This window comes from Nonomuraea jabiensis (assembly GCF_014204795.1).
GTDB lineage: Bacteria > Actinomycetota > Actinomycetes > Streptosporangiales > Streptosporangiaceae > Nonomuraea > Nonomuraea jabiensis.
Map to the genome: position 1 here is coordinate 3183804 of NZ_JACHMB010000001.1, position 54760 is coordinate 3238563.

The 54760-nt window shown below is 69.6% G+C and carries 57 protein-coding genes, 2 tRNA genes and 1 riboswitch (1 of these 60 running past the window's edge); of the genes, 27 read left to right on the plus strand and 32 right to left on the minus strand.

Annotation, left to right across the window (positions count from 1 at the left end; genetic code table 11):
* Positions 1 to 41: 41 nt before the first annotated feature.
* From HD596_RS14140 to HD596_RS14150, 3 genes are read right to left on the minus strand one after another with little or no spacing between them, the layout of a single operon-like run.
* Entirely contained in the window at positions 42 to 425 is a 384-nt protein-coding gene (locus HD596_RS14140) for a Rieske (2Fe-2S) protein (RefSeq protein WP_185069693.1), read from the minus strand.
* Between the two features lie 37 nt (positions 426 to 462).
* Complete coding sequence (locus tag HD596_RS14145; RefSeq protein ID WP_185069694.1) at positions 463 to 1842, minus strand: sensor histidine kinase; 1380 nt, start codon at positions 1840 to 1842, stop codon at positions 463 to 465.
* On the minus strand, positions 1839 to 2510 hold the full coding sequence (locus HD596_RS14150; RefSeq protein ID WP_185069695.1) for a response regulator transcription factor: 672 nt from the start codon (positions 2508 to 2510) through the stop codon (positions 1839 to 1841). Before HD596_RS14150 ends, HD596_RS14145 begins: the two co-directional genes overlap by 4 nt.
* Positions 2511 to 2634: 124 nt before the next feature.
* Here HD596_RS14150 and HD596_RS14155 point away from each other — a divergent pair, with 124 nt between their 5' ends.
* The gene (locus tag HD596_RS14155; protein WP_185069696.1) at positions 2635 to 3129 is read left to right on the plus strand and encodes a hypothetical protein; all 495 of its coding nucleotides are present in this window, start codon (positions 2635 to 2637) and stop codon (positions 3127 to 3129) included.
* A 1-nt stretch (position 3130) separates the two neighbouring features.
* On the opposite strand, the gene HD596_RS14160 is transcribed toward HD596_RS14155, so the two are convergent.
* Positions 3131 to 4207, minus strand: coding sequence for an Rv3169 family protein (locus HD596_RS14160; protein WP_185069697.1), 1077 nt, complete (start codon positions 4205 to 4207; stop codon positions 3131 to 3133).
* 106 nt (positions 4208 to 4313) lie between these two features.
* The gene (locus HD596_RS14165; RefSeq protein WP_185069698.1) at positions 4314 to 4787 is read right to left on the minus strand and encodes a YtxH domain-containing protein; all 474 of its coding nucleotides are present in this window, start codon (positions 4785 to 4787) and stop codon (positions 4314 to 4316) included.
* 184 nt (positions 4788 to 4971) lie between these two features.
* Here HD596_RS14165 and HD596_RS14170 point away from each other — a divergent pair, with 184 nt between their 5' ends.
* Positions 4972 to 5508 carry a peptidylprolyl isomerase gene (locus HD596_RS14170; RefSeq protein ID WP_185069699.1) on the plus strand — a complete coding sequence of 179 codons (537 nt, stop codon included), beginning with the start codon at positions 4972 to 4974 and terminating at the stop codon, positions 5506 to 5508.
* 750 nt (positions 5509 to 6258) lie between these two features.
* The gene (locus tag HD596_RS14175; RefSeq protein ID WP_185069700.1) at positions 6259 to 7143 is read left to right on the plus strand and encodes a rhomboid family intramembrane serine protease; all 885 of its coding nucleotides are present in this window, start codon (positions 6259 to 6261) and stop codon (positions 7141 to 7143) included.
* A 34-nt stretch (positions 7144 to 7177) separates the two neighbouring features.
* Here HD596_RS14175 and HD596_RS14180 read toward each other — a convergent pair whose 3' ends face one another.
* Positions 7178 to 7423 carry a cell division protein CrgA gene (locus HD596_RS14180; RefSeq protein WP_080047363.1) on the minus strand — a complete coding sequence of 82 codons (246 nt, stop codon included), beginning with the start codon at positions 7421 to 7423 and terminating at the stop codon, positions 7178 to 7180.
* 143 nt (positions 7424 to 7566) lie between these two features.
* Here HD596_RS14180 and HD596_RS14185 point away from each other — a divergent pair, with 143 nt between their 5' ends.
* From HD596_RS14185 to HD596_RS14195, 3 genes are read left to right on the plus strand one after another with little or no spacing between them, the layout of a single operon-like run.
* Positions 7567 to 8169 (plus strand): class E sortase, encoded by a 603-nt coding sequence (locus HD596_RS14185; RefSeq protein ID WP_185069701.1) that lies wholly within the window; start codon positions 7567 to 7569, stop codon positions 8167 to 8169.
* Between the two features lies 1 nt (position 8170).
* The gene (locus tag HD596_RS14190; RefSeq protein ID WP_185069702.1) at positions 8171 to 8329 is read left to right on the plus strand and encodes a hypothetical protein; all 159 of its coding nucleotides are present in this window, start codon (positions 8171 to 8173) and stop codon (positions 8327 to 8329) included.
* Complete coding sequence (locus HD596_RS14195; RefSeq protein WP_185069703.1) at positions 8326 to 8898, plus strand: glutamine amidotransferase-related protein; 573 nt, start codon at positions 8326 to 8328, stop codon at positions 8896 to 8898. The genes HD596_RS14190 and HD596_RS14195 overlap by 4 nt, the downstream gene beginning before the upstream one ends.
* Positions 8899 to 9026: 128 nt before the next feature.
* On the opposite strand, the gene pknB is transcribed toward HD596_RS14195, so the two are convergent.
* The 7 genes from pknB to HD596_RS14230 all read right to left on the minus strand — a co-directional run bounded on the left by pknB (position 9027) and on the right by HD596_RS14230 (position 17716).
* Positions 9027 to 10898, minus strand: coding sequence for a Stk1 family PASTA domain-containing Ser/Thr kinase (gene pknB, locus HD596_RS14200; protein WP_185069704.1), 1872 nt, complete (start codon positions 10896 to 10898; stop codon positions 9027 to 9029).
* A gap of 83 nt (positions 10899 to 10981) precedes the next feature.
* A complete protein-coding gene (locus HD596_RS14205) occupies positions 10982 to 12331 on the minus strand; it encodes a serine/threonine-protein kinase (protein ID WP_185069705.1) in 1350 nt (449 codons plus the stop codon).
* A gap of 21 nt (positions 12332 to 12352) precedes the next feature.
* Entirely contained in the window at positions 12353 to 13813 is a 1461-nt protein-coding gene (locus tag HD596_RS14210; RefSeq protein ID WP_185069706.1) for a peptidoglycan D,D-transpeptidase FtsI family protein, read from the minus strand.
* Positions 13810 to 15192 carry an FtsW/RodA/SpoVE family cell cycle protein gene (locus tag HD596_RS14215; protein WP_221519319.1) on the minus strand — a complete coding sequence of 461 codons (1383 nt, stop codon included), beginning with the start codon at positions 15190 to 15192 and terminating at the stop codon, positions 13810 to 13812. The genes HD596_RS14210 and HD596_RS14215 overlap by 4 nt, the downstream gene beginning before the upstream one ends.
* Positions 15193 to 16491, minus strand: coding sequence for a Stp1/IreP family PP2C-type Ser/Thr phosphatase (locus HD596_RS14220; RefSeq protein ID WP_185069707.1), 1299 nt, complete (start codon positions 16489 to 16491; stop codon positions 15193 to 15195).
* Positions 16488 to 16958: an FHA domain-containing protein FhaB/FipA gene (locus tag HD596_RS14225; protein ID WP_185069708.1), complete on the minus strand. Its 471-nt coding sequence runs from the start codon at positions 16956 to 16958 to the stop codon at positions 16488 to 16490. Before HD596_RS14225 ends, HD596_RS14220 begins: the two co-directional genes overlap by 4 nt.
* Before the next feature lie 17 nt (positions 16959 to 16975).
* A complete protein-coding gene (locus HD596_RS14230) occupies positions 16976 to 17716 on the minus strand; it encodes an FHA domain-containing protein (RefSeq protein ID WP_185069709.1) in 741 nt (246 codons plus the stop codon).
* A gap of 199 nt (positions 17717 to 17915) precedes the next feature.
* Between HD596_RS14230 and HD596_RS14235 the strand changes: the two genes are divergently transcribed.
* Positions 17916 to 17998, plus strand: a tRNA-Leu gene (locus tag HD596_RS14235).
* 352 nt (positions 17999 to 18350) lie between these two features.
* Here the strand turns inward: HD596_RS14235 and HD596_RS14240 are convergent.
* Together HD596_RS14240 and HD596_RS14245 are read right to left on the minus strand one after the other, a co-directional pair.
* Complete coding sequence (locus tag HD596_RS14240; protein ID WP_185069710.1) at positions 18351 to 19373, minus strand: hemolysin family protein; 1023 nt, start codon at positions 19371 to 19373, stop codon at positions 18351 to 18353.
* A complete protein-coding gene (locus tag HD596_RS14245; RefSeq protein ID WP_221519320.1) occupies positions 19370 to 20719 on the minus strand; it encodes a hemolysin family protein in 1350 nt (449 codons plus the stop codon). The genes HD596_RS14240 and HD596_RS14245 overlap by 4 nt, the downstream gene beginning before the upstream one ends.
* A 241-nt stretch (positions 20720 to 20960) precedes the next feature.
* On the opposite strand from HD596_RS14245, the gene HD596_RS14250 reads away from it, so the two are divergent.
* Entirely contained in the window at positions 20961 to 22250 is a 1290-nt protein-coding gene (locus HD596_RS14250) for an LCP family protein (RefSeq protein ID WP_313043989.1), read from the plus strand.
* A gap of 6 nt (positions 22251 to 22256) precedes the next feature.
* On the opposite strand, the gene HD596_RS14255 is transcribed toward HD596_RS14250, so the two are convergent.
* Positions 22257 to 22913: a GOLPH3/VPS74 family protein gene (locus HD596_RS14255; protein WP_185069711.1), complete on the minus strand. Its 657-nt coding sequence runs from the start codon at positions 22911 to 22913 to the stop codon at positions 22257 to 22259.
* 23 nt (positions 22914 to 22936) lie between these two features.
* On the opposite strand from HD596_RS14255, the gene HD596_RS14260 reads away from it, so the two are divergent.
* The 5 genes from HD596_RS14260 (at position 22937) to HD596_RS14280 (ending at position 26709) form a co-directional block, all read left to right on the plus strand.
* A complete protein-coding gene (locus HD596_RS14260) occupies positions 22937 to 23542 on the plus strand; it encodes a TenA family protein (protein WP_185069712.1) in 606 nt (201 codons plus the stop codon).
* A gap of 46 nt (positions 23543 to 23588) precedes the next feature.
* Positions 23589 to 24467, plus strand: coding sequence for an Fpg/Nei family DNA glycosylase (locus HD596_RS14265; protein WP_185069713.1), 879 nt, complete (start codon positions 23589 to 23591; stop codon positions 24465 to 24467).
* Between the two features lie 17 nt (positions 24468 to 24484).
* Positions 24485 to 24895, plus strand: a complete 411-nt coding sequence (locus tag HD596_RS14270) for a winged helix-turn-helix transcriptional regulator (protein ID WP_221519321.1) — start codon at positions 24485 to 24487, stop codon at positions 24893 to 24895.
* Positions 24892 to 25215 carry a rhodanese-like domain-containing protein gene (locus HD596_RS14275; protein WP_185069715.1) on the plus strand — a complete coding sequence of 108 codons (324 nt, stop codon included), beginning with the start codon at positions 24892 to 24894 and terminating at the stop codon, positions 25213 to 25215. Before HD596_RS14270 ends, HD596_RS14275 begins: the two co-directional genes overlap by 4 nt.
* A gap of 56 nt (positions 25216 to 25271) precedes the next feature.
* Positions 25272 to 25387, plus strand: a riboswitch (TPP riboswitch).
* Positions 25378 to 26709 carry a purine-cytosine permease family protein gene (locus tag HD596_RS14280; protein WP_185069716.1) on the plus strand — a complete coding sequence of 444 codons (1332 nt, stop codon included), beginning with the start codon at positions 25378 to 25380 and terminating at the stop codon, positions 26707 to 26709. Its footprint overlaps the riboswitch before it by 10 nt.
* Here HD596_RS14280 and HD596_RS14285 read toward each other — a convergent pair.
* Positions 26678 to 27214, minus strand: coding sequence for a methylated-DNA--[protein]-cysteine S-methyltransferase (locus HD596_RS14285; RefSeq protein ID WP_313043999.1), 537 nt, complete (start codon positions 27212 to 27214; stop codon positions 26678 to 26680). The genes HD596_RS14280 and HD596_RS14285 overlap by 32 nt on opposite strands.
* 126 nt (positions 27215 to 27340) lie before the next feature.
* Here HD596_RS14285 and HD596_RS14290 point away from each other — a divergent pair, with 126 nt between their 5' ends.
* Both HD596_RS14290 and HD596_RS14295 read left to right on the plus strand, forming a co-directional pair.
* Positions 27341 to 29185 carry a sensor histidine kinase gene (locus HD596_RS14290; protein ID WP_185069718.1) on the plus strand — a complete coding sequence of 615 codons (1845 nt, stop codon included), beginning with the start codon at positions 27341 to 27343 and terminating at the stop codon, positions 29183 to 29185.
* A 176-nt stretch (positions 29186 to 29361) separates the two neighbouring features.
* A complete protein-coding gene (locus tag HD596_RS14295) occupies positions 29362 to 29793 on the plus strand; it encodes an ATP-binding protein (RefSeq protein WP_313044002.1) in 432 nt (143 codons plus the stop codon).
* Here HD596_RS14295 and HD596_RS14300 read toward each other — a convergent pair.
* From HD596_RS14300 to HD596_RS14310, 3 genes are all read right to left on the minus strand, one after another.
* Positions 29777 to 30418, minus strand: a complete 642-nt coding sequence (locus tag HD596_RS14300; protein ID WP_185069720.1) for a YidC/Oxa1 family membrane protein insertase — start codon at positions 30416 to 30418, stop codon at positions 29777 to 29779. The two genes, HD596_RS14295 and HD596_RS14300, sit on opposite strands and share 17 nt — an antisense overlap.
* 77 nt (positions 30419 to 30495) lie before the next feature.
* Positions 30496 to 30696: a DUF6412 domain-containing protein gene (locus HD596_RS14305; RefSeq protein WP_185079461.1), complete on the minus strand. Its 201-nt coding sequence runs from the start codon at positions 30694 to 30696 to the stop codon at positions 30496 to 30498.
* On the minus strand, positions 30693 to 30866 hold the full coding sequence (locus HD596_RS14310) for a hypothetical protein (protein ID WP_185079462.1): 174 nt from the start codon (positions 30864 to 30866) through the stop codon (positions 30693 to 30695). Before HD596_RS14310 ends, HD596_RS14305 begins: the two co-directional genes overlap by 4 nt.
* A gap of 94 nt (positions 30867 to 30960) precedes the next feature.
* On the opposite strand from HD596_RS14310, the gene HD596_RS14315 reads away from it, so the two are divergent.
* Both HD596_RS14315 and HD596_RS14320 read left to right on the plus strand, forming a co-directional pair.
* On the plus strand, positions 30961 to 31653 hold the full coding sequence (locus tag HD596_RS14315) for a response regulator transcription factor (RefSeq protein WP_185069721.1): 693 nt from the start codon (positions 30961 to 30963) through the stop codon (positions 31651 to 31653).
* Entirely contained in the window at positions 31653 to 32756 is a 1104-nt protein-coding gene (locus HD596_RS14320) for a sensor histidine kinase (protein WP_185069722.1), read from the plus strand. The genes HD596_RS14315 and HD596_RS14320 overlap by 1 nt, the downstream gene beginning before the upstream one ends.
* 257 nt (positions 32757 to 33013) lie before the next feature.
* Here the strand turns inward: HD596_RS14320 and HD596_RS14325 are convergent, their stop codons facing one another.
* Positions 33014 to 33499 (minus strand): hypothetical protein, encoded by a 486-nt coding sequence (locus HD596_RS14325; protein WP_313044008.1) that lies wholly within the window; start codon positions 33497 to 33499, stop codon positions 33014 to 33016.
* A gap of 118 nt (positions 33500 to 33617) precedes the next feature.
* On the opposite strand from HD596_RS14325, the gene HD596_RS14330 reads away from it, so the two are divergent.
* On the plus strand, positions 33618 to 33965 hold the full coding sequence (locus HD596_RS14330; RefSeq protein ID WP_185069723.1) for an STAS domain-containing protein: 348 nt from the start codon (positions 33618 to 33620) through the stop codon (positions 33963 to 33965).
* 362 nt (positions 33966 to 34327) lie between these two features.
* Here HD596_RS14330 and HD596_RS14335 read toward each other — a convergent pair whose 3' ends face one another.
* Positions 34328 to 34573 (minus strand): hypothetical protein, encoded by a 246-nt coding sequence (locus HD596_RS14335; protein WP_185069724.1) that lies wholly within the window; start codon positions 34571 to 34573, stop codon positions 34328 to 34330.
* A gap of 224 nt (positions 34574 to 34797) precedes the next feature.
* On the opposite strand from HD596_RS14335, the gene HD596_RS14340 reads away from it, so the two are divergent.
* Entirely contained in the window at positions 34798 to 35532 is a 735-nt protein-coding gene (locus HD596_RS14340) for a glycosyltransferase family 2 protein (RefSeq protein ID WP_185069725.1), read from the plus strand.
* Between the two features lie 633 nt (positions 35533 to 36165).
* A complete protein-coding gene (mptB, locus tag HD596_RS14345; RefSeq protein WP_313044009.1) occupies positions 36166 to 37488 on the plus strand; it encodes a polyprenol phosphomannose-dependent alpha 1,6 mannosyltransferase MptB in 1323 nt (440 codons plus the stop codon).
* Between the two features lie 250 nt (positions 37489 to 37738).
* On the opposite strand, the gene HD596_RS63735 is transcribed toward mptB, so the two are convergent.
* The gene (locus tag HD596_RS63735; protein WP_281398230.1) at positions 37739 to 41158 is read right to left on the minus strand and encodes a hypothetical protein; all 3420 of its coding nucleotides are present in this window, start codon (positions 41156 to 41158) and stop codon (positions 37739 to 37741) included.
* A 57-nt stretch (positions 41159 to 41215) separates the two neighbouring features.
* Between HD596_RS63735 and HD596_RS14355 the strand changes: the two genes are divergently transcribed.
* The 4 genes from HD596_RS14355 to serS all read left to right on the plus strand — a co-directional run bounded on the left by HD596_RS14355 (position 41216) and on the right by serS (position 45666).
* Positions 41216 to 42406, plus strand: coding sequence for a glycosyltransferase 87 family protein (locus HD596_RS14355; RefSeq protein ID WP_313044012.1), 1191 nt, complete (start codon positions 41216 to 41218; stop codon positions 42404 to 42406).
* Between the two features lie 22 nt (positions 42407 to 42428).
* Entirely contained in the window at positions 42429 to 42848 is a 420-nt protein-coding gene (locus tag HD596_RS14360) for a DUF4446 family protein (RefSeq protein ID WP_313044013.1), read from the plus strand.
* A gap of 358 nt (positions 42849 to 43206) precedes the next feature.
* Positions 43207 to 44127, plus strand: coding sequence for a prephenate dehydratase (gene pheA, locus HD596_RS14365; protein WP_185069726.1), 921 nt, complete (start codon positions 43207 to 43209; stop codon positions 44125 to 44127).
* Between the two features lie 276 nt (positions 44128 to 44403).
* Entirely contained in the window at positions 44404 to 45666 is a 1263-nt protein-coding gene (gene serS, locus HD596_RS14370) for a serine--tRNA ligase (RefSeq protein ID WP_185069727.1), read from the plus strand.
* On the opposite strand, the gene HD596_RS14375 is transcribed toward serS, so the two are convergent.
* Together HD596_RS14375 and HD596_RS14380 are read right to left on the minus strand one after the other, a co-directional pair.
* A complete protein-coding gene (locus HD596_RS14375) occupies positions 45630 to 46970 on the minus strand; it encodes a hypothetical protein (protein WP_185069728.1) in 1341 nt (446 codons plus the stop codon). The two genes, serS and HD596_RS14375, sit on opposite strands and share 37 nt — an antisense overlap.
* Positions 46971 to 47110: 140 nt before the next feature.
* Positions 47111 to 47314, minus strand: a complete 204-nt coding sequence (locus HD596_RS14380) for a cold-shock protein (protein ID WP_093173019.1) — start codon at positions 47312 to 47314, stop codon at positions 47111 to 47113.
* Between the two features lie 223 nt (positions 47315 to 47537).
* On the opposite strand from HD596_RS14380, the gene HD596_RS14385 reads away from it, so the two are divergent.
* Entirely contained in the window at positions 47538 to 48335 is a 798-nt protein-coding gene (locus tag HD596_RS14385; RefSeq protein ID WP_185069729.1) for an HAD family hydrolase, read from the plus strand.
* Between the two features lie 29 nt (positions 48336 to 48364).
* On the opposite strand, the gene HD596_RS14390 is transcribed toward HD596_RS14385, so the two are convergent.
* Together HD596_RS14390 and HD596_RS14395 are read right to left on the minus strand one after the other, a co-directional pair.
* Positions 48365 to 48880, minus strand: coding sequence for a bacterial proteasome activator family protein (locus HD596_RS14390; protein ID WP_185069730.1), 516 nt, complete (start codon positions 48878 to 48880; stop codon positions 48365 to 48367).
* Between the two features lie 5 nt (positions 48881 to 48885).
* Positions 48886 to 49842 carry an NAD(P)H-quinone oxidoreductase gene (locus tag HD596_RS14395; RefSeq protein WP_185069731.1) on the minus strand — a complete coding sequence of 319 codons (957 nt, stop codon included), beginning with the start codon at positions 49840 to 49842 and terminating at the stop codon, positions 48886 to 48888.
* A 114-nt stretch (positions 49843 to 49956) separates the two neighbouring features.
* Here HD596_RS14395 and HD596_RS14400 point away from each other — a divergent pair, with 114 nt between their 5' ends.
* A complete protein-coding gene (locus tag HD596_RS14400) occupies positions 49957 to 52101 on the plus strand; it encodes a nucleotide-binding protein (protein ID WP_376775846.1) in 2145 nt (714 codons plus the stop codon).
* Position 52102: 1 nt separating this feature from the next.
* On the opposite strand, the gene HD596_RS14405 is transcribed toward HD596_RS14400, so the two are convergent.
* Positions 52103 to 52189 (minus strand) — tRNA-Ser (locus tag HD596_RS14405).
* A gap of 51 nt (positions 52190 to 52240) precedes the next feature.
* On the opposite strand from HD596_RS14405, the gene HD596_RS14410 reads away from it, so the two are divergent.
* On the plus strand, positions 52241 to 52567 hold the full coding sequence (locus tag HD596_RS14410; RefSeq protein WP_185069732.1) for an STAS domain-containing protein: 327 nt from the start codon (positions 52241 to 52243) through the stop codon (positions 52565 to 52567).
* 38 nt (positions 52568 to 52605) lie between these two features.
* On the opposite strand, the gene HD596_RS14415 is transcribed toward HD596_RS14410, so the two are convergent.
* The 4 genes in view from HD596_RS14415 to HD596_RS14430 are tightly spaced (at most 29 nt apart) and all read right to left on the minus strand, a layout consistent with a single transcriptional unit that may run on beyond the window.
* Positions 52606 to 53451, minus strand: a complete 846-nt coding sequence (locus HD596_RS14415; protein ID WP_185069733.1) for an NUDIX hydrolase — start codon at positions 53449 to 53451, stop codon at positions 52606 to 52608.
* A gap of 12 nt (positions 53452 to 53463) precedes the next feature.
* Complete coding sequence (locus HD596_RS14420; RefSeq protein ID WP_246554453.1) at positions 53464 to 54204, minus strand: M15 family metallopeptidase; 741 nt, start codon at positions 54202 to 54204, stop codon at positions 53464 to 53466.
* A gap of 29 nt (positions 54205 to 54233) precedes the next feature.
* On the minus strand, positions 54234 to 54710 hold the full coding sequence (locus HD596_RS14425) for a universal stress protein (RefSeq protein WP_185069734.1): 477 nt from the start codon (positions 54708 to 54710) through the stop codon (positions 54234 to 54236).
* 13 nt (positions 54711 to 54723) lie between these two features.
* Positions 54724 to 54760, minus strand: partial view of a hypothetical protein gene (locus HD596_RS14430; protein ID WP_185069735.1) — the 3' end only. It continues 266 nt past the right edge of the window; only the last 37 of its 303 coding nucleotides appear in the window; its start codon lies beyond the right edge, outside the window; it ends in the stop codon at positions 54724 to 54726.

The window sequence follows — 54760 nt, forward strand, 5'->3', positions numbered from 1 at the left end:
GGCGTGGCGAGCACGCTGATCGGGCACGCCCTTGCCACGAATCAAGCGAGCCTGATCTTCCCCTTCGACACCTTGATCTTCTTGCCGGCGAGCGGCTTCTTGGCGGGGCCGTTCACCACCGCGCCCGTCGAGGCGCTGAACTTGCTGCCGTGGCACGGGCAGTTGATCGTGCCACGGCTGACGCTCGCCACCGTGCAGCCCTGGTGGGTGCACTTGGCGCTGAAGCACTTGTAGACGCCCTTCCTGGGCTGGGTGATCACGTACTTGCCCTGGACGATCTTCCCGCCCCCTACCGGGATGCTCTTGGTGGTGGCGAGGACGGGCTTGGCCGCCTCCGCTTCCGCCTCTGCCGGACGCGGCCACAGGAACACGACTCCTGCGCCCGCGGCGCTACCTCTGGTGATCAATGCGCGGCGTGTGAGCATTGTTGCCTCCTTCAACCACTCACACGTTTGCAGATCTTCAGTGGTTCAGAGGAAATTTGGCGATAAATCCGGAATCTGCGTACACGAGCGTGCCGCCGTGCAGGTGCGCGATGTCCCGCGCGATCGGCAGCCCCAGCCCGGCGCCGCCCGCGTCCCTGGCCCGCGCCTCGTCCAGCCTGGTGAACCGGGCGAACACCGCCTCCCGCTGCTCCGGCGGGATCCCGGGCCCGTCGTCCTGCACCTCCAGCACGGCCCGGTCCTCCTCGGCGTGCACGCGTACCCGCACGGTGGAGGCGGCGTGCCGGACCGCGTTGTCGGCCAGGTTCGTCACCAGGCGGTCGAGGTGGGCGCGGGAGCCCTTCATCACCACGTCCGGCTCGATGTCCAGCTCCAGGCGCACCTCGGGCCGCCGCCTGGCGCGTACCGACTCCTCGGCGGCCACCTGGCCCAGGTCCAGCTCGGCCGCGCGCAGCGGCTCGCCCGCGTCCAGCTTGGCCAGGATGAGCAGGTCGGCGGCCAGGGACTGCAGGCGTTCGACGTCGGCCAGCGCCTCCCTGGTCAGCTCGCTGGGCTCGGCCAGCTCCAGGCGGGCGCGCAGGGTGGCGATGGGGCTGCGCAGCTCGTGCGCCGCGTCCGCGACGAACCGCTTGTGCGTGTCCACGGCCGTCTCCAGGCGGTCGAGGGTGCCGTTCACAGTGGTGGCCAGCGCGGCGATCTCGTCCTTCGAGCCGGGTACGGGCACGCGCTGGTGCAGGTCGCGGGCCGTGATGTCGGCGACCTTGGCGCGGATGGCGGCCACGGGGGCCAGCGCGCGGCCTACCGAGATCCACGTCATCCCGGCCACCACGAGCAGCACGGCGGGCACGCCGGGCAGCAGCGCGCTATAGAGCGTCTGCAGTGCCTTCTCGGCGCCTTCCAGGGGGACCCGCGACCAGACCATGGCGGGGCCGCCCACGGTGGCGACCTTGACGCCGGCGACGGCGTACTTCTGCGGCGCCGCCCACTCGGTGGTGGAGGCGCTCTTGTCGTCGGTCAGCAGCACGTCGGGGTCGGCGATCGTGGCCTTCGTGCCGTCGCGCAGCTGGACCGTGCCGCTCTTCCCGACGATCGCGAGCGGCTCGCCCTCGCCCTGCTTGGCCAGGGCGACCGGGCCCTCGGCGCGAGTCCGCGCGGGCGCCTCGGCACCGGGCGAGACCGGGGTGGCGAGCATGAGGTCCAGCGTCTCCGCGTACGGCGCCGCCGCCGCGGCCTTCCTGGTGGCCTCGGCGTCGGCGTTGCTCTGCAGCGTGCCGCGCAGCACCGCCACCAGCGCCAGCGCGGCCAGGCCCAGGGCGAGGGCCACCACCAGGGTCGCGGCGGCGGTCGCCCGCAGCCGTACGGACGAGAGCGCGGCCGACGCCTTCCGCAGCGGGCTCATGCCGCCTCCAACCGGTAGCCGGCGCCGCGGACCGTCATGAGCGTCGTCCGCCCGAAAGGCGTGTCGATCTTGCGGCGCAGGGCGCTGATGTAGACCTCGACGATGTTCGGGTCGCCGTCGTAGGAGAAGTCCCAGGCCTGGGCCAGCAGCTCGCCCTTGGACACGACCTCGCCGGGCCGGCGGGCCAGCGCGTGCAGCACCGCGAACTCCTTGGGCGTCAACCCGATCTCCACCTCGCCCCTGCGGCACTTCAGCGCCGCCGGGTCGACCACGAGGTCCCCCACGGTGATCGACACGGGCCGCTCCCGCCCGCCCCGCCGCACCAGCGCCCGTAACCTGGCCAGCAGCACCACGTACGAGAACGGCTTGGCCAGGTAGTCGTCGGCCCCGTTGTCGAGCGCCTCGGCCTCGTCGTAGATGCCGTCCTTGGCCGTGAGCATCATGATCGGCGTCCAGTCGCCCGCCTCGCGCAGCTTGGCGCAGACCGCGTAGCCGTTCAGCCTGGGCAGCATCACGTCCAGGACGATCACGTCGTACGTGTTCTCCGTGGCCATCCACAGGCCGTCACGCCCGTCGTGGGCCACGTCCACGGCGAAGCCCTCGCCCGCCAGGCCGCCTTTCACCAGGTCGGCCAGCCGCTCCTCGTCCTCCACCAGTAGCACTCGCACACCGACCAGGGTGCCTCAGGCCACCTAAAGCCAACCTGAAGATCATTTAGGGCCTCTTCAGGGTCACTTCAGGTACGCCGGGCCAGTCTCGGAGGCGTTCGACCGATCCCAGTGAGGAGAACCCATGTTCAAGCGACGTCTCGCGCTGCTCGGCGCGGTCGCCGTACTCGCCGTCACCGGCCTGACCGGCTCCGCCCTGGCCGACGAGACCCCGGGTCCCGCCGGCGCCAAGGTGACCTGCAAGACGGCCGACGGCGAGAGCGTCCAGATGGCCGAGGCCCTGCCGGGCGCGGGCGGCAGGACCGTCGGGCCTGACGGCAAGGTGCGCGAGTTCAAGCCCGGCGACACGGTGAAGGTCGACGCCCTTCCCGAGGGCGAGGTGCCGCCGGACGTGTGGAAGGCCGTGCCCGCCCAGCCGGACGGCGTGGACGTGACGAAGGTCCTGCCTACCCTGCCGGACGGAGTGGAGGTGAGGAAGGCCGTGCCCCTTCCGGAGGACGGCAAGCTGCCTGAGGCCGTACAGGCCGTGCCCGCCCAGCCGGCGAAGCCCGGCGAGAAGCTGGACGCGCCGGCGGCCGGCATCAAGGTGGTGAAGATCATCTGCGAGAAGACCGACTAGGTCATTCCGGGAAGGACGGGTGCGGTCCGAGCGCCCAGTACTCGTAGAGGCCGTGGCCGACGAGCCCGTCGTACTCGAAGCGCCCGACGGCGTCCACCATGCCCCACATCCTGGCGGCGTCGTCGGGCAGCCGGTACGTCACGCCCTGCACGACCGGCCCCTCGCCCTGGTACATGCCGTGCTTCCAGTCCGGCTCCAGGCCGTACCCGGTGCCGACCATGAGGTGCACCGGCAGGATCGGGGTGCAGCGCACGTCGAACGGCTTGCCGCCGGGAGGCGAGAAGGTGATCGTGGCCTCCACGACGTCGCGGGTGCCGGGGGCGTAGACCGGGCGGTACTCCGGTCTGCCGAGGTATTCCTCCTCGCGGCCGTCGGACCAGACGCGTACGGCCTCCTCCAGCATCCGGCGGCCGCGCTCGTCCTCCTGGACGATGCAGAGGATGGCGTGGTCGTCGAACTGCATGGGCGTGTAGAGCCAGTAGAACGTGCCGGCGTTCTTGGTCTGGATGCCGGGCGGTTCGGGCTCGCCGACCGGCCTGATGCCCCAGGAGCGGTCCCTGGTGCCCTGCCAGCGGTCGGGCGTGACCGGTATGTCCTCCTCACCGATCCTGATATTTCCGGACCAGTGCCCGGTCTGCGCCAGGCGTACCGAGTCGAACATGACCCGCTCCTGCCACCGCAGGAAGTGCCGCGGCTCCAGCGTCGCCGGGATCGTCCCCTCCCAGAGCAGGTCGAAGGACAGGCCATGCTCGTTCGGCTCCAGGACCACCCTGAGCCGCTTGAGCCCTTCGAGCACCTCGACGCGGAACGGGCCGATCTCGGTGTTCATCCGGTCGGGGCCCAGCTCTCGGGAGGCCCGTACGACGCGGTGCAGGTCTGCGTGGCGTACGCAGGCGAAGGCGTCGGTGACGCCCAGGTTGGGGTACTGGCCGAGGCCGACGATCAGCATGAGCTCGTCGGTGCCGGGGTGGCAGTTGAAGTAGTAGCGGTCGTAGAAGTTGCGGTCGGAGGTGGCGACGTGCCGCATGACCTGGGCGGCCTGGTGGACGGGGTAGTCGTCTAAGGGAGACAGCGCCATGCCGGGTTTGTAGCAAGCGCTTGGTGGACCGTCAACAAGGGTCCGGAAACGGGAAGCGCGCCCTCGGGATCCCCCGAGGACGCGCTCCCCTTCCGGCAGTACCGAATCAGGACATCTTGCGCGATGCCTCATCTGCCGTGTCGGACACGCGGCCCGCCATCCGCTCCGTGGACTCGGCGGTCCTGTCGGCCTTCTCGCTGACCCAGCGTGACGCATCGGAGGCGGAGTCCTTCATGTGCTCGGTCCACTGCTGGGCGTTGCGGCGGTAGAACATGTAACCGACCGCCCCCACCGCGAGGCCGGTCAGCAGAACGAACGTCGGCCATCGCCGCGACCGGGTGGGCGTGGGATCGATCTTCCTGGCCGCCGTGATCAGCATGGAGCTGACCCTGGGCGCGACCTGATCCTCGAACCCGTGCGCCGCGGAGTGAAGCCGCGGCGCCGCCCAGTAGCGGGCATCCTCGACGCGCTGGGCGGCGGCCATCCTGGCCTGGTCCGCCACGGGCGCCATCAGCTGGCCGGTTCGCACGGCCCGGGCCTTCATGCGGCCCGTCCACGTGGTGGGTACCTCTATGACCACGCGGCGTCTCTTCATTGTCAGGGACACGACAACCTCCCCTGTCGTTGGGGCCCCGAGCCTGACCTTCCCTGGACAAGGCGGCTCAATCATGGCGAGCCGTGGGAGGATGGCTCTGAAGGCCTAACGGCCATTGTCCTCAAAACATCACAGAACCAACCCTGTACATAGAGGGGGCGGCTGTCTCGTGGCTGAGAAGCTGATCGCAAACCTGCAGACCAACCGTGGAAATATCAAGGTGGAGCTCTTCCCCAACAGAGCCCCGAAAACGGTGCGCAACTTCGTCGAGCTCGCCGAAGGCTCGAAGGAGTGGACGCACCCGGGCACCGGTGAGAAGAGCACCGCACGCTACTACGACGGGACGATCTTCCACCGGGTGATCTCCGGATTCATGATCCAGGGCGGCGACCCGCTCGGCCAGGGCATCGGCGGCCCCGGCTACGAGTTCGACGACGAGATCCACCCGGAGCTGTACTTCAACCGCCCGTACCTGCTGGCCATGGCCAACGCGGGGGTCCGCTTCGGCAAGGGGACCAACGGGTCGCAGTTCTTCATCACGGTCGTGCCGACGCCGCACCTGAACGGCAGGCACACGATCTTCGGTGAGGTGGTCGAGGGCCAGGAGGTCGTGGACGCCATCGCCAAGACCCGCACCGACAGCCGGGACCGGCCGGCGGAGGACGTCGTCCTGGAGTCCGTCACCATCGACCGCCTCCCCGCCTAACCCACCGCCCCCATCCCGCCCCACCCACACGGCCCTGGGGCGGCCCCACATGCCCCACCGGCCGCTCACCGGGCCAGCTGGGGTCGCATCCCCATCGGCCGCTCACGGGGCGGCCGGGGTCGCATCCCCTTCAGCCGTTATCGGGTTGGCCGGGGTCGTATCCCCACCAGCCGCTCATCGGGTGGGCCGGGGTTGCACTCCCACCGGCCGCTTGTCGGGCAGGCTCGGGTCACGCTCGCACTGGGCGCCCCGGAACGGCCCGGGCCGCTCCGGCACCGACGGCACCAGAAGTGGCTCATGGGCGCTGCCCCACCGGGCGGCTGCGGGAGTGGCTCAGGCTACGCCTGGGCCGGTGCCCTGGCGGTCGCCCTCACGCCCGAAGCGGCGCGACAACCGAGCCAGCCCGCTGGTCGCCGCACGAGGGCGCCGGGCTCCGTCGCACGCCTTCCCGCCGATGCGGCGCGGTGAGGGGCGGCGGCGTCCGATGGCGCGTGGGCGGCCCGTCGCGTGGTGGTGCTGGGCCTTGGCCGCCGCCTTCCGCCGCCCGCATCGGGTGCTCTGAGGGCGGCTCGGGGTCACTCCGCGCTGGGCGCTCCCGGGGCGGCACGCGGTCGCGCTCGCGGCGGCGTTCTCGGGATGGGGCGGCCCGGTCGCGCTTCCAGTCCGTGCGCCTCCCGCCCGGCCGTCCCCCTTCCCGGGGGCGAGGGTGGGGACACGCGGGTGCGGCGTGTAAGCCATAGGCTTTCGGTCATGACCAGCCAGCCGCCCAGCCCGCCCCCGCAGCCCGAGCAGCCCGCTGAGGCGGTGCCCACGTGCTACCGGCACCCCGAGAAGGAGACGTGGGTCCGGTGTCAGCGGTGCGAGCGCCCCATCTGCCCCGACTGCATGCGCGACGCCGCCGTGGGCTTCCAGTGCCCTGAGTGCGTGGCCGAGGGCAACAGGGGCATCCGCCAGGCCAAGTCCGCCTTCGGCGGCAGCGTGGTGAACACCCCGATCGTGACGTACGCGATCCTGGCGCTCACCGTCCTGGGCTTCGGCGCCCAATACCTCACCGGCAACGCAGTCGGCGCGGCGCTGGCGATGTGGCAGCCAGGAGTCGCCGAGGGCCAGTATTACCGGCTGATCACCGTCGCCTTTGTGCACAGCACCGACAACTTTCTCCACATCCTGTTCAACGGCTGGGCCATCTTCGTGATCGGCCCATACCTCGAACGAGCCTTCGGGCATCTCCGCTTCGCGGCCATCTACCTGATCAGCGCGCTGGGCGGTTCGGTGCTCGGGCTCTGGCTCGACCCGATGCCCACGCCCACGGTCGGCGCCTCGGGAGCCGTCTTCGGGCTGTTCGGCGCCATGTTCGTCGTGGGCCGCAGGCTGAAGCTGGACGTGCGAGGCATCACCCTGGTGATCGGGCTCAACCTCGTCATCACGTTCGTCCTGCCCGCGATCTCCGGTCTCCGCATCAGCTGGACCGGCCATGTCGGCGGCCTGATCGTCGGGACGCTGCTGGCGGCGGCGCTGGCCTACGCTCCCAAGAACAACAGGCCCCTGTGGCAGGGGCTGGCGATCGTGGGAGCGCTGGCCGTGCTCGCCGTGCTCGTAATGGTCAGAGTGTCGGCCATCCTGAGCATGGGCTGACTTCCCCAGGCTGTGGAAAAGACTGTGGAAAGAACTAACGCCAGCGGGTGGAAAGGACCACCCCGAAGATGATGAAAACAAACCCGATCAGCAGGTTCCAGTTCTGGAGGTCGCTGAAGAAGGGCGCCCGTGGTGCGACGTAGTAGATCGCGATCCACAGGATGCCGATGATCCACGCCGCGACCATCGTGGGTGCCAACCAGCGCGGGCTGACCTTGACCTGCTGTGATCTCTGCGGCGGGGTGTAGACCGCCTTCTTGCGAGCCTTGGACTTGGGCACTGGTAACTCCTGCTGAGGGCCTGGGCATCCGGATCGTCCACAGGCTCTTCGTTAAGCCTAATTGAAGTGTGGCCAAGGATAGCCGCCACGCGCGGGACATGGCGATCCCCAGTTGCCGCTTCTGACCCGAATACGCTGATCGCATGCGGGCCACGCTGCGGGCCGTGGGGGAGACGAGCATCACCGCGGGCCTGATCATGATGCTGTTCTGTGCGTACCTGCTCTGGGGCACCGGCGCGTACACCCAGAGCCAGCAGCGGCTGCTCCAGCGCGAGCTGGCGGCGCGGAAGGCGGTCGAACCCGAGCCGGGCAAGCCCATGGCGCTGCTGCGCATCCCCAAGCTGGGCCGCGACTACGAGTACGCCGTGATCGAGGGGGTGGACACCGAGCACCTGAAGAAAGGCCCAGGGCATTACCCGGACAGCGCCATGCCGGGCCAGGTCGGCAACTTCGTGGTGTCGGGGCACCGCACGACGTACGCGGCCCCGTTCAACGAGATCGACGAGCTCGAACGCGACGACGAGATCGTCGTGGAGGCCGGCGGCACCACGTACACGTACCGGGTGACCTCTCAGGACATCGTGAAACCGGACGAGGTCGACGTGTTCGCCCCCGTACCCGGCAAGCCCGACATCCGCCCCATCCGGGCCTTCATCACGCTGTCCACCTGCCACCCCGAATACTCGGCCGCCGAGCGCCTGATCGTCTACGGGGTGCTCAAGGACGCGATCAAGGACGAGGAGTGACATGTACGCCTGGCTCTGGCGCAAGCTGCCCGGCACCGCGCGGACCAAGGTGCTGACGGCCGCCGTGATGGTCGCCGTCGTGGGGGTCGTACTCTGGTATGTCGTGTTTCCGCTACTCGAGCCCATGGTGACGCTCGACGAGGTGAGCGTGAGGAAATGAGCCGCGTGCTGGTCGTGGACAACCACGACAGCTTCGTCCACACCATCGTGCAGTACCTGCGCGGGCTGGGCGCCGACTGCGACGTACGGCCGCGCGACGACGTACGCGTGAGCGACGCCGACGGCTTCGACGGCGTCCTCATCAGCCCGGGCCCGGGCACGCCCGAGGCGGCCGGCGTGAGCGTGCCCCTGGTCCACCACGCGGCCGAGAGCGGCCGCCCGCTGCTCGGCGTCTGCCTCGGCCACCAGGCCATCGCCGTCGCGTACGGCGCCACCGTGTCCCGCGCGCCCGAGCTCGTCCACGGTATGACCAGCCCCGTCACCCACGACGGTAAGGGCGTGTTCGAGGCGCTGCCCTCGCCCGTGCGGATGACCCGCTACCACTCGCTCGCCGTGCTGCCCGAGACCGTCCCCGACGTGCTCGACGTGACCGCCCGCACCGGCGAGGGCGTCATCATGGGCCTGCGCCACCGTGAGGCGCCCATCGAGGGCATCCAGTTCCACCCCGAGTCCGTGCTGTCGGAACACGGCCACCGGCTGCTCCAGAATTGGCTGCGAGGAATCTTGTAACAAATGTCCCCCGGCGAGCGACTACCAAGTGAACGTCCCCGCCGTTGCCCCCGAGCGGCGGGGGCGTTCTCGTGTCAGCGACGACATGAAGAAGGGCCGCCCGGGAACGGGCGGCCCTTCTTCATGTCTCAGTTGCCGACGCCTCCGAGGCCGTCGTCACCGATCGGGTTGTCGTCGCTCGGCTGCTGGTCGTCGGACGGGAAGTCCGTCTGGTCGTCCGTCGGCGTCTCCGTCGGCACCTCGGTGGTGGGCTGCGGGTTGTTGTTCTCCAGGCCGGGACCCGTGGACACCACGATCGTGATCGTCGTGCCCGGATTGACCTTGGTGCCCTCACCCGGGTTCTGCTGGATGACCGTGCCCTCGGGCGCCTCGTTCGCCTGCGGGACGACCCTGGACTTGAAGCCGGCGGCCTTGATCTGGGCCTTGGCGTCCGCCTCGGTGAGCCCGATCACGCTGGGCACCTCACCGAGCTCCTTGGGCACGTAGAGGGTGACCGTGCCGCCCTTCTCGATCGAGTCACCGGCCTTGGGGCTGGTGTCGATGACCGTGCCCTGCGACTTGCTGGAGATCTTGGTCTTGACCGTGCCGCGCAGGCCCGCCTCCTCCAGCGTCTTCATGGCGTCTTCCTGCGACTGGCCGATGAGGCCGTCGGGCACCTTGACCTTCTCCGGGCCCTTCGAGATGACCAGCTTGACCGGGGAGCCCTTGTCGACCTTGGTGCCCTCGGCGGGGTCCGTCTTGATGACGCTGCCCTTGTCGACGTCGTCGCTGGACTCCTGCACCACCTGGACGGTGAGCCCGAGGTTCTTGAGCTGCTCTTCGGCGTACGCGCGCTCCTGGCTGACCAGCGACGGGATCGTGACCTGCGTGTCGGTCGGCGTGCTCTTCGACCCGAACACCGAGTAGCCGACCCCGATGAACGCACCGATGATCAGCAGCGGCACGATGATCCACAGCGCGGTCTTGACGGCGTTGTTCCCGCCGCCGCCGCTCGCCCTGCGTCGCCCGCCGCGGCCGCCGCCGTCACCGTCGTCGTACTCGTACGGAGGGACCGCGGTGGTGCGCTGCGTGGCCGGACCCTGCGCCGCCTGGGTCGCGGTCATCATCCGCGTGCCCTGGTTGAAGTTGCCGTTCATGGCCATCGTCTGGGCGTCGGTCGGCATCCCGGACATCGCCCGCTGGATGTCGGCCCGCATCTCGCCCGCGCTCTGGTAGCGGTGGGCCGGGTCCTTGGCCATGGCCTTGAGCACGATCGCGTCGGCCCACGGGGGGATGTCGCGGTCGATCTGCGACGGCGGGATGGGCTCCTCGCGCACGTGCTGGTAGGCGATCGCGACGGGAGAGTCGCCGGTGAACGGCGGCTGCCCGGTCAGCAGCTCGTAGAGCAGGCAACCGGTGGAGTAGATGTCGCTGCGCGCGTCGACCCGCTCGCCGCGCGCCTGCTCGGGAGACAGGTACTGGGCGGTGCCGATCACCTGTGCCGTCTGCGTCATCGTGGCCGCGGAGTCGGCCATCGCGCGCGCGATGCCGAAGTCCATCACCTTGACGTCGCCGGCGCGCGTGATCATCACGTTGGCCGGCTTGATGTCGCGGTGCACGATGCCGCCGCGGTGGCTGTAGTCGAGCGCCCGCAGGATGCCGTCGACCAGCTCGACCGCGCGCTCCGGCAGCAACCGCCGGTCCTGGCGCAGCAGGTCGCGCAGCGTCCGGCCGTCGACGTACTCCATCACGATGTACGGCACGGGAGTGCCGTCGGTGGTGTCCTCGCCGGTGTCGTAGACCGCGACGACGGCCGGATGGTTCAGAGAGGCAGCTGATTGTGCCTCGCGGCGGAAGCGGGCCTGGAAGGTGTGATCGCGCGCCAGGTCGGACCGGAGGGTTTTGATCGCGACTATGCGGTCCAGCCGGATGTCTCGGGCACGATACACCTCGGCCATGCCGCCGCGCCCGACGACACCGTCGAGCTCGTAACGGCCGCCGAGTAGCCGAGGCTGAGTCATTTCCTGCACTGTCCCTTACCGTTCATCTTGGGTACCGGCCTGCTCGGGGGGCCGCCGGTGTCCATCATCGACCCCATAGCGCATCACGTCTCCTCCTTGGGCGGGTTTGTATCACCCGGGTCCGGCGAGGCGGTGGGTGTCGGAGTTTTGGGTGTAGTGGTGGGCGTCGGGGTCGGTGTGGGTGTAGGGGTACGGGTGGTCGGGGTCGGTTTCGGTGTCGGCTTCTTGGTGGGAGTTGCCGACTTGCTTACCGTAGCTGACCGCGAGGGTATAGGCCTCGGTGACTTCACCGGAACCACGGAAGGCCGCTTGGTGCGTCTTTTCGTGGGCGAGGGTGTCGCCCGGTCGTGCGATGTCACCGCCGACCTGGTCGGCTCGGCCACGTCCGGCGTCGGCTGCGGCGGCTGCCGGTCGGCGAACGTGATGGCGGTGAGCCCCACCGCGGCCGCGCAGCCCGCGGTGGCGACCAGGGCCAGCGTCCGCCTGTGGCGCTTTCCCACGGCCGGCACCTGCGGCGTGGTGGCCGAGTGGAGGTGGTCCGTCTCCTGCTCGTCCTCCGGGGCCGGCTCGCGTACCCGGAAGCCGCCCGGGTCGGTGAGCATGCTGAGGTCGGCGCCCTGCTCGGCGCTGGCCAGCGACTCGCGCAGCAGGTAGGCCCGGTCGGCCACCTCCAGCGCCGAGGCCGGGCGCCGCGCGGGGTCCTTCGACAGCAGCGACATGACCAGCTCGCGCACCGGCGCGGGCACGTCCACCCCGAGGGGCGGCGGGTGCTCGTTGAGGTGCTGCAGCGCGATCGCCACCTGGCTGTCGCCGCGGAACGGCGTGCGCCCGGCCAGGCACTCGTAGGCCACCACGCCCAGCGAGTAGAGGTCGGTCGCGGGAGTGAGCGGGAACCCCTGGGCCTGCTCGGGGCTGACGTACTGGGCCGTGCCCAGCACGGTGCCCGTCTGCGTGACCGGAGCCGCCTCCAGGGCCCGCGCGATGCCGAAGTCCGTGACCTTGATGGTCCCCTCGGAGGTGACCAGCAGGTTTCCCGGCTTGATGTCGCGGTGGATGATCCCGGCGGTGTGCGCGGCGTGCAGCGCCTTGGCCGTCTGGCCCACCACGTCAAGCGTCACCTCGGGCCCGATGGAGCCGTTGCGCGCCAGGATGGCCGACAGCGGCTCGCCGTGCACCAGCTCCATCACGAGGTAGGCCAGGTCGCTCTGCTCGCCGTAGTCGAAGATCTGCGCCACTCCCGGGTCGGCCAGGGCCGCGGTGATGCGCGCCTCGTTCCTGAACCGCTCGCGGAACGTGGGGTCGGCGTAGATGTGGCTGCGCAGGATCTTCACCGCCACCTCGCGCCCGAGCAACTCGTCGCGGGCACGCCAGACCTCTCCCATACCGCCCGTGGCGATGCGGGAGATCAGGAGGTAGCGGTTACGGAGCCGCATGACCCAGCAGGTTACCGTCACTCACTTGTTCAGCACCGCCTCCAGCACGGCCTTCGCGATCGGCGCGGCGGTGTGGCCGCCGGTCGCCTCCGCGCCGACGTTGGCAGCACCGGACTCGACGATGACCGCCAGGGCCACCTTCGGGTCCTCGGCAGGCGCGAAGGAGATGAACCAGGCATGCGGTGGCTGCTTGTCGGCCGTCTCCGCGGTGCCCGTCTTACCCGCTACTTGGACGCCTGGGACCTGCGCCAGGTTTGCGGTGCCGTTCTGGACGACGCTGACCATCATCTCACGCAGCTTGCCCGCCGTCTCGGAGCTGACCGCTTCCGACAGCTCCTCGGGGTCGGCCTGCTTGATCGTGTCGCCCTTGGCGTCGGTGATCTTGTTGACCAGGTACGGCTTCATCACCTTGCCGTCATTGGCGATGCCCGCGGCGATCATGGCCATCTGCATCGGGGTCATGCGGTTGCTGCGCTGCCCGATCGAGGCCATGGCCAGGGCGGCCTTGTCCTCTTCCGGGCCGAAGTCGCTGTTGGTGACCGACATCGGCACGGCGAGCGGCTGCCCCATGCCGAACTTCTCGGTCTGCTCCTTCATCTTGTCGTAGCCCAGCTCCATGCCCATCTTGCCGAACGGCGTGTTGCAGGACTTCTCCAGCGCGAACGTCAGCGTCACCGAGCCGGAGCCGCAGGCCGCGCCGCCGTAGTTGGGCAGGCTGATGTTCGTGTTGGGCAGCGGCAGCCGCTGCGGCGCGTCCACGTTGGTCTGCGGGCCGCGCGAGGAGTCGTCCTCGAGGTAGGCCGCCATGGTCACGACCTTGAACGTCGAGCCGGGCGGGTAGGTCTGCGCGACCGTACGGTTGAGCAGCGGCTGGCTCTTGTCCTTGGCCAGCTCCTCGTAGCGGGGGAAGACCTTGCCCTTGTCGGTGGTGGACAGCTCGGTCGGGTCGTAGGTCGGCAGCGAGACCATCGCCAGGATCCCGCCCGTCTTCGGGTCGAGCGCCACGAGCGCGCCGCGCTTGCCGCTCTGCCGCAGCGCGTCGTAGGCCGCCTTCTGCGCCTTGGGGTTGATCGTGAGATCGACGTTGGCGCCCCTGGTCGGCTCGCCGGTGAACAGGTCGATGCTCCGCCGCAGCAGCAGGTCGGCGCTGGAGCCGTTGAGCAGCTGGTTCTCGGACCTCTCGATGGCGCTCTCGCTCTCCGGCGAGAAGAAGCCGGTGACGTGGGCGTAGAGCCTGGCCTCGGGGTACTGCCTGACGAACCTGAACCGGGGGTCCTTGGTCTCGACGGACTGCGCGAGCACCTTGCCGCCCGCCGTGATGCGGCCACGCTCGATGGCGTAGCGCTCGTAGAAGTTGCGGGTGTTGCGGGCGTCGCCGCGCAGGCCCTCGGCTTTCACGGCCTGCAGGTAGTTCACGTTGATCATCAGGAGCGCGAACATGGCCAGGCAGGCCACTGCCACGCGCTTCAGAGTGCTGTTCATCGCTGGAACACCTGCGTCAGTCCTTCGTTCTGGATCGCCTGGGGCGGAGGCCGCCGCGCCGCGTCTGACATGCGTACCAATAGCGCGATAAGGATCCAGTTAGCCAGCAACGCCGAGCCACCCTGGGACATGAACGGGGTGACCAGGCCGGTCAAGGGGATGAGATTCGTCACACCGCCGACGATGATGAAGACCTGCCAGGCCAGGATGAACGACAGGCCGCCCGCCAGGAGCTTGGAGAACGGGTCGCGGGCCGCCAGCGAGGTGCGCAGGCCGCGCTCGACCAGCAGGGCGTACATCATCAGCAGCGCCATCAGGCCGGTCAGGCCCAGCTCCTCGCCGGTCGCGGCGAAGATGAAGTCGGAGAACGACAGCGGGATCAGCTGGGGATTGCCCTGGCCGAGCCCCGTGCCCAGGATGCCGCCCGCCCCGAACCCGAACAGGCCCTGCATGATCTGGTAGCTGCCGCCGATCTCGCGGTTGTAGAACTCCTCGGAGCCCGGGTTGAGCCAGATCTCGAACCGGTCGCCGACGTGGGAGAACGCCAGCCCCGCGAGATAGGCGCCGCCGACGAAGAGCAGCAGGCCGATCAGCACCCAGGAGGTGCGCTGGGTGGCGATGTAGAGCATCGCGATGAACGTGCCGAACAGCAGCAGCGAAGTGCCCAGGTCCTTCTCGAAGACCAGGACGAGCAGGCTGAGCCCCCAGGTGACGAGGATGGGACCGAGGTCCCTTGCCCTGGGCAGGTCGATGAAGAGCAGCCGCCGCCCGGCCAGCGCCAGCACGTCGCGCTTGGCCACCAGATAGCCGGCGAAGAAGACGACCAGCGCGAGCTTGGCGAACTCGCCCGGCTGGATGGAGAAGCCGCCGATGCGGATCCAGATCTTGGCGCCCTGCACCTCGCTGAGGCTGCCGGGCAGCACCGCCGGGATGGCGAGCAGGACCAGGCCGACGGCGCCCGCGGTGTAGGTCAGGCGCTGGAGCATGCGATGGTCACGCAGCACGATCAGGGTGATCGAGAACATGACGACGCCGAGACCCGTCCACATGATCTGGTTGGTGGTGGACGCGCCGCCCATCTTGGCGGCCTCCAGCCGGTAGATCATCACCAGGCCGAGACCGTTGATCAGGGTCACCAGCGGCAGGACCAGCGGGTCGGCCCAGGGGGCGAACTTCGCCAGAACGAGGTAGGCGGCCAGCATCAGGCCGCCCAGCCCCAGTCCGTACGCCAGCATGCCCGCGGGGATCTTGCCGTCCACCGCCAGGCCCACGTTGGCATAGGCCCCCATGACGATCAGCACCGCCAGCGCGAGCATGACGAGCTGGGCCATGCGGCGCTTGGCCGGCATGGGGACGGGGGAGGCTGCGACTTCGCTCATTTACCGTTGCTTCGTCTTGGTCGCGCTCACGGATGGCGTGGGCGACGAGCTGGCGGTCGCGGCGGGGGTGTCGTCGCTGTCGTCCTTGTCGTCCTGGGCGAACTTCAAAGCGTTGATCCTCGTAATGCCTTCGTCGGGGTTGCTGACCGGAATGCCGCTCTTGATCAGCGCCTGGTCGGCGTCGGACAGCTTGGAGAGCTGCCGGCCGGTGGACTTGGTGACCTTGAAGAGCTGGAAGGGACCCAGCTCTTTCTGGATCCCCTGGAACACGACCACTTCGTCGCCCCTAGCGCCGACGAAGAACTGGTCCTGAGTCCACTGATATCCAAAATAACCGCCGACGCCTACGGCGACGACGCCTATGCCGAACACGGTGACCAGCACGGGCCACACCCGACGACGCCTGCGCCGGGGCGCCTCGGCGACCGGCTCATCGAAGTCGTCGTCAGTGAGGACCGGCTGGGGCGCGGTCACCGCGTGGGCTCGCCCCGGCTGGGTCTCCTGGGGATTGCCGCGCAGCCGGTTCATGCCCGCGGCGCCGACCACGGCGGCCTCGGCGGGCACCTGCTGCCCATCGGTGATCTCCAGCACGTCGGCCAGCACGCACGTGATGTTGTCGGGCCCGCCACCTCTGTTCGCCAGATCGATGAGCTGGCGCACGACCTCTTCGGGATCGTCGATGTTGGTGAGCGTGGCGTGCAACGTCTCCGCGCTCACCACCCCCGACAGGCCGTCGGAACACAGCAGGTAGCGGTCGCCGATCTGCGCCTCGCGGAGGGTCAGGTCGGGATCGACCTCACCGCTGCCGTCGAGCGCGCGCAGCAGGATCGAGCGCTGCGGATGCGTGGCCGCCTCTTCCGGCGTGATGCGCCCGTCGTCGACGAGCTGCTGCACCAGCGTGTGGTCATGGGTGATCTGGTAGAGCTCCCCGCGCCTGAGCAGGTAGGCGCGCGAGTCGCCGACGTGCACCAGTGCGACCTGGGTGCCGTGCCAGAGCATGGCCGTCAGAGTCGTGCCCATGCCTTTGAGGCTGGGATCCCGCCCCACCATTTCGTGCAGCCTGCGATTGGCGTCGCGTACCGCTGCCTCGATGGCGTTGAGCAGGTCACCCCCCTGTTGGGCCTCTTCCAGAGAGGCCATGGCGGCGATGGCGACTGAACTCGCCACCTCGCCGTGTGCGTGCCCGCCCATACCGTCTGCGACGGCGAGCAGGCGGCCGCTAGCGTACGCCGAGTCCTCGTTCCCTTCGCGGAGGAGGCCGACGTCCGAGCGGGCGGCGTAGCGGAGTGCGATGGTCATTTGCGCAATTCAATGACTGTCTTGCCGACACGGATCGGAACACCGAGCGGCACCGGGGTCGGGCGGGTGACTTTCGAGCGGTCGAGATACGTGCCGTTGGTGGACCCAAGATCTTCCACGATCCATTGACCGTCCTGGGGAAAGAGCCGGGCATGCCGGCTGGAAGCGTAGTCGTCGGTGACTACCAGCGTGGCGTCATTGGCCCGGCCAATGGTGATGGGCGTCTCCGTGAGGTTAATGGTGGTGCCCTGCAAGGGGCCACCGGTAACGATGAGCTGGCGTGGCTCGCCCTTTTTGTTCTTGGGCTTAGCCGGCGGTTTGGCGGGTTTCACGCCCTTGCGTGGACCCGCGGGAGCCGTGCGTGAACCGAACAAGTCAGTCCGGATCACGCCGACTGCGGCAATGACGAAGAACCACAGCACCGCCAGGAAGGCGAGCCGGATCAGCAGCAGCGTGAGCTCGGACATGGACCGTTTGTCTACCCCTAATCGCGCCGGAACACCAGAGTCGTGCGCCCCAACGTCACTCGCGTGCCGTTCTGGAGCTCGATCCTGCGTACCGGCTGGCCGTTGACGAAAGTGCCGTTGGTGGATCCGAGATCGACGAGGACCACCATCTGGCCCTCGACGCGCAACTCCGCGTGGTGTCGCGAGACTCCCGGATCGACCAGACGAAGATCGCAGTCGGTGCCCCTGCCGAGCAAGGTCACCGGAGTGGTGAGCTCGTAGGAACGGTCGCCCTGCGGGTCGTCCTGAGTGGAGACGAGCAGCCGCGGCCGCCCGTTGAAAGCGTTCGGCCTCGACGGAGGCAGGTCGCTCGCCGGCTGGCGAATCTCGTCCTGCTCGACCGTCGCGCCGCGGATGACGCCGGACCTGATGCGGAACAGCCCCACAGCCAGATCGCCGGCGGTCTCGAAGCGGACCCGGACCGGTCCCACAAAGGAGTAGCCCTGTTCCTTGGCGTACTCCCTGGCAAGGTTGGCCAGCTCGTGACTGATGCTGTCGGCGTAGACCTCAAGCCGTTCGCTGTCGGTCGTGGACAGCTCAACCACGAAGTCGTTGGGCACGAGCGTGCGACCTTGAGCGACGATCGCCGCACGCTCATCCATCTCCCGCTGAACCGCGCTGGCGACCTCGACCGGCTGAAGGTCAGATTTGAACGCCCGCGCAAAGGCCCCCTCAACCAAGCCTTCGAGCCTTCGCTCGAAGCGCTGAAGGACTCCCACCGGGTACCTCCCTTCCTCCGTGCATATGATCGCGGCCCCCAGACGCGTCCGGCGCCCGGTTTCCGCTCGTTCCACGTCACGGCATCCCTGGCGCTCGTCGGCTGTCGCGCCCAGCTCCTCCGCTCCCGTGTCTTATGCGATCGTATCCGGGTTCAGTACCAGTGGCTGTTCCGTGCTAGTGTTCTTTCCGCACCCACAAGGGCGGGTGGCGGAACGGCAGACGCGCACGGTTCAGGTCCGTGTGTCCGAAAGGACGTGAGGGTTCAAATCCCTCCTCGCCCACTCGGTGACTGGGGACTCCTGGTCGCAAGCCTTGCAGGCTTGCTCCCTCGGGTCCCCTCGTCATTTCTTCCGGGGGATGACCCCCGGACCCCCAGCATCTTCCGGGGGATGACCCCCGGACCCCCAGCATCTTCCGGGGGAGGTCCCCCGGGCCCCCCTGTCTGGGAGCGGGCTCCCAGACCCTCCATCGCTGTGGTTGTCGTCTCATGGCAGACCCACATTGGCGAAGTGTTTGGTGGATCGCAAGAGGGGGCGTCTCTCTTTTCAAGAACCTGTTGGTAACGGGCGTGCCGTGTTTTGACGGTACGCCCGTTTGGTTGCAACCTGCTTTCGGGTGACTTGTCGGTGTGTTTTACGTCACAGTGGCCAGGGTTCTGGTGTCCAGGAGTTCGCCCAGGAGGTCTGTGAGGCTCACCATGCCGATTACCTCACCCGCCTGAGCTGTCACCAGGACCAGGTGGGCTCTTGCCTCCTGGAGGGCCGTCACGGCCTCTGGGACCTGGGTTACGCAGGGGAGCTTCGGTAGGGGGCGGCAGAGGTCCTCTGCCGTGCTTGCCGGCTGCAGGAGGGCGTCTCTGGCGTGGAGGGCGCCTCTGATGTTGCCGGGTGTGCCTACCAGGAGTCTTAGGTGGCCGCTTTTTGCTGCTGCTTCCTTGATCTCTGTCGTGTTTGCCTGGGGTGGGACCATTACCGCCTGGCTTATTGGGATCATCAGGCGTTCTATTCCCTCGTCGTCCAGGCGGAGGGCGCGGGTCAGGAGGTCGTGCTCGTCGCGGTCCAGGAGGCCCATGCGGCCTGACTCGCCCACCAGCATGGCCAGCTGGCGGGGGGTTCTGGTCGTGGCCAGCTCGTTCCTGGGCTGGACGCCGAACAGGCGCAGGACCAGGTTGGTCAGGCCGTTCAGGGACGACAGGAGCGGGCGCATCACCCAGGTGAAGGCGCGGAAGGGGACGGTCAGCAGCAGGGCCGAGCGTTCCGGGTGGGTCAGGGCCCACGACTTCGGCGCCATCTCGCCCACCACCATGTGGAGGAAGGTCACCAGAGCCAGGGCGATCGTCAGCGCGATGGGCATGCGCAGGCCCTCCGGGACGCCGAGGGCGGCGAAGACCGGCTCCAGGGTGTGCTCGATCGCGGGCTCCGTCACCTGGCCGAGGCCCAGGGTGCACAGCGTGATGCCGAGCTGGGCACCCGCCAGCATGAGGGAGAGCTGCTTGGTGCCGCCGACCGCCGACCTGGCCGCCAGCCTGATCAGGCGGTTGTTGCGGGAGGCGATCTCCTCCAGGCGGTGGCGCCTGGCGGAGACGAAGGCGAATTCGGCGGCCACGAAGAGCGCGTTGAAGGCCAGCAGCGCGAGGCTGACGACGAGCATGGTCATCGGGCCGCCTCCGCGTGCTGGACGGGGGCCACGCGGACCCACTCGGGCACTCTGCGGTTGAGAGACATCACTGTCAGTTCTGCCAGGTGTTCCTGTTCGTCCTCTGCGAAGGGGTCGGTGTCCTGTTCGATCGGCACCGTCACCGTGTCGCCCTCGTCGGGCATCCTGCCCAGCTTGGCCAGGACGAGGCCCGCGAGGGTGTCGTAGTCGTCGCTCTCCGGGAGCGCGACGCCCGTGGCGCGCTCGACCTCGTCGAGCCGCAGCCGGCCCGGGACCTCCCAGATGCCGCCCGGGTGCTCGACCACGCCGGCCGGCTCCGGGTCGTTCTCGTCCACCAGCTCGCCGACCAGCTCCTCGGCCAGGTCCTCGACGGTGATGACGCCGGCCAGGCCGCCGTACTCGTCGATGACGCAGGCGATGTCGTCCTTGGCCACGCGCATCCGGTCGAGCACGGCGGGGAGCGGGAGCGAGTCAGGGACCAGCAGGGCGGGGCGGGTGATGCTCGCCATCTCGCCCTCCTGCAGACCCGACGAGAGGAGTTCGCGCACGCCCGTCACGCCCGTGACGTCGCCGTCCTCGTTGATGACGGGGTAGCGGGAGTGGCCGCAGCTGCGCATGGTCTCGATCAGGTCAGAGATGGGCTGTTCGGAGCGCAGCACGACGACGCGCGGGCGGGGGACCATGATCTCCTCCGCCGTGCGGTCGCCGAACTCCAGGGCCCGTTCGAGCAGGTCGGAGAGTCTCGGCGGGAGTTCGCCCGCCATGGTCGACTCCTCGATGATGCGGGAGAGCTCCTCGGGCGTCGCGCCGTGCTCCACCTCCTCCACCGGCTCGATGCCCACGCGCCTGAGCAGGCCGGTCGCCGCCGAGTCGAACAGCTTGACCACCGGGCCCACCACGGCCAGGTAGACCAGCGTCGAGCCCGCCAGGAACTTGGCCACCGGCTCCGGCCTGGCGATGCCCAGGTTCTTGGGCGCGAGCTCGCCCAGGACCATCTGGACCACGGTCGCCACGAAGACGCCGATGGCGACCGAGAGCCCGGTGATCACGGTGTCGGACAGGCCGGTGTCCGCCAGCCATGGTCGTACGATCGTCGCGATCGCGGGCTCGGCCAGGAAGCCGACCAGCAGTGCGGTCACGGTGATGCCGAGCTGGGCGCCGGAGAGCATGAAGGAGAGGCGGGACGTGACCTGGAGCGCTTTTTCGGCGGCCGGGTCACCTGCCGCCGCCTGCTCGCGGAGCAGGGCGCGGTCGGCGGCTACGAAGGCGAACTCCTGAGCGACGAAGTAGCCGGTCGCCGCCGTGAGGAGGATGAGGGCCAGCAGGCCCAGATAGGCGCTCACCATGGTGAGCTCTCAGAGGAACCCGTGCTGGCGCACGGGCAAAGACTCCACGGGTCCGGAGCGGACACGATCTTCCCTTCGATAGAGGTCGTCCATAACCGTAACGATGCTGGTGGCATCTATGTTTCCGCGGTGACTCTTCCCTGGTTCCGCGTACTTTTCCATAGGAAAACCTTGGCCGAGTGTCTTCACTGGTGGGGGGTTCGACGTAGCGTTTATGGCAAATCGAAGGGAAGAAGGCGAAGTGTCTGAGGACGACCGGACGCGGGCCATGCGCTCGCCAGGCGACGGCCGCCCGCTGCCGCCGAGGCCAGGTGACGGCCTGCGCGCCGGGGGCGCGCCGGCTCACCAGGTCCCGTCCGCGCCCGCCGGGGGGCCGGGTGCGCCCACGCACAAGCTGCCTGTGGCCCCGCAGTACCCCGAGCCGGGGTCAGGCGCCGCCTCTCCCAGCCCCGCCCCGGACGGGCCGCCCCAGGGTCGCTCGCGCGTGTACGGCCGGGCCCGCGCCGGCAGCAGCCCGGTCCAGCCGCTGCGGTCGAGGCGCGGCCCCTCGGACCCGTCGAAGCCCCGCAGGCGGGTGTCCGGCCGGACGATCCTGAAGATCGTCGCCGGGGTCCTGGTCGCGTTGCTGGTGGCGGGCGTCGGCATGTTCTTCTGGATCAACTCCCGGATCGCCGGCATCGACGGCGTGCTCGACGACTATCAGGGCCGGCCCGCCGACACCCCCGGCACCAACTGGCTGCTCGTCGGCTCCGACAGCCGCAAGGGCCTGTCGGCCGCCGAGCGCAAGAAGCTGCGCACGGGCCAGGCGGTCGGGCAGCGCACGGACTCGATGATGCTGCTGCACATCCCCGAGGGCAGCGACAAGCCGACGCTGGTCAGCCTCCCGCGCGACCTGGCCGTCGACATCCCGGGCAGGAAGCGCGACAAGCTCAACGCCGCCTACAACGGCGGGCCGCAGCTGCTGGTCCGCACCGTGGAGTCGGTGACGGGCGTGCATGTCGACCACTACATGGAGATCGGGTTCGCCGGGTTCGTCGGGATCGTGGACGCCATCGGGGGCGTCGAGATCAACGTACGGGCCGCCGTGGACGACCCGAAGGCCGGGCTGAAGCTGAAGAAGGGCACGCAGGTGCTCAACGGCGCCCAGGCCCTGGGTTACGTACGGACCAGAAAGGGCGGCGCGCTGCCCGACTTCGAGCGGACCAAGCGGCAGCGGCAGTTCCTGGGCGCGGTCGTGAAGAAGGCGGCCAGCCCCGGAGTGCTGATCAACCCGTTCACGTCGATCCCGCTGGCGATGAGCGCCACCGACGCGGTCTCGGTCGACGGCGACACGGGCGCCTTCGACCTGCTGTCGCTGGGGCTGGCGATGGGCGACAGCCCCGTGACGACGGTGGTCCCGTTCGGCGGCACCGAGCGGCTGGCGGACGGCGGCGAGGCGATCAAGTCGGACCGGCCCAAGGCGCTGGCCCTCTTCAACGCCCTGAAGGCGGACAAGCCGGTGCCGAAGGACGTCATCGACACCGGCAACTAGCGCGGCTCACCCCGTGGCGGTGGTCGTCGCGGCGACGGTCGCCGCGGTGATCGTCGTGATCATGACCGCGTTGATGGCGGCGATGGTCTGGGCGACCGCGTCGGCCGTCCAGGCGCCCTCCGCGATCTCCTTGACGCGCTGCTTGCTCGCCTCGGGAAAGGCCTTGCGGTCGAGCTTGGCCGCGTGCGCGATGGCGATCAGGACGGCCGTGCGGGCGTCGGGGTCGGCGCCCGCCAGCGCGCTGATCACCCGGTCCCTGACCTCGGCCTCCACGTCGGGGTCGGCCTCGGGCCAGCGCGTCGTGGGGAAGACGCCCAGCACCTTGCCGCGCTGCTCGCTCAGCACGCCCGACTCCGCCAGCCTGGTGAGCAGGCGCTTGCGCAGCTTGCCCGACTGCAGCCGCTGGACCCACCAGGCGGGCTTGCGCTCCTTGCCCTCCTCGGCGATGCGGGCCAGCGTGGCGTCCAGCTCCGGGTCGCCGAGCGGGGACGGGTCCTTGACCGTCACCTTCTTGTCCGACAGCTCCAGCCGGCCGTTGACGGCCAGCTCGGCGAGGAGCGCGCCGGCGAGGGCCGGGTCGAGCTGGGTGCCGGAGACGAGCTGCGTGCCCTTCTCGTCGTTGTAGGCGAGCAGGAGGAGTTCCTCGGCGATCGTCACAGTCATGCTTCGACACTAACCTCCCAGCCATGAGCATCTCGGAGAGGTTGCACGCCGTCGGCCGCCCGTTGCTGCGGGCGCAGCTCGAACATCCGACCGTGGCCGGCATCGCGCGTGGCGACCTGCCCGAGTCGGTGTTCAGGTCGTGGCTGGAGCAGGACTACCTGTTCCTGCTCGACTACGTACGGGTGTTCGCGCGGCTGGCCTGGCAGGCGCCCGACGGGCATCTGGGCGACCTGGTGGACCTGGCGCACACGACGTACCACGACGAGCTGAGCCTGCACCGGTCGCTGTCGGCCGGGTTCGGCGCCGATCTGGAGGGGGCGGTGAAGGGGCCGGCGTGCGTGGCGTACACGGGGTTCCTGCTGGAGTCGGCGGCGTCGTACGGGGAGGGGCTGGCGGCGCTTTATCCGTGTATGTGGGGATATTCGAGTCTCGGACAGATATTGGCGGAAATTTCGCCTGCTGAGTCGAAATATCGGGCGTGGGTGGACACGTACGCGGATCCGGCGTTCGCGGCGCTCACCGCGCGCATCGCGCAGCTGATCGACGAGGCCGCGCCGGACCCCGCGCGGGCCGAGGAGCTGTTCGCCGAGGGGATGGCGCACGAGCTGGCCTTCTGGAGCGTGCCGTAGCCGTCCACAGGCTGTGGACGGCCGGACGCGCACGTACCCTGGGGACATGCCGGAACTTCCCGAAGTGGAGTCGCTCACCCATTTCCTGCGCGAGCGGGCCGTGGGCCGTACCGTCCTGGGGATCGACGTGGTGGCCATCCAGGCGCTCAAGACGTTCGACCCGCCGGTGACCGCGCTCGGCGGGCTGACCATCACCGGGGTGGCGCGGCACGGCAAGTTCCTCGACCTCGACTGTGACGGCCTCCATCTGGTCATCCACCTGGCCCGGGCGGGGTGGCTGCGCTGGCGCGACGACCTGTCGGGCGCGAAGCCCGTACGTCCCGGCAAGGGCCCGCTCGCGGTACGGGTCCGGCTGGCGCCCGACGAGGAGGGCCTGGCGCCCGGGTTCGAGCTGACGGAGGCGGGGACGCAGAAGCGCCTGGCCGTCTACGTCACCACGAACCCGGACGACGTCCCCGGCATCGCGGCCCTCGGCCCCGACCCTCTCGACGAGTCCTTCACCGTCGACGCGCTCAAGCGCATCGTGGGCGGCAACCGCACCCAGATCAAGGGGCTGCTGCGCGACCAGAAGATCATCGCCGGCATCGGGAACGCGTACTCGGACGAGGTGCTGCACGCGGCCAGGATGTCCCCGTTCAAGATCGCGGCCACGCTGACGGACGCGCAGATCGCCGACCTGCACGAGGCCATCATCACCACCCTGCGGGAGGCGGTGGAGCGGGCGCACGGGCTGGCGGCCAAGGACCTCAAGGCGGAGAAGAAGTCGGGGCTGCGGGTCCACAACCGGACCGGGCAGCCGTGCGACGTCTGCGGCGACACGATCCGGGAGGTGTCCTTCGCGGATTCCTCGCTGCAGTACTGCCCCACCTGCCAGACCGGCGGCAAGCCCCTCGCCGACCGCCGGCTGTCCCGCCTTCTCAAGTGAGCCCGATGGAAGAAGGCATGGAAGAGGGCACTGTGGAACCGCTCGACGACTACGACGTGCGCCAGTGGGACACGCGCGAGGACTGCGAGGTGCGCCAGATCCTCGACCGCATCGCCGACAAGTGGTCGCTGCTCGTGATCGCCCTGCTCGACTGCCAGAGCCTGCGCTTCACCCAGCTCCGCCGCGAGATCGACGGCGTCAGCCAGCGCATGCTCAGCGTGACCCTGCGCCAGCTGGAGCGCGACGGCCTGGTCAGCCGCACGGTCCATCCCGTCGTGCCGCCCAGGGTTGACTACGCGCTCACGCCGCTCGGCCGTACGCTGCACCAGACCATCAAGTCGCTGGTCACCTGGACGGAGGCGCACCAGGAGGAGATCGCCGCGGCGCGTGCCGCCTACGACGCCAGGCGCGAGATGATGGAGTCATGACCGTTCCTGAGATAGAGGCCAGTGCCGTTCCGGCAGACGCTTACCTGCTCGACGTCCGTGAGCAGGACGAATGGGTCGCGGGGCATGCCCCGGAGGCCGTGCACATCCCCATGACGCAGATTCAGGGGCGGGTCGACGAGGTGCCCGGCGACCGCACGGTCTACGTCGTCTGCCGGGTGGGCGGCCGGTCCCTGCAGGTCGCGGCCTGGCTCAACCAGCTGGGGCGCGACGCCGTCAACGTCGGCGGCGGCATGCAGTCGTGGGAGTTCGCGCGCCGCCCGATGGTCAGCGAGACCGGGCAGCAGCCGTTCGTGGCGTAGAAAGGCCGCCACTGTGGCGGTTTCGCCGTCGCTGAGGCATGATGAGGGCGCCAACTGCAGATTGTCGCGGGAGCTCGGGGTGCGCCGGGCTGAGAGGGCAGCCATAGATCCGCTGCCGACCGCCTGAACCTGTCCGGATAATGCCGGCGTAGGGAGTGTGCGATGACGCATGTCGTCGACGAAGTTCCGCTGACTCTTGAAGGCAGGCCGCCGAAGACCCTGGGCGTGCTCGATCAGGGTGCGCTCTGGGCGAACCTCGGAGTCAGCCTTCTGGGTTTCTCCGGCGCGCTGCTCCTGCTCAACCCCCTGCCCGACGCCCCGCTCAGCCTGGCCGCCGCGCTCGTGGCGACCGTGGTCGGCAGCCTGATCGGCACCGCCATGGTGGGCCTGTCCGCCGTCCCGGGCACCCAGACGGGGCAGCCCGCGATGGTGCTGCTGCGGGGCCTGTTCGGGGCGCGGATCTCTTACGTTCCCACGGTGTTGAACATCGTCCAGATGCTCGGCTGGGCCGCGTTCGAGCTGTGGGTGATCGCCAAGGCGGCCGGCGCGATCTTCGGCGCCGTGCCGTACCAGGTGTGGGTGATCGTGGCGGGGGTGCTGACCACCGCGCTCACGATCTGGCCGCTCGGGTCCGTCAGGCTGCTGCGGCGGTACGTCACCATCGGCGTGATCGTGTCGATGGTGTGGTTCGCCTGGTTCTTCCTGACCAGGGCGCCCGCGCACACCGGCGGGTCCTGGACGGCGTTCGCCCCGGCGGTGGACTACGTGATCGCCCTGTCGGTGTCGTGGGTGCCGATGGCGGCCGACTTCGCCCGGCACTCCAGGTCGAGCAGGGCCGCCTTCACCGGCGTGGTCGGCGGCTACACGCTGGCCCAGGTGGCCTGCCTGGGCCTGGGCGTGTTCGCGGTGGCCATGGCGGGGGCGGACAAGGTGGCGGCCGACGGGACGTCGGTGTTCGGCGCGTTCGTGGCGGTGCCGCTGGGCGCGCTGTTCTTCGCGATCCTGGTGCTGCGGGAGACCGACCAGTCGTTCGCCAACGTCTACTCCACCACGGTCTCGCTGCAGAACCTGATGCCCCGGGTGGACCGGCGCGTCTTCTCCGTCGCCATCGGCGTGCTGAGTGTCGCGATCGCCCTGGTCGTGGACGTCAACTCGTACGGGGCGTTCCTGGGGGTGATCGGGGCGGTGTTCGTGCCGATGTTCGCGGTGCTGGCCGTGGACTACTTCGTGCTCGGTGGCTCGCGGAGCTGGAACACCGCGCAGAACGCGCCCTCGCGCTGGTCGAGGCTGGTGCCGTGGGCCCTCGGCTTCGTGGCGTACTGGCTGACGACCTCCACGCCCACGGTCAAGCCGTGGGACGGCTTCTGGCAGCAGGTCCGCGACGCCATCGGCTTCACCCGGCAGCCGTGGATGAACGGGGCGCTCGGCGCGGCCATCGTCGCCGTGCTGGTCACCCTGCTGATCAGCTGGTCGACGCGCGCTTTTCGACGTTGAGCAGGTGTTGCTTGGCGGCCGCGCCACCCGCGTAGTCGCCGAGCGCGCCGTCCTCGCGCACCACCCGGTGGCACGGCACGATCACGGACACGGGGTTGGAGGCCAGCGCGTTGCCGATCGCCCGCAGCGCGCGCGGCCTGCCGATGCTCGCGCCGATCTCCTCCAGCGTCGTGGTGGTGCCGTACGGGACCGCCATCGTCTTCTGCAGCACCGTGCGGGCGAAGGACGTCGCCAGCGTCAGGTCGACGGGCGTGGTGAACGCGCGCAGGCGGCCGGAGAAGTAGGCGTCCAGCTCTCTGCGCACCGGGTCGAGCCGGCGCGGATCCGGCCCGATGAACCTGCCCACGTGCCTCGTGACCAGCTCGAACACGGCGTTTTCCGGCTCGAAGCTGCACGCCGCGATGCCCTTGCCGGTGACCGCGAGCACCAGCCTGCCGACGGCCCCGTCATAGGTGCCGAACGCGATGTCAGGAGGCGCCTCACCTCGATAGGTGCTGGAGGTCACGCGCAACAGGGCATCGAGATCGCCGCTCGACATGCCACCAGCCTCCCGCCGCCGAGAATCACCGTGACCGCAGCGTATCGGACGGATCGCCCGACGCACTCACCACGCCACGTGCACTATGGAGAAGTGGGGGACGAATGGGCCGGTAGTGACGACGAGATAGCTCGCGCTGCCCTCGCCGGTTCGCCCAACGCCGTCGTGGTCGTCGACCGTGATCAGAGCGTACTGGTCTGGAACGAGGCGGCCGAACGGCTGTTCGGGTGGACGGCGGAGGAGATGCTCGGGCGCCGGGCGCCGATCGTGCCGGGCGAGCTGACCGCCGAGCACAACGCCGTGCTCGAACGCGTACGCACCGGCGGCCAGGTCTCGGTCCGCACCAAGCGTTTACGCGACGACGGGACCATGCTCGACGTGCGCGTCGACATCAGCGCGCTGCGCCTCGGGAGCTCCGTGGCCGGGTACGTCTGCGTGCACCACCTCGCGCGGGCCGACCAGGTGGCCAAGGACCGCATGGCGCGCCGGGCCAGGCTGGTGCGCCGGCTCACCGACGTGGTCGGCGACATCAACTCCGAGCTGGAGCTGTCGGCCGTGCTCGACCGGATCTCGGCCAGCCTCACGGAGCTCACCGGGGCGGACGCGGGCGGGTTCGTGCTGATCGAGGGCGAACGGTTACGGCTGGTCAGCACGTACCAGCTGCCGGAGGCCATCAGGGGCACCACCACGGACCTGCGCACGAGCCTCGTCGACAAGCTCTTACGCACCGGCAAGACCGTCATGCTGGAGTCGAACGGGCTCGAGGACCTGGTGTGGGCCCGGCTGAAGGGGCTGCACACGATCGCGCTGGGTCTGGCGGCCGTCGGAGGGCGCCCGTACGGGGCCCTGTACGCGCTGTTCGCCCAGAGCACACTCGGACACCTCGAACTGGAGCTGCTGGAGCTCCTGGCGGGCCATGCGGGCATCGCCGTCGGCAACGCGGTGGCCTACCAGGAGGCGGTCCGGCAGCGGGCGCACGAGCAGGCCGTCTTCGACGCCAGCGCCGACGGCATCGCCGTGCTCGACGGATCGGGGCGGGTCGTCCGGTGGAACCCGGCCGCCGCCGAGCTCACCGCGTTCCCGGCCGAGGCCGTCATCGGCGGGCCGCCGCCGTTCCCGCTGCCCAAGCCGGGCGAGAAGGTCACGTTCCAGATGGAGACCGGGCGGTGGCTGGACGTGGTGAGCGCGCAGATCGAGGAGACCGGCGAGGTGGTCATCGACTTCCGCGACGTGACCACGGCCAAGGAACTGGAGGAGGCCAAGGACCTGTTCCTGGCCACGACCAGCCACGAGCTGCGTACGCCGATCACGATCGTGCGCGGGTTCGCCAGCACGCTCGACCGGCGCTGGGACAAGATGAGCGACCCCGAACGCCGCTCGGCCGTGCACACGATCGCCGAGCGGGCCAGGTCGCTGGGCGAGCTCATGGACCACCTGCTGCTCGGGGCCAGGGCGGGGGCCGACGAGCTCAAGGTGCGGATCGAGGAGTTCGACCTGGCCGAGCGGATCGACGCGGCCACGCTCGGGCTGCCCGCGCTGTCGGACAAGCACCGGGTGGAGGTCGTCATCCCGGACGGGCTGCCGAACGTGCTGGGGGACGCCCTGGCCACGGACATCGTGCTGGGGCAGCTGCTGGAGAACGCGTTCAAGTACTCGCCCAAGGGCGGGCTGATCAGCGTGGAGGCCTGGCCCGAGGCCGGCAACGTCGTCGTGGTCGTGGACGATGAAGGGGTCGGTATCGCCCCGACTGACCGAGAGAGGATCTTTGAGAGGTTCGTCCAGGTGGACAGCGGCGACCGGAGACGGTTTGGTGGAGTGGGGCTCGGTCTCTACATAGTCCGCAGCCTCGCCAGGGCCCAAGGCGGAGACGTGAGCGCGCACCCGAGACCCGGAGGCGGCACACGGATGCGTCTCGAACTGCCGGCTTTGGGGGCCTAGTTTCCCTATCGGATCCGACACACCGAGGCGGTAACGAGGTGGTCACAGTTGAGCTGATCTATCGTCCAATGTGTACAAGCTGTGATCGAGATGCGGTTTCTGGGATCGAGTAACGGGGCATTTCGGTCGTACCGGGGAGTGTTCCCGCGGGGGGCACAGGGAACGGGGAGGTGGGTGTGTCAAGCGTGGTGCTGCTGCCGTACGCGCCGTCCAGCGTCGCTGTCGCCCGCCAGCGCCTGAGCAATGAGCTGCAGGACAGCGGGGTCTTTTCGACCGCGATCGACGACGCGGTGCTCGTGGTGAGCGAGCTGCTGAGCAACGCACTGAGGCACGCGCATCCCCTTCCGTCGGGGATGGTGAGAGTGGCGTGGCTGCGGAGTGACGATCACATCGAAGTGGCGGTGAGCGACGGGGGTGCGGCGACCGAGCCGCGCGCGGGCCGCCCGACCCTGTCGTCGCTCGGGGGCCGGGGGCTCGGCATCGTGGAGTACGTGGCGGAGAGCTGGGGGGTCCGGCACGACGGCGACACGACCACGGTGTGGGCCATCCTGCCCGCTCCTCGCGCGTCGATGAACGGGCAGGTCACAGCCCTCAGAGAGGCCGGCTAGCCAGCACCGCCCGCTCGGTCGTGGCCCAGGCCATGGACACGAGCAGGTAGAGCCCTGCCGCGAGCGGCAGCACCAGCGTGGCCAGCACGGAGCCGTACGGCAGCCACGGCAGGAGCCGTTTCAGCCATTCCGGCTGGTCCTCGGTCACCTCGATGTTCCTGGCGGAGAACCATGCCACCACCGCGACCAGCGCGATGACCACGGCAAAGACCAAAACCGGTGCACTGACCAGACCGAAATTAGCCACCACCCCGGCCACCTGCTGGCCCAGCGGAGCGCCGAAAAGGGTCTGTCCGGCCAGCGCGGTCGGATGCGTGGCCACCCGGAACATCAGCCACATGAACGGAAACTGCCCCAGCATCGGCAGGAACCCGGCGAACGGCGACGTGCCTTCCTTGGCGAACAGCGCCGAGGTCTCCTTGGCCAGCCGCTCGGGGTTGCGCGCATGGCGCTTCTGCAGCTCGCGCAGCTTGGGGGCGAGCCGCCGGCGGATCTTCATGGACCGGGACTGGCGGACGTTCAGGGGCAGCAGCAGGAGGCGTACGGCCAGGGTGAACAGCACGATGCCCAGCGCGGCACTGCCCCCGGACATGCTGATGACGAACGTGACAAGAGAATCGATCATGAGCCCTACTTGGAGTGAGATGGGGGAAAGGGCTCACTCGTGCGAGGAGCCCCGCTTGGCGATGAAGCGGGGCATGCCTAAGGGGCTCGTGGACGCGAGCGACCGGCCGCGTCAGGGTCGCGCTGCCGCTGGTAGGCCGTGCGGCGCGCGTAACTCAGCGGAAAGCTCGGCGGCTCCCCACTGAGGATGGGCAGGAACGTGGCTGCCCACGTGGCCAGCAGCAGGATCGCCAGCATGGTGATCCCGACCAGCCACGGGTCGAACAGCAGGAACGTCAATGCGACCGGGAGGACTTGCCCACCACGGTGACCGCGACGAAGACGAGCAGAGCGATCACCCCGATGATCAGAGCGATCTTGACCAGGCCCACCAGCATCGGCAGCAGGAAATTGAACAGCACGAAGAGACCCAGCAGGGTCCCCAGCACGAGCATCACGACTCTACCCATGCAGCCACCGTACGTCCTCCGGACATGATCCGCGAGGCTTACGAAGCAATGACGTACCCGACACATTCCTGGTCCACGGTCGTACCGTGAAGTCGTGAACACGCGCATCCTGGTGGTCGATGATGACCCGACCGTTTCCGAGGTCGTCGCACGCTATCTGGAGCGCGACGGTCACGAGGTCGAATGCGTCGGCGACGGGGTGGAGGCGCTGCGCAGGGCGCTGGCCCATCCGCCCGACCTCATGGTGCTCGACCTGATGCTGCCCAAGCTCGACGGGCTGCAGGTGTGCAGGAAGCTCAGGGAGCGCTGGCCCGTACCGGTGATCATGCTGACCGCGCTCGGCGAGGAGATCGACCGGGTGGTCGGGCTGGAGACGGGGGCCGACGACTACGTCACCAAGCCGTTCAGCCCGCGGGAGCTCGCGCTGCGCGTGCAGTCGGTGCTGCGGCGGGCGCGGGGGGCGTCCGTCACCGGCGGCACCGGGGTGCTGCGTGACGGGGACCTGGTGGTGGACGTGGGGGCGCACGAGGTTCGGCTGCGGGGGGAGGAGGTGATGCTGACGGCGCGGGAGTTCGATCTGCTGGCGCACCTCATGCGCAATCCCCGGCAGGCCTTCAGCCGCTCCGCGCTGCTGAACCAGGTGTGGGGGTGGTCGTTCGGCGACTCCTCCACCGTGACCGTGCACGTCAGGCGGCTGCGGGAGAAGATCGAGCCGGATCCGACCGAGCCGCGCAGGATCGTCACGGTGTGGGGGGTCGGATACCGCTATGAGCCGATGGAGTCCTGATGCCGCAGCCCGGTGAGCTGCCCATGGTCGTGGCGGTGGCGGCCGGGCTCGGGCTCGTGATCGCGCTGCTGGGCATCGGGGTGATGTGGCGGCTGCGTACCAGGTCCATCGGGGTGATGATGGCCGTGGTCGTGGTGGTCGCCGTGGCTGCCACGCTGGCCGGGGTCGTGGCGATCATCATGAAGATGATCATCGAGGGTCCCGTCAAGGACTTCGTGCTGAGCGTGGTGGCCGTGGGCGGGCTGGTGGGGCTCGGGGTCGCGTTCGTGCTGGCCAGGCGGGTGGTCGCGGAGAGCCGGCGGCTGGTGGACGCCGTGCGGGTCATGCCGTTCACCGCGCCCCGGGGGCTGCCGGCCGAGCTCCAGACCATCGCGAACACCCTGGAGGAGGCGTACGCGCGGGAACGGGCCCTCGAAGGGGCGCGGCGGGAGCTCGTCGCCTGGGTGAGCCACGATCTTCGTACGCCGCTGGCCGGGATGCGGGCCATGGTCGAGGCGGTGGAGGACGGGGTGGTGTCCGATCCGCTCACGGTCGCGCGCTACCACGCCCAGATCAAGCTGGAGGTGGAACGGCTCTCGGGGATGGTGGACGACCTGTTCGAGCTGTCGCGGATCCACGCGGGGGCGCTGCGGCTGTCGCGTTCGCGCATCGGCCTGGCCGACCTGGTGGCCGACACCGTCGCCGGGGCCGAGCCGCTGGCCAGGGCCAAGGGGGTGGTCCTGACGGCCGAGGCGTCGGCGTCCCTGCCGGTGGAGGCCGACGCGGGGGCGCTGGGGCGGGCCCTGCGGAACCTCGTGGTCAACGCCATCCGGCACACGCCGTCGGACCGGACCGTGGTGTTGCGGGCCGGGGTGGATGAGGAGGGGATGGCTTGTCTGTCGGTTGCGGACTGTTGTGGGGGGATTCCTGAGGAGGATCTGCCTCGGGTGTTCGAGGTCGCCTTTCGGGGGGAGGCCGCTCGTACTCCTACGGCTGATGGTGGGGCGGGGTTGGGGCTGGCCATCGCGCAAGGGATCGTGGAGGCGCATGACGGGGTGATCGGGGTGGTCAACGACGGGCCGGGGTGCCGGTTCGAGATCCGGCTCCCCATGGTCGCGGGTTAGACCGTCCCGCTCGTTCCTGGCCCGGCTCGCCGGCTCCCTTCCGCGGACAGCATCGGTTGGCACCGTCCTGGCCGTCGCTGGCGGCGCGGTGGCTACGGTGGCTCTGCCGCACCCATCAGCTGCCTCCTGCCAGCTGCCTCCTGCTACCGGCCTCCTCCCGTCGCCTTCCGCCAGCAGCCTCCTGGCGCTGGGGCCGATGAGGCGTATTGCGGCCACTGAGGCCGTTGGGACCTTTGGGGCGCTTCCTGGCGCGGTCCTCAGGCGGTCTCTGTCTCCGGGAGCTCCGGCTCCCCCGCCTCCCGGGAGGCGCCGAACGATTCCGACATCGCGCGAAATGTCGGGCAGGGCCAGCGCCACATGCAGCTCCGGCACCGCAGGATCGGATGGGCGGCGTCGCTGGTGATGCCTCCCGCGTCCCTCGGCTGATGAAGATCGAGCAACCTCAGCCCCAGCTCCAGGAACCTGAGCAGATCAGCCCGGGCACCGCCCAGGAAGTCAAGGTCCTCGATCGCGAGCCGGGTGCGGATGGGGACGTAGCCTTCGCGGTTCACCAGGCTGCGGAGGCGTTCTGCTTCGTCATGCCATGAGGTGGCCTTCTCCGTGCGGATGAGGATGTTCTCCAGGCGCTCTCGGAGCCCTTGACGCTGAGGGTCTTCAGGTTTTTCTGCTTTCATCGTCGCGGGACCCGTCGGTCGTGCCCCAGCCCCTCCTTCGCCGTGAAGTCGTGCCGTGTCCGGTGTCACGCTGTCAAGCTTCGCGTACTCTCCGTTTCCATGGAGCCCAAACGGAGGACAAAAACCTGTGGTTGCCCTATCGGCGTGACAACGTGACCGGAAGCCTCCGCGCCGCTAGCCTGCCCATGTGGAGCTCAAGGTCTCGACTCGATCACATGCCGGGTGCGCACTCGTTGCCATCACCGGGGAAATCGACCTCTATACGGCGCCTCACCTGCAGTCCGAGTTCACTCGGCTGCTGCAGGAAGGGCCCAGCCGAGTGGTCATCGACATGTCCGCCGTGGATTTCTGCGACTCCACGGGGATGAACGTTCTGCTGTCTGCGCTCAAGCGGATGAAGGAGCAGGGAGGTGCGCTCGACGTGGCCGCCCCCCGTCCTGCGGTCCGCAAGATTCTGCAGGTCACCGGGCTCGACTCGGTGTTCACCGTGTACGACGAGGTGCCGCAGGAGTTCCTCATAACCGAGGGCTCATGACGGGATCCGTGCTCGGATCCGACGACGTACAGAGCGGGGTCGCCTCGACCCTGTCCGCAGGGGCGGCGCGCTGGACAGCGGCGCCGCTACTCGCGCATGCAGCACACCGGACACGTGTGGCGCGCTCTGAGAACGTGCCACCCATGACTCCGGCACCGCGACCTGCGGCCACGCCGCGCAGGACCTCAGCACCGCATCCTGAGGCCGCGTCGCCGTCGCGCGGGCCGTTAACACCGCGACCTGCCGAGACATCCTGCGTACCAGCAGCGCCTCGGCCTGCGCATGGGACATGCAGGATGGCAGCGCCCCGGCCCGCACATAGGACATGCAGGACGGCAGCGCCTCAGCCTGCTCATGGGACGTCAAGCGTGGCAGCGCACCCGCTCCTGCACGGAGCCCTGCATGGGGTCGTGAACGCAGCCCTGCGTGGTGCCAGGGACGCGACCCTGCAGAGCATCGCGCATGCGCTCCGGCACGCGGCCCTGCATGGCGTCGTGCATCCGCTCCGGCACGCTTTCCTGCACGAGGTCGTGCACGCGCTCCGGCATCCGGCCCTGCACGCGGCCTTGCAGACAGCCCTGCAAACAGCCCTGCACGAGACGGTGCATGCCGCCATATGTGGCACGTTGCAGTCGCCTAACCACGTGCAGCGCTGTCGCTGCCGTACCGACCGTGGCTGGAACGTCGGCTACGGTGGCAATAACGGCCCGAGTCGGGTCGCGAGACACGGCCTGGGTCGAGTCGCCGACCGCGACCCCAGCCCCGGCCCTGACTCCGATTCCGGCGCTCGGCTGAGGAGAAACGGAAGCGTCGTGTGCGGAGGTAGCGCTCGGTGAGCAGCAGCGGCGACACAGCGGTCATCATCCCGGCCGCCAACGAAGCCGACCGCATCGCGGCCACCGTCAAGGCTGCCGCGGCCCTGCCCGGCGTGGACCTGGTCGTAGTTGTGGACGACGGTTCGAGGGACCAGACCGGCAGAGTGGCCCGCGCGGCCGGCGCCAGGGTGGTGCGCCACAGCCGCAACAGGGGCAAGGCCGCCGCGATGGAGACCGGCGCGGAGGCCGTACGTCTCCTCGATGAGAATGCCACCCCCCGCCACCTGCTCTTCCTCGACGCCGACCTGGGCGAGACGGCTCACGCCGCCGCCCCCCTCATCGAGCCCGTACGCGCGGCCAAGGCCGACATGACCATCGCGGTCTTCACGACCAGGGTGAAGCTGGGCGGCCACGGCCTGGTCGTACGCCTGTCGAAGGAAGGCATCCGCCGCGCCACCGGCTTCGAACCCGCCCAGCCGCTCAACGGCCAGCGCTGCCTCACCAGAGCCGCTTTCGAGGCGGCCCGGCCGCTGGCGCGCGGGTTCGGGGTGGAGACGGCGCTGACGATCGACCTGCTCCACAAGGGGTACCGGATCGTGGAGGTCGAGGTCGACATGGCCCACCGTGCCACGGGGACGGACTGGCGAGCCCAGCTCCATCGAGCGATCCAACTCCGGGACGTGGCCCTTGCGCTAGCCACGCGAGAGCCGCTAATCGCCCAAAACCTCAACAAAATCCGCCCCAATCACTGACCATCTCCACACCTGGCAACGACCACAACGCCGTTTCCCCTCATCGGGCCAGGATGGCGACCTCCCCCTCCACAAGGACCCACAGCCTGATCCCGGTTATCCACAGGAAGGTCCCGTCCGGCCGAAGCCCCCTTGCGAGTGTGCTGGAATTTGCCGGTGACTTCGGAGAAGCGGCACGAAAAGGCACGGGGCCGGCTCGCCGGGCTGGCCACGGCGGCGATCGGCGCCTCGATCCTGCTGACGATCACCATAGGCCTCCTCGGCCCATCCCCGATGGTGCCCGCACTCACCGGCCCGACCTGGCAGCCGCCGTACTCCCTCGACGTCCACCCCAACCCTTACCTGGTGATCGCCTTCGCCGCCGCCGCAATCATTCTCGGCGGCCTCGGCCTCCTAACCGCCCTCACCCTGACCCGCCCCCCAAAGCCCCCGCACCCCTCCACCCCCAACACCCCACCCCCCACCAGCCCAGGGCACACCACCTCCCCACAGCCAACTCCGACGCAGCCAGATACCCCGCCGCCCCCTGCGCCGGAGGCAGCCGGAATCCGGACCGACGCGACGGGGACAGATGTGCCGCAACCCTGTGCGCCGGGGGCAGCTGGGCCCCGGACCGACGCGACACGGACAGATGTGCCGCGAGCAGCTGCGCTGGGGGTATCTGCGGCACTGCCGACGAAGCGCGGGTCACTGTCGAGCAAGCTTTGGACGCTGCCGAGCGCCCGCCTCCTCGTCCTGATCGGCTGCACAGCCGCCGCGATCCTGGCGTTCCTACCGCCATCCGGCTCCGGCGATCACCTCAACTACGCCGCCTACGGCCGCATGGTGACACTGGGCCTCAGCCCGTACACCCATGGCGCGGTAGACCTGCCAGGCGACCCCATAGCGGACGCGGTCGAGGAGCCGTGGCGCGAGGAGCCGAGCGTGTACGGCCCGGTGGCCACAGCCGTACAAGCGATGGCGAGCTGGATCGGCGGAGACTCCCTCCGCCTGACGATATTCATGCTGGCCCTGTTCAACGCCGCCGCGTTCATAGCGACGGGCCTGCTCATCGACCGTTTCACCAGAGACGACCCGACCAGACGCCTGCGCGCCGCACTCCTGTGGACAGCCAACCCCCTCCTGCTCTACCAACTGGTAGCAGGAATGCACGTGGACACCCTCGCCATCGCCTGCATGGTCGCCGCCCTCCTGGCCAGAAGCCGCCCCACAGGCTCCGGCGTCCTGCTCGGGCTAGGAGTGGCGATCAAGGTCAATGCCGGCCTAGTGGCCCTCGGTCCCGCCTGGGAGCTACGACGCCGCCCCGCCCGCCTGGCCCTCATGGCGGCCTGCGCACTCGCCGTAGTGGTCATCGGGTACGCGCTCGTCGGCCCGGAAGCGATCGCCCCGATGACGCGCACCAGCAAGTCGATCTCCCACGCCTCGTTCTGGAAGCTCGTCCAGGGCTGGCTCCAGTCCATCGTGGGCACAGGCAGCGCCTACCGAGGAGAGATCCAGATCGGCTCACTCCTGGTGCTCGCGCTCCTCGCCTGGTCCCTGCTCCGTCTGGCTTCCCGCTCCCGCCAACCTGGCCCCCCTCGAACACCCACACCGAGCAACGAGGCCCCGGTTGTGGCTGCCGGCCTGATGGTCGCTTACGTGTTCGCCACTCCGTACATCCTCCCCTGGTACGACGGACTGGCCCTCGGGTTGCTGGCGCTGGTGGCGGCCTCCGCGGTGGACGGCTTCGTGGTCGCCCACCTGCTGGTCCTGTCGTTGGCATACCTCCCGGCCAGAGTGGAGGGGCAGCCAGAGGATCTCGACTGGCTCAGGGAGGTGGTCCGGCCTCAACTCGCGTGGGCGCTGCTGGCCCTGGCGGTGGCATTGGTCGTGTGGGCGTGGCGAACCGCCAGCCGGGAACACCTGCCATCGGCGTCGGTCCAGCGTGGCGAGTTAGAGACGAGCACTGATCGTTAGCGGCTGCTGAGTGAGGGCTTGGGTGCTGGGAGTTCCCCTATGTGTTCGCCGCGTCGTGCGCCTTGCGCCTGACCGCCTCCTGGCAGACCCACCCACGGCAGTCGTCCCGCTCCAGGCCGCGCTCGCCACCGGGGTGGTCGGCGTCGACACCATGCCGACCACCTGGTCCCCTGTCACCTGGTCACCTGCCACATAGTCACCTGCCATCTGGACAACCCCAGCTCATGCGGACGGTGCTCGCAGTTCCTGCTCAGTCTTCAGGAACGGTGGTGAGTTGAAGGGCGCGGACGCAGGCGGCCAGGGTCAGCGGAACGGCCACCGTCAGGGCCATGGCGGGGATGGCGATGCCGGAGTCGTTCATGAGGAAGCCGACGAAGGCGCACGTGAGGGCGCCGAACAGGCCGGCCCGGAGGGTGGGGGCCAATCGGTAGGCCTGGCCGAGGGCGGAGGCGCCCCATCGCGAGGGGCGGTCGAGTATCAGGAACAGGAAGGCAAGCGCGACCAGCGAGAGGAGGGTCAGTGACCAGTTCCCGACGGTTACGCCGATCATGGCGCTGAACTTGCGCCCGACGACGGTCCACGCCTGGCCGTCGATGATCTGCTGGACGAAGTTGCCCAGGTGGGTGCGCTGGGAGTCGGGGCGCAGCCAGTCGAACACCGAGAGGGCACCCACGAGCACGGCCCCCATGAGCCCGACGAGGAGGAGTCTCAGCAGCGATACGCGTTTGCCGGAAAGCAGAATGAGGAAGACCGCCAGGCCGATCACGAACGCCGGTACACCGCCGAAGTCGGCCCCCCACGAAGGCCACCCGTCCGCGAAGACGGCGAGCCCCCCGTACAGGGCGCACGCCGCCACGACCACGACCCTGGACACCCCTCGGCTGAGCAACCACTGGGCCACGCCTGCGAGTCCGAGGATGGTGCCCGTGGCGTAGACGGCGAAGGCGATGTTGCTGAAGCCGTAGAAACGGCCTCCGGTCACGGGCTCGTAGCCGGTCACCGCGTTCACCTGGAGCCTGGAACCGGACATGACGTCGATGAGGAGCGCGAGGGAGGTGACGGCGGCGACCACGGTGAGCGGGCCCAGCACGTGCGCCCGCCACGGACCGGCGAAGGCCAGGGCGGTGAGCAGTCCGGCGATGGCCACGATCGTCACGATCACCGACAGCATCGGTACGGGGAGAGTCCACCAGGGCACCAGTTGGGCCAGGAACGTGGAGACGGGGATGGCTCCGCTGATCACTGCGACGATCTGGACGGATTTGAGGAGCCTGGAGTTGTTCGCGAAATCGCCGTCTGAGCTGACGAGGGCTGAGGTGCCCGCCTGTGCAGTGGACGGCCGCTCGGTGGACGGCCGCTCGGTGGACGGCCGCTCGGTGGACGGCCGCTCGGTGGACGGCCGCTCGGTGGACGGCCGCTCGGTGGACGGCCGCTCGGTGGACGGCCGCTCGACGGGCTGGGGCTGGGGCTGAGTGGACGGGTGTTCGGCGGATGAGGGGTCGGTGGATGAGGGGTCGGTGGACGGGATTTCGGTGGGTGGGAGGTTGGTGGCGGGGGGCTTGGCGCCGGGAGGAGTGGGGGGAGCGGTGTTTCGGCGGCGGCGGAGGGCCAGGGCGGCGAAGGCGTAGAAGAGGAGCTGGACCGTCACGAGTACGGCGAAGAACGGGCCGCGTACTTCCCGGAGCACCTGGCTGGCCAGGTCCCCGTCCGCCAGTTCCGCCACCGTTTCGGCCGGTGTGGCGGCGGATGGGCCGTTGGGTTGCCAGGGGCGGCCGACCACCTGGCGCGGGGCGGGAAGGCCCAGGAGTTGGATGGCGGTGGCGGTGAGGTCGGTGATGGTGACCAGGGCGTCCTGGCGGGTGGAGGTGGCCGTGAGGTAGCCGTGGTCGTACGGTCGGCCGCTCGGCGACGGGCCCTTGGCGATCGCCACGTGGAGGTGGGCGATCGGGGACACGTCCGAAATGCCGGCCACGAGGATGGTGGTGTTGGGGGGCAGTTTGGCGATCAGGGCGCCGATCTGCTGGTCCGCCTTGGTCGCGGCCGCCTGCCGGGCCGCGGCCGGGAGCGGGGTGGGGACGCCGTACTCGTCCAGCGGCTGCGCGGTCCAGGCGGTTGCCAGGTCGGCGGCCTCCATGATGATCAGGTTGTACGGGGTCAGGTCGCCGGCGGCGTCAAGAGTGGGGGCGTATTTGGCGATGCTTCCGGACTTGTCGGCTCCGGCAAGTGCGGCGCCTGGGCCGATGGCGGCGACCTTGCCTCCGTTGTCCGTCACCAGCTGGCCCAGCGTGCCGAGTTGGGCGTCGAACCCGGTTTCGGACTGGTAGGCGGTCAGGGCGGGCCAGTTCGGGATCTTGGCCGCTTCCCCGGTGAGTTGGGGGGTGGGGGGTTGGAGGCAGCCCTTGCCTGCCGTACCGGCTCGCTGGCCTGCTGAGACGGTCAACCAGCCCGCTGTGGGGCAGGTGATGCCGCGGTCCGGGGGTGGGACGGCTCGGGTGGAGAGGGAGGCGGAGGCGCCCTGGCTGAGGAGAGACCAGAGGTTGGGGTTCCGGGACGGGTTGAGGTCGCTCCATTCGAGCCCGGGCACGCCGATGAGGGCTACGTGGGCTTGATCGAGCCCTTGGGTGGTCTGGTGGTCCTGCTGAGCACCAACGGTGGCGGAGGGGTCTTTGGCCGCTGCTCTGGCAGGCGTGCCCGGGAATGGGGATGTCGTGGCGGCGTAGGCAGGGGGTGGGGGCAGGCAGAGGCCGGTTGCGGTGGCCAGCGCGAAGGCCAAGGTGAGGGCGAGGGTGCCGAGAATGCGCCTGCCTGCTCTGGCGGCGGGGGCGGCGGAGGTGGCGCTGTCCGATCCGGCGGCTGGGGTGCGCGAGGTGGGGTTGCCTGCTCGGGTGGCGAGGGTGCCGAGACTGGGCCTGACCGGTCGGGTGGCGGGCGTGGCGGAGGTGGCGCTGTCCGATCCGGTGGCTGGGGTGCCGGAGGTGGGGTTGCCTGCTCGGGTGGCGAGGGTGCCGAGGCTGGGCCTGACCGACCGGGCGGCTGGGGTGCCGGAGGTGGGGTTGCCTGCTCTGGTGGCGAGGGCGCCGAGACTGGGCCTGACCGACCGGGTGGCGGGGGTGCCGGAGGTGGGGCTGCCTGATCGGGTGGCGAGGGCGCCGAGAGTGGGCCCGACCGACCGGGCGGCGGAGGTGGCGGAGGTGGCGCTGTCTGCTCCGGTGGCGGGAGTGCCGGAGGCGGGGTCGCCTGCTCGGGTGGCGAGGGTGCCGAGACTGGGCCTGACCGGTCGGGCGGCGGAGGTGGCGGAGGTGGCGCTGTCCGCTTCGGTGGCGGGGGTGCGGGAGGTGGAGTTGCCTGCTCGGGTGGCGAGGGTGCCGAGGCTGGGCCTGACCGACCGGGCGGCTGGGGTGCCGGAGGCGGGGTGGCTTGCTCGGCTGGCGAGGGTGCCGAGAGTGGGCCCGACCGACCGGGTGGCGGAGGTGGCGCTGTCCGATCGGGTGGTGGAGGTGCCCGAGGTGGGGTTGCCTGCGCCGGTGGTGGCCGTGCTCGTTTGTGGAGCTTCGGTGTGGTTGGGTGCTTGTGCGTCCGGGGGCGGCGGGAGTGCCGGACTGGTGGAGGTGCGCGCGGGGGCGGGGGGTGTGGGGTGGTCGCCGTCCCGGTTGGGTGTGGCGTGTGGCATGTACGGACCCCCATTGTTTGCCCTCGATCAACAACAGCCACGGTAACGTGCCACATCGTGACAAGTGGCGAGGTGCGGGTGGTACGGCGGCAGTGGTGGGCGTGGGCGGTCGTCGTGCTCGTGGTCGCGGCGGCCGTGGCGCCCCTGGTGGTCGTGTGGCTCACCAATCCGGATGACCAGCGGCTGGTCGACCTGGACGTTTACCGCACCGGGGGCCAGATGTTGCTCGAGGGCCGGCCGGTGTACGACTATGTCACACCCGCCCCGCAGCTGTTGCCGTTCACGTATCCGCCGGTCGCCGCGATGCTGGCCGTGGGGCTGGCCGAGATGTCGTGGGGGACGGCCCAGTGGGTCTGGACGGCCGGGATCTTCGCGGCGCTGGCCATGACCGTGTGGCTGTCGTTCAGGCAGGCGCTCAGGAAGTACGTGCCCTGGGTGTTCGCGCTGCTCATGGTGGCCTGCACGTACCTGATGCCCATCAGGGACCAGGTGCGGTTCGGGCAGGTGGACATTCTGCTGGTCGCGTTGTGCCTGGCCGACTGCGTGGTCAAGCGGCCCTGGTGGCCGCGGGGGTTCCTGATCGGGCTGGCCACGGCCGTGAAGCTCACGCCGGGTGTCTTCCTGATCTACCTGCTGGTCACGCGGCAGTGGCGGACGTTCTTCATGGCGGCGTTCACGACGGCGGTGCTCACGCTGCTGCCGTTCGCGGTGATCCCGAGGGACGCGTCGCAGTTCTGGTTCTCGGCGCTGCTCGACCCCGAACGCCTCGGCTCGAACGCGGGCACCACCAACCAGTCGATCCGCGGCATGCTGATCCGGCTCTATCTGCCCGAGACCGCGACGACCGCGATCTGGGTCGTGATCGTGGCCGTGGTCGGGTGGTACGGGTTCCGCGGCGCGCGGGCCGCGTACCAGGCGAATGACCAGCTCACCGCGGTCGCCCTCGTCGGGCTCATGGCCGTGCTGCTCTCGCCCGTCGCCTGGATCCACCACCTCGCCTGGGTGGTCGTGGTGCTCGGCGCGATCGTGGGCGACGGGCGTGATCCGGTCAGGCTGCGGGTGGCGGCGGGCGTGTGGCTCTATTACGTGCTGCCGATCCCCTGGTGGGGCGTCTCGTTGAAGGCGGCCGACATCCCGGGGGTCAGCCTGGTGCTGGGGAAGATCGTCCAGAACGGGTTCGGGCTTGGGGCGCTGGTCCTCGTGTGGTTGTTGGTGTCCTGGTTGCCGAAACGGCGTCAGATCGCATGACCGAGCCATTACCCTCTGTGCCGTGCTCGTTACCGCATGGGTCATCGTGGGCGTCGTCGCCGGGGTCAGCGGCGTGTTCATCGGATATCTGTCGCTCCGGCAGGCCAGAGCCGCGGTGGAGGACTGCCAGCGGATGCTCGCCCGGCAGACCAGCGAGGGCATGGGGGATCTCAAGGCCATCAGGGACGTGGCCGTCTGCCGGTACGACGCGCTCTCCGAGATGACCGGGCGGCTGTCGTTCTCGGTGGCGATGATCAACGGGCTGGGTGACGGCATCGTGCTGACCTCGATCAACGGGCGCAGCGAGACTCGTACGTACGTGCGGCCCGTGGTCGGCGGGAAGGGGCGGGAGCCGCTGTCGCCCGAGGAGGAGGAGGCGGTGCGGGCCGCCAGGCTGGGGCTCGGGCCGATGATCCTGTCCCGGGCGTCGGGACCGTTGTAGGCGCGGCGAGGTCGGCGTCGTGCTGGTAAGCCGGTCTGGTACGTCGTGCGGCGAGGTCGGCGTCGTGCTGGTAAGCCGGTCTGGTACGTCGTGCGGCGAGGTCGGCGTCGTGCTGGTAAGCCGGTCTGGTACGTCGTGCGGCGAGGTCGGCGTCGTGCTGGTAAGCCGGTCTGGTACGTCGTGCGGCGAGGTCGGCGTCGTGCTGCGGTTACGTCGCGGGGTGAGGTCGGCGTTGTGCTGCGGTTACGTCGCGGGGGAGGTCGGCGTCGCGTTGGCGGGCCGGTCGGGGCTGGTGTTGGCGGGCTCGTCCCTGGGCGAAAGGGGGCGGGGGGCGTCCACCTGCGGATACTCTGGATGCATGCCCAGACTCGCCTATCTCGGACCGGAAGGCACCTTCACCGAAGAGGCCCTGCGGCTCCTCGACCCCACGGCCGAGCGCCTGCCCTGCGCCAACGTGCCCGCCGCGCTCAACGCCGCCCGCAGCGGCGAGGCCGACGGCGCCGTCGTGCCGCTGGAGAACTCCATCGAGGGCGCGATCACCACGACGCTCGACGAGTTCGCGTGGGGCGAGCCGTTGCTGATCACGGCCGAGCTGCTGCTGCCGGTGCAGTTTTCGCTGCTGGCCCGGCCCGGCACCGAGATTCCCCACATCAAGCGGGTCTACACGCATCCCGCGGCCATCACCCAGTGCCGCGCCTTCCTCGCGCGCGAGCTGCCCGACGCCGTCGTGGTGGCCGCGCCGTCGACCGCGGCGGCGGCCCAGGAGGTCTCGCTGCCCGGCTCGCCGTACGACGCCGCCATCGCCGCCCGCATCGCCGGCGAGCACTACGGGCTGGTGGAGCTGGCCACGGACATCGGTGACAGGTCCGACACCGTGACCAGGTTCGTGCGGGTGGCCCGGCCGGGGCCGCTGCCCGAGCCGACCGGTTCCGACCGCACCACGCTGGTGGTCTTCCTCGCTGACGACCACCCGGGCGCGTTGCTGGAGATGCTGACGGAGTTCTCCGTACGCGGGGTCAACCTGACGCGCATCGAGTCGCGGCCGACCGGTGACGGCATCGGGCGCTACTTCTTCCACTTCGACTTCGAGGGGCACGTGGCCGACGCCCGGGTCGGGGAGGCCCTCGCCGGGCTCCACCGCATCTGCGGCGAGGTGCGGTTCCTGGGCAGCTACCCGCGTGCCGACGGCATCGCGCCGCAGATCAAGCGGGGGACGTCGGATGCCGAGTTCGCGGAGGCGGGCGGCTGGCTCGCCCGGGTCCGCGCGGGGCAGGTCTGAGGCGGCGGCCGTCCGGTCCGCGCGGGGCAGGTCTGAGGCGGCGACTGTCCGGGTTCGCCGGGGTAGGCGACTGGTCCGCGTGCGTTCGCGCGGGTCGGGTCGGTGGCTGAGCGCGCAGCTCGGGTCTGTGGCGATGGCTGGTCGGGTTGGCGACTGAGCGCGGGGCGGGTTGGTGGCTGGGCGTGGGGTGGGGCTGAGGGGAGACGGACGATCGAGTCCGCGTGTACGTGGTAATACGGGGGCGGGCTGCTGCCGAGCGCCGGTAGCCTTTGGCTTGTGATTGACCTGCGTACCCTTCGTGAGGATCCCGACCGGCTACGGGCGTCGCAGCGTGCCCGCGGTGAGGACGACTCCGTCGTCGACACGCTGCTCGACCTGGACGAGCGCCGCCGATCCGCGCTGACCTCGTTCGAGTCTCTGCGCGCCGAGCAGAAGAGCATGGGCAAGTCGGTCTCCAAGGCGCAGGGCGAGGAGAAGGCCGCGCTGCTCCAGCGGGCCAAGGACCTCGCGAGCCAGGTCAAGGCCGCCGAGGCCGAGGCGGAGAAGCTGACGGGCGAGCTCGACGAGCTCGTCCAGACGGTGCCCAACATCGTCGAGGAGGCCGCGCCTGCGGGTGGCGAGGACGACTACGTGGTCCTCGAGACCCATGGCGAGCCGCGCCAGTTCGACTTCGAGCCCAAGGACCATCTGGAGCTCGGTGAGGCGCTCGGCGCCATCGACATGGAGCGGGGCGCCAAGGTGTCCGGCTCGCGGTTCTTCTTCCTCAAGGGCGTCGGCGCCCGCCTGCAGCTCGGCCTGCTCAACATGGCCATGCAGCAGGCCATCGAGGCCGGGTTCACCCCGATGATCACGCCGGTGCTCGTCAAGCCGGAGACCATGCAGGGCACCGGCTTCCACGTGGCCCACGACAAGGAGATCTACCGCCTCCCCGAGGACGACCTCTACCTCGTCGGCACCTCGGAGGTCTCGCTGGCCGGCTACCACGCCCAGGAGATCCTCGACGGCGGCGACCTGCCGCTGCGCTACGCGGGCTGGTCGTCGTGCTTCCGCCGCGAGGCCGGCTCGTACGGCAAGGACACCCGGGGCATCATCCGCGTCCACCAGTTCGACAAGGTCGAGATGTTCTCGTACGTGCGTCCTGAGGACGCCCACGAGGAGCACCTGCGCCTGCTCGCCTGGGAGAAGGAGATGATGGCCAAGATCGAGGTGCCGTACCGGATCATCGACACGGCGGCGGGAGACCTCGGCATGTCGGCGGCCCGCAAGTTCGACTGCGAGGCGTGGATCCCGACCCAGGGCCGCTACCGCGAGCTGACCTCGACCTCCAACTGCACGGAGTTCCAGGCCCGCCGGCTCGCCGTCCGCTACCGCGACAAGGACGGCAAGCCGCAGCACCTGGCCACGCTCAACGGCACGCTGGCCACGACCCGCTGGATCGTGGCGATCCTGGAGAACCACCAGCAGGCCGACGGCTCCGTGGTGGTTCCCGAGGCGCTGCGGCCCTACGTGGGCCTCGACGTGCTGGAGCCGTCCAAGTAGGCGCGGCGGGCGTCGTACCTGATGAGTACGGCGCCCCCGAGCACGGCCAGGCCGGTCAGCAGCACGGCCAGGGCGACGGCCACCCAGTACGGGCCCGGGACGCCCTCGGACCAGCCGTAGAAGGGCGTGTAGACGGTCAGGTACACGAGCGGGGCCGCCAGCACCCCGACGGCCGCGGGAGTGGGCCGGGCCTGGCCGGCCACCGCCAGTACGAGGCACGCCACCGTGCCCGCCATGGCCGTGAGCATGCCGGCGAGGTTCAGGAGGCTGGGCAACCACGCCTCCGACCAGGAGGTGAGCACGGCGAGCACGCTCAGGGACGTGAGCGCCGCGGAGCCCAGATAGGCGCGGTTGAACCGGCGCAACCCCGAGGCGGCGCCGCCGAGCAGCATGCAGACGGCCAGGAAGATCGCCACGTTGCGCTCCGGAGACAGGTCCACCTCGCTGAGTTCCGGCGAGCCGGGCCACCCGACGCGCCGCCACTCGCCGGACACGTCGCGGACCAGGATGCCGTCCAGGCCGTTCGCGACGACCACGACGTGCCCGCCCGGACGGGCCTGCACGGCCAGCGCCATCTTGTGCCCGCGGTTCCAGGACGGGTACCGCCGGGTGAGCCGCTCCCGGTCGTCCCCGGTGGGCGTCCACGACGGGCCCCAGGTCCTGCCGCCGTCGTCGGACTGCTCGACGGCCATCCGTTCGGGCACCACCCGATAGCACCGCGTCGCCTGCATGGGGACGCAGGCGGCGCTCTGCGGCCGTCTGCTCCAATCCCGCGAGCCGGCGTCCTGCGACCAGGTGATCCCGCCGTCGCCGGAGGTCTGGGCGCGGCCGTCCTGCAGGTGGACGACGACGGAGTCCCCGTCCACGTCGACGGAGTCGGCGATGGGCATGGGGGCGGCCGACGTCGCGGTCACCGCGAACACGGCCAGCGGCATCGTGACCAGCACGCGCCAGCGCGCGGAGTCCGACTCCAGGCTGCGGCGGCGTACCCACCAGGCCAGGGCGAGCGCGGGTAGGGCCAGGAGGTCCGTGGGATCGGCCAGGACGCGCGATGGGCCCGCCACGAGGGTCCAGACATGGGACGCCAGCTCAGCGCCCGTCTCCGTCGTTTTCACGAGCGTGAAGAGCACCCCGGTCAGCGCGGTGGCCGCCAGATCGGCCCGCCGCCAGAAGAGCAGGGCCACCAGCGCGGGGGCGACGACCAGCCCCGCGACGTCGCTGAGCTTGCCCGTGACCGCCCCGGGCCAGGCCTGTTTGAGCAGGTGGTCGTTGATGAAGAGCACGAACACCCCGGCAACGGTCACGGGGTGACATAACCAGGCGTACCTCATATAGGGGTGGATGGCCGCGAAGCGCAGAAGGTTCGCGGCCGTGACCAACCCGGAACAAGCAAAAGACCGAGGCCCGCTGGAAGCGAACCCCGGCCTGTCTCGCTGCTACAAGGTCAGATGGCGCGGACCTGGGAGGCCTGCGGCCCCTTCTGTCCCTGCGTGATCTCGAACTCGACCCGCTGACCGTCTTCAAGGCTGCGGTAGCCACTGCCTTGAATCTCGGAGAAGTGCACGAACACGTCCGGCGCACCGCCGTCCGGGGCGATGAAGCCGAAGCCCTTCTCGGCGTTGAACCACTTGACGGTTCCCTGAGCCATAAAAGCTCTCCCTCAGGATGTGAATCTATGGGACCCACACCTCGTGGGTCCCGGTGTGTCGTACAGCAAGCACCCGGGGTGGCTCAGACAAAGTCATGCTGGTTTTCACTACGGGATCAGCTAATACAACGCCATCACATCTAACACCATTCTGGCGCGTTGGTGTTCCCGTACCAACGAAGATTTCTGTCAGGCGGCATCACCGGGCAAACTGGAACGTGTTATGCAGAGCCTTCCCGCGCCCCGTCTTGTGGCCACCGACCTCGACGGCACCGCGTTGCGTACTGACGGAACGGTGTCTCCCCGCACAGTGGCGGCCTTCGGCAGAGTCGAAGAATCCGGTGCTGTGCTCGTGTTCGTGACGGGGCGCCCGCCCCGGTGGATGGGCGGGGTCGCGGGTGCCGTACGTCACCGTGGGCTCGCAATCTGTGCGAACGGAGCACTGATCTACGACCTCCATACCGAACAGATAGTGGAATCTCACCTGATCACGGTCGACGTGCTGCAGGAAGTCGTCGATCAGCTAAGAGCGAACGTGTCCGATCTCGTATTTTCGGTCGAGTATGAGGCGGGTTTTGCGCATGAGTCAGAATTCCTCCTGGGCGGCCTGGACAAGGGGGCCCTAACGGCACGCGTCGACTCCGTGACGGCGCGTCCATGCGCCAAGCTGCTGGCCCTGCATCCCGGGATGGACGCGGACGAGCTGCAGGCCACCGTGGAGGAGCTGGTGGGGCATCTGGTGACCGCGACCCACTCCAGCCGCAGGGGCCTGATCGAGATGAGCGCCCAGGGCGTGACGAAGGCCACGGCGCTGGCGGCGCTCGCCGGGCAGCACGAGATCAAGCCCTCGGAGGCGATCGCGTTCGGTGACATGCCGAACGACCTGCCCATGCTGAGCTGGGCAGGCACGTCGTACGCGGTCGCGAACGCACATCCGCACGTGCTCGCGGCCGTCGATCATGTGACCGCGGCCAACGACGAAGACGGCGTCGCTCAGGTGATCGAGCGGCTCTACGGATAGCCGCGGCCGGCGGCTATCCGGAGCGGGCGCTACAGGTAGGGGCCGGAGCCGCCGGGCGGGCGGTGCTGGTCGTCCCCCTGCGGCACGCCGGGCAGCGCCCTGCGCATCTGCTCCAACTGGGCACGCGCGGCCATCTGCTGCGCGAACAGCGTGGTCTGGATGCCGTGGAACAACCCTTCGAGCCAGCCGACCAACTGGGCGTGCGCGATGCGCAGCTCCGCCTCGCTCGGCGGCACACCGTTCTCCTCCGTGAGCGGAAGGGACAGCCGCTCCAGCTCATCGACCAGCTCAGGAGCCAGCCCGTCCTCGAGCTCCTTGATCGAGGACGCGTGGATCTCCTTCAGCCGCTTGCGGCTGGCCTCGTCAAGGGGCGCGGCCCGGACCTCGTCGAGGAGCTGCCGGATCATGCTGCCGATACGCATCACCTTGGCGGGCTGCTCGACCAGGTTGGTGACCGATCGATCCTCTGCGCCACTATCGCCCTGACCTTGGAAATCAGGGCCCACCACCACGATGTGAGGGGTGTTGTTGTCCTCAGCATTCATAACACTCACCGTACTAGCAGGATCTTGCCGACGTGCTCCCCAGAATCCAACATTCGGTGAGCTTCGGCGGCGTCCGACATCGGTAGTCTCGCGTGCACCACAGGACGCACGGCCCCGGCGCTGACCAGGGGCCAGACGTTGTCCACAACACTACGGACGATCGCCCCCTTCTCGTCCACCGGACGTGAGCGGAGCGCGGTCGCGTGCACGGAGGCGCGCTTGCCGAGCAGGGCCCCCAGGTCGATCTCGCCCTTGAGGCCGCCCTGCAGCCCGATGATCACCAGCCGGCCGCCGGTGCGGAGCGCCCGGACGTTTCCGGCAAGGTATTTGGCGCCCATGATGTCGAGGATGACGTCCGCGCGAACTTTGTCGGCGAAGTCTTCCTCGCGGTAGTTGATGACCTCGTCCGCGCCCAGCTCCCTGACCCGCTCGCCCTTGGCCGCCGAGCCGACCGTCGCGGCGACCTGCGAGCCGAGCGCCTTGGCGAGCTGCACCGCGAACGTGCCGATCCCGCTGGCCCCGCCGTGGACCAGCAGCGTCTCGCCCCTGCGCAGCCGCCCGATCATGAAGACGTTGGACCACACCGTGCACGCCACCTCCGGCAGCCCGGCGGCCTCCACCAGCGGCACGCCGTCCGGCACCGGCATGACCTGCTCCCACGGAACGGCTACGCGCTCAGCGTAACCGCCGCCCGCGAGCAGCGCGCAGACCTGGTCGCCCGGCTTGAACTGCTCGACATCCGCGCCGACCTCGGCCACCACGCCGGAGACCTCCAGCCCCGGGTACGGCGACGCGCCGGGCGGAGGTGCGTAGAACCCCTGTCGTTGCAGGACATCGGCCCGGTTGACCGCCGAGGCGGTCACGTCGATGAGGACTTCTCCCCGCTCGACCCGGGGGTCCGGCACCTCACGCCACTGCAGCACGTCTGGTCCGCCCGGCTCGGCGATCTCAATGGCTCGCATGCGAACTACGGTAGCCGGGCAAAGAAGTTGTGGGTTGCCGGGTTGCGTGGTTGCCCATGGCGTTAACCTGCAAGGTATTTGCTGCCCCTTTAGACCCACCCGAGGGGGAACACGGTGGCAAGACACGATCGAGAGGAATCGCTCGAGGAGCAGCTGGCGTGGCTCGACGCGATCAAGGAGACGGAGGAGGCCCCCGTCTCTGTGAGCGCCTCGACAGCGGCTGCCGACGAGCCGGTCGCCTCGCCGTACCCCCAGGACCCGTGGCGGATGGTCCCCACGCAGCCCGACACGCCGACGCCGCCGCTGTTCCGCGCGGCCGTCGACTCCGTGTACGGCGCCGCGGCGGCCGAGGATCTGCCCGACGGTGAGATGGAGGCCGCAGAGTGGCTCGGCACGGCCAGCGCGGCCACGAAGGAGCCCCCGGCGTCCCTGCCACCGAGCTCCCCGCGTGAGGACGACCCGTTCCATGCTCCGTTGAAGCCGCTGCCGCGGCCCGACGACACCGACACGTACACGCTGTCGTTCACCCCGCCCGAGCCGTCGGCGCCCCCGGCATCCCCGGTGCCGTCGGAGCAGGAGACGCAGGACACGTCCTGGTCGTCCGTGCCCGAGTGGGCACGGGCGCCTGAGCCGCCCCGCGAGGAGCCGGAGAAGGAGACGGCCCGGGCGGAAGCGCCGGAAGCCGAGCCTGCCGCGAAGAAGGACGACGAGTCCGCCTCCGAGGAGACCTCTCCGAAGCGCGAGCGCCCGCAGTGGCCGGAGCCGTCGGACACCCTTCCGACGATCCAGCCTCCCAAGTGGTCGGAGCCGGCCACCACGCAGGAGCCCGAGCCCGAGGAGCGGCCGTCGTGGCCGAAGGACGAGCATGCCGAGCCGGCGTGGTCCAAGGACGAACACGCGGAGCCGTCGTGGCTGAAGGACGCCGAGCCGTCATGGCCGACGGACGCGGAGCCGTCGTGGCCCAAGGACACGGCGCCGTCGTGGCCGAAGGCCGAGCACGCGGAGCCTGAGGAGCGGCGCGAGGAGCGGCCTTCGTGGTCGGAGCCGGCTCAACAGGAACGGTCCTCGTGGTCCGACCCGGCCCTCCAGGAACGTCCCTCATGGTCCGAGCCCGCCCAGCAGGAACGATCCTCGCGGTCCGAGCCGATCCCGCAGGAACGTCCCTCCTGGTCGGAGCCGGCCCAGCAGGAGGAGCCCCCGCAGTGGACCGAGCAGCACGAGTGGCGCCCCGCGGAGCGCGAGATCCCGCCGCCCGCGGAGCGGCGGCGCCGCCCTGCCCCGATCCCCGTGTTCAACGCCCCGCCCAGGCCGCCGATCACCGGCCGCCCCACCGCCGACAGCCTCGACCCGGAGTCCCTGCTACGCGGACGGCGTAACGCCCCCTCCAAGGGCTGGCGCCGCCTGATCTACAAGGCGTCGGGAGGCTGGATCAAGCCGGGCGAACCCCCGGAGGTCCGCCGCCGCCGCGAGCTGGTGAGCAGGGCCCGCACCCCGGTCACCGCCGGTCACCACCGCGTGGCCGTGCTGAGCCTGAAGGGCGGCGTGGGCAAGACCACGACCACGGTCGGCCTCGGCGCCACCCTGGCCCAGGTCCGCGGCGACCGGGTCATCGCCGTGGACGCCAACCCCGACCGCGGCACCCTGTCCGACAAGCTTGTCCTGGAGACCTCGGCCACCGTGCGCGACCTGCTCAACGAGCGTGACCAGGTCAAGCGCTACGTGGACATCAGGGCGTTCACGTCGCAGGCCCCCTCACGGCTGGAGGTGCTCGCCTCCGACCGCGACCCGTCGGTGTCCGAGGCGTTCAGCGGCGCCGACTACCAGGCCGTCTCCCAGGTGCTGGAGAACTTCTACTCGATCTGCATCACCGACTGCGGCACCGGCCTGCTCCATTCGGCGATGGGCGGCGTGCTCGGGCTGGCCGACCAGATCGTGCTGGTCAGCTCCCCGTCCGTGGACGGCGCCAGGGCTGCCTCCGCGACGCTCGACTGGCTGGAGGCGCACCACTACGGCGACCTGGTGAAGAACGCGACCGTGGTGCTGTGCAGCGTGCGGCCGCGCTCGAAGTCGGCGGTGGACATCAAGAAGCTGGAGGCGCACTTCGCCGCCAGGTGCCGCGCGGTGGTCCGGGTGCCGTACGACCCGCATCTGGAGGAGGGCGCGGAGATCGACCTCGACCGGCTGCAGGAGCCGACCAGGGACGCCTACCTGCAGCTCGCCGCCTGCGTGGGCGACGGATTCGCCGGCCTCAGGGAGTGAGCGGAGGGTGTGGGATTCGAACCCACGAGGCCATCGCTGACCTGGCCGCTTTCAAGGCGGCTGCACTCGTCCACTATGCGAACCCTCCTGTGCGGAAACCACGATAGCGGCTGCGGTGACAGGGGTGTACGTTCAGGAGGTGGCAGATCTCAACGTCGAGGTGGAGCGCGGCCGGTCGGCGGCGCTCGTGCGCCTCGACGGGGATCTGGACAAGCTCACCGCGCCGCAGCTCAAGGAGTGTCTGGGCGGGCTGCTCGCCGAAGGGCTCGTGCGGGTCGACATCGACGCGAAGGCGCTGGAGTTCTGCGACTCCAGCGGCCTGTGGGTGCTCGTGGAGCACCAGCGCCGGGTCACCGCCAAGGCCGGCACGTTACGCCTGGTCGGGGTGCACGGCGTGCTTCAGCGCGTGCTCGACGTGACGGGCCTGAAGGCCGCCTTCGACGCCGTACTCGCCGTCGAACGCTGACGAGAGGTCAGCCGGCCAGCTGCAATGAGCCCGTGAGCTCAGTCGGGCAGCTGCGAGAGCAGCCACTTCGGGCCCACGGTCTCGGCGCCCAGCTCGTGCACGCGTTCCTTCAGTGCCCGGTCCGCGGTGACGACGAGCACCCGTTCCCACGGCTTGGCCAGGCGCACCACGTCGACGATCGCGTCGTCGCCGCTCCCGGTGGCCGCGACCACCTGGACGCCAGGCAGCTCCGGTGCGCTCCTGGCGGCGCCCTCCACGACCGCCACGACGCGCGGATACCACTGCGCCAGCACCGGATGCGCGAGCCTGAGCCGCGACACGGCTTCCAGCAGCCGGGTCGCCGCGCCGAGCCGGTCGCGCCACCAGCCGTGCTCGGCCCGCGCGCCCACGATGTTGGCCACGTCGAGCACGAGGGTCTCCGGCCTGATCTCCCCCTGGATCTCGCCCCAGGTGGCGGCGAAGCCGGGGTGCAGCTTCCGGTCGGCCACTTCCGGCAGCGGGAGCCAGCGCATCTCGCTGCTCTCCCGGTTGGCGGGGGCGGCGGCCAGCAGCTCGGACGACGCCGCGATCACCGTCTCGAAGACCCACCCGCCGTGATCGTCGCGGTAGACGCCCTGCACCCGCAGCCCGTCGCCGGCGAGCGCCGCCTCCTCGCGGGCCTCCCGCAGCGCGGAGGCGACGGCGTCCTCGTGGCTGTCGCGCGCCCCGCCCGGCAGCCCCCAGGTGTTGCCGTGGTGGCTCCACCAGGAGCGTTTCTGCATGAGCACGTACGGCGTGCCCAGCTCGTCATGGTGGACGACGAGCAGCCCCGAGGCGCCGTGCAGCCCCCAGTGCCTGTGGCCTTGGGAACACTCGATCCAGCCGTCGCCGTCCTTAGCCGCCATGGGGGGATTCTCTCAGCCTCCGCCCTTGCTGAAATGCTGCAGGTCCTTGGCTCCTGACCAGTAGCCGCCCCACTCCCAACCAACCTGGTCAAAGGCCTTAACTACCTTGTCACCAGGATTTATTACTCCCTTTCCCTTCATGGGGCGTTTTGTGAACTTTTTGGATGCTTGGTGTGCTGTGCTACCGCTTGCGGTGACATATGGGTTCTGGATGGGATTGACGTCTATCGCCTGCCCGTACGCGTGCTTCGACCAATGAGTGGACCCGGTCGCTTGGCGGCAATTGAAGGCCGAGGTGTTGTTGGCCTCGATCGAGTCGAAGTCGTCACCCTTGTACGCGTCCACCAGCTTCATCCGCTCGATCGGCCAGCGCCAGCCGTACAGCCTCTTGAAGACCGTCACGATGTCGTCGGTGACCGCCCTGTTCACCACCAGCTGCCCGGTGTGCGGCTTGTCGTCGAAGCCCCAGTACGTCATCGTGACCAGCCGCAGGTCGCGGTAGTGGACCGGACAGCCGGGCCGCCACGAGTACGGCAGCTGCTCGCGGGAGAGCCGCGAGATCTTGGCGCTGAAGGCCGGCGGGGCGGTCGAGCCGGGCGCGCCCGTGGTGGGCGAGGGCGACGGCGTGGGCGAGTCCAGGCTCTCGAAAGCGGGAGCGGTCTCCTGGGGGACGGAACCCGTGGCGACAGGCTTGCCCGTCCCGCACGAAACGGACGCGAGCACCACGAACGCCATGGCGGCAGTACGTTTCATCTCGCCACCATATGCGACATCCGACCAGCTCAGGGCACTATCAGCACAGTACGGCGAGCCCGTTTCGCCAGCCCGACCGCCACCGAGCCGTGCCAGGAGGAACGCGAGCGGCCCACCACGATGGCGTCGGCCATGTGTGCGCTGGCCAGCGTCTCCAGCTCGCGCGCCGCGTCCCCGCGCACGCTGACGAACTGCCACGGAACGCCCGCGCCCCTCAGCTCGTCCCGCAGGTCCTCGGTCAGGTCGGCCGCCGCGTCGGGGATGATCGGCGACCCGGCGAAGAACCACAGCGCGGCGCTGTTGAGCGACTCCACGAAGGCGATGAGCAGCGCCGCGTTGTCCCGCCGGGCGAGCCCGGCCGCGTACGCGAGCGCGTTGCGGCTCGGGCCCGATCCGTCGAAGCCCACCACGAGCAGGCCGGCGCCGTCCTTGCCGATCTCGAACTGCCCGGCCGGGAGCCTGCCGGTCAGTGGCTCCCGTCCGGGGTCTGTGTCGCCGCCGAACACAGCACGTCTCGCGTTACGAGTCGGAGTGCCGTGATGGACCCGCAGCGGAG

Excerpts from the sequence above, each read along its gene's own strand:
- HD596_RS14140 (WP_185069693.1), bottom strand. The coding sequence starts at position 425 with ATGCTCACACGCCGCGCATTGATCACCAGAGGTAGCGCCGCGGGCGCA.
- HD596_RS14145 (WP_185069694.1), bottom strand. The coding sequence starts at position 1,842 with ATGAGCCCGCTGCGGAAGGCGTCGGCCGCGCTCTCGTCCGTACGGCTG.
- HD596_RS14155 (WP_185069696.1), top strand. The coding sequence starts at position 2,635 with ATGTTCAAGCGACGTCTCGCGCTGCTCGGCGCGGTCGCCGTACTCGCC.
- HD596_RS14160 (WP_185069697.1), bottom strand. The coding sequence starts at position 4,207 with ATGGCGCTGTCTCCCTTAGACGACTACCCCGTCCACCAGGCCGCCCAG.
- HD596_RS14175 (WP_185069700.1), top strand. The coding sequence starts at position 6,259 with ATGACCAGCCAGCCGCCCAGCCCGCCCCCGCAGCCCGAGCAGCCCGCT.
- HD596_RS14185 (WP_185069701.1), top strand. The coding sequence starts at position 7,567 with ATGCGGGCCACGCTGCGGGCCGTGGGGGAGACGAGCATCACCGCGGGC.
- HD596_RS14190 (WP_185069702.1), top strand. The coding sequence starts at position 8,171 with ATGTACGCCTGGCTCTGGCGCAAGCTGCCCGGCACCGCGCGGACCAAG.
- HD596_RS14195 (WP_185069703.1), top strand. The coding sequence starts at position 8,326 with ATGAGCCGCGTGCTGGTCGTGGACAACCACGACAGCTTCGTCCACACC.
- pknB (WP_185069704.1), bottom strand. The coding sequence starts at position 10,898 with ATGACTCAGCCTCGGCTACTCGGCGGCCGTTACGAGCTCGACGGTGTC.
- HD596_RS14205 (WP_185069705.1), bottom strand. The coding sequence starts at position 12,331 with ATGCGGCTCCGTAACCGCTACCTCCTGATCTCCCGCATCGCCACGGGC.
- HD596_RS14210 (WP_185069706.1), bottom strand. The coding sequence starts at position 13,813 with ATGAACAGCACTCTGAAGCGCGTGGCAGTGGCCTGCCTGGCCATGTTC.
- HD596_RS14215 (WP_221519319.1), bottom strand. The coding sequence starts at position 15,192 with ATGAGCGAAGTCGCAGCCTCCCCCGTCCCCATGCCGGCCAAGCGCCGC.
- HD596_RS14220 (WP_185069707.1), bottom strand. The coding sequence starts at position 16,491 with ATGACCATCGCACTCCGCTACGCCGCCCGCTCGGACGTCGGCCTCCTC.
- HD596_RS14225 (WP_185069708.1), bottom strand. The coding sequence starts at position 16,958 with ATGTCCGAGCTCACGCTGCTGCTGATCCGGCTCGCCTTCCTGGCGGTG.
- HD596_RS14240 (WP_185069710.1), bottom strand. The coding sequence starts at position 19,373 with ATGACCATGCTCGTCGTCAGCCTCGCGCTGCTGGCCTTCAACGCGCTC.
- HD596_RS14245 (WP_221519320.1), bottom strand. The coding sequence starts at position 20,719 with ATGGTGAGCGCCTATCTGGGCCTGCTGGCCCTCATCCTCCTCACGGCG.
- HD596_RS14255 (WP_185069711.1), bottom strand. The coding sequence starts at position 22,913 with ATGACTGTGACGATCGCCGAGGAACTCCTCCTGCTCGCCTACAACGAC.
- HD596_RS14260 (WP_185069712.1), top strand. The coding sequence starts at position 22,937 with ATGAGCATCTCGGAGAGGTTGCACGCCGTCGGCCGCCCGTTGCTGCGG.
- HD596_RS14265 (WP_185069713.1), top strand. The coding sequence starts at position 23,589 with ATGCCGGAACTTCCCGAAGTGGAGTCGCTCACCCATTTCCTGCGCGAG.
- HD596_RS14270 (WP_221519321.1), top strand. The coding sequence starts at position 24,485 with ATGGAAGAGGGCACTGTGGAACCGCTCGACGACTACGACGTGCGCCAG.
- HD596_RS14275 (WP_185069715.1), top strand. The coding sequence starts at position 24,892 with ATGACCGTTCCTGAGATAGAGGCCAGTGCCGTTCCGGCAGACGCTTAC.
- HD596_RS14280 (WP_185069716.1), top strand. The coding sequence starts at position 25,378 with ATGACGCATGTCGTCGACGAAGTTCCGCTGACTCTTGAAGGCAGGCCG.
- HD596_RS14300 (WP_185069720.1), bottom strand. The coding sequence starts at position 30,418 with ATGATCGATTCTCTTGTCACGTTCGTCATCAGCATGTCCGGGGGCAGT.
- HD596_RS14310 (WP_185079462.1), bottom strand. The coding sequence starts at position 30,866 with ATGGGTAGAGTCGTGATGCTCGTGCTGGGGACCCTGCTGGGTCTCTTC.
- HD596_RS14320 (WP_185069722.1), top strand. The coding sequence starts at position 31,653 with ATGCCGCAGCCCGGTGAGCTGCCCATGGTCGTGGCGGTGGCGGCCGGG.
- HD596_RS14335 (WP_185069724.1), bottom strand. The coding sequence starts at position 34,573 with ATGCACCGTCTCGTGCAGGGCTGTTTGCAGGGCTGTCTGCAAGGCCGC.
- HD596_RS63735 (WP_281398230.1), bottom strand. The coding sequence starts at position 41,158 with ATGCCACACGCCACACCCAACCGGGACGGCGACCACCCCACACCCCCC.
- pheA (WP_185069726.1), top strand. The coding sequence starts at position 43,207 with ATGCCCAGACTCGCCTATCTCGGACCGGAAGGCACCTTCACCGAAGAG.
- HD596_RS14380 (WP_093173019.1), bottom strand. The coding sequence starts at position 47,314 with ATGGCTCAGGGAACCGTCAAGTGGTTCAACGCCGAGAAGGGCTTCGGC.
- HD596_RS14385 (WP_185069729.1), top strand. The coding sequence starts at position 47,538 with ATGCAGAGCCTTCCCGCGCCCCGTCTTGTGGCCACCGACCTCGACGGC.
- HD596_RS14390 (WP_185069730.1), bottom strand. The coding sequence starts at position 48,880 with ATGAATGCTGAGGACAACAACACCCCTCACATCGTGGTGGTGGGCCCT.
- HD596_RS14395 (WP_185069731.1), bottom strand. The coding sequence starts at position 49,842 with ATGCGAGCCATTGAGATCGCCGAGCCGGGCGGACCAGACGTGCTGCAG.
- HD596_RS14415 (WP_185069733.1), bottom strand. The coding sequence starts at position 53,451 with ATGGCGGCTAAGGACGGCGACGGCTGGATCGAGTGTTCCCAAGGCCAC.
- HD596_RS14420 (WP_246554453.1), bottom strand. The coding sequence starts at position 54,204 with ATGAAACGTACTGCCGCCATGGCGTTCGTGGTGCTCGCGTCCGTTTCG.